The organism is Streptomyces sp. AM8-1-1, assembly GCF_032229325.1.
Lineage (GTDB): Bacteria > Actinomycetota > Actinomycetes > Streptomycetales > Streptomycetaceae > Streptomyces > Streptomyces achmelvichensis.
The window spans coordinates 2,339,647-2,396,836 of the sequence record NZ_CP135086.1 but is presented as its reverse complement, the minus strand read 5'-3'; the positions used below and the strand labels follow the sequence as shown (position 1 = coordinate 2,396,836).

Annotated in this window: 51 protein-coding genes and 1 pseudogene; 42 read left to right on the top strand and 10 right to left on the bottom strand. The window is 70.9% G+C overall.

Annotated features, from left to right (window positions below):
• The first annotated feature begins 34 nt into the window (after positions 1–34).
• The 3 genes from RPQ07_RS10690 (at position 35) to RPQ07_RS10680 (ending at position 3,013) form a co-directional block, all read left to right on the top strand.
• Positions 35–787: a lysophospholipid acyltransferase family protein gene (locus tag RPQ07_RS10690; protein ID WP_313943875.1), complete on the top strand. Its 753-nt coding sequence runs from the start codon at positions 35–37 to the stop codon at positions 785–787.
• Positions 784–1,794 carry an NAD(P)H-dependent glycerol-3-phosphate dehydrogenase gene (locus RPQ07_RS10685; RefSeq protein ID WP_313943874.1) on the top strand — a complete coding sequence of 337 codons (1,011 nt, stop codon included), beginning with the start codon at positions 784–786 and terminating at the stop codon, positions 1,792–1,794. The genes RPQ07_RS10690 and RPQ07_RS10685 overlap by 4 nt, the downstream gene beginning before the upstream one ends.
• A 61-nt stretch (positions 1,795–1,855) precedes the next feature.
• Entirely contained in the window at positions 1,856–3,013 is a 1,158-nt protein-coding gene (locus RPQ07_RS10680) for a D-alanine--D-alanine ligase family protein (protein ID WP_313943873.1), read from the top strand.
• 26 nt (positions 3,014–3,039) lie between these two features.
• Here the strand turns inward: RPQ07_RS10680 and RPQ07_RS10675 are convergent, their stop codons facing one another.
• Positions 3,040–3,519, bottom strand: coding sequence for a DUF3515 domain-containing protein (locus RPQ07_RS10675; protein ID WP_313943872.1), 480 nt, complete (start codon positions 3,517–3,519; stop codon positions 3,040–3,042).
• 20 nt (positions 3,520–3,539) lie between these two features.
• Positions 3,540–3,773, bottom strand: a complete 234-nt coding sequence (locus RPQ07_RS10670; RefSeq protein WP_029384521.1) for an Lrp/AsnC family transcriptional regulator — start codon at positions 3,771–3,773, stop codon at positions 3,540–3,542.
• A 254-nt stretch (positions 3,774–4,027) separates the two neighbouring features.
• Between RPQ07_RS10670 and RPQ07_RS10665 the strand changes: the two genes are divergently transcribed.
• A complete protein-coding gene (locus RPQ07_RS10665; RefSeq protein WP_313943871.1) occupies positions 4,028–4,990 on the top strand; it encodes a thiamine-phosphate kinase in 963 nt (320 codons plus the stop codon).
• Entirely contained in the window at positions 4,987–5,772 is a 786-nt protein-coding gene (gene thiD, locus RPQ07_RS10660; RefSeq protein WP_313943870.1) for a bifunctional hydroxymethylpyrimidine kinase/phosphomethylpyrimidine kinase, read from the top strand. The genes RPQ07_RS10665 and thiD overlap by 4 nt, the downstream gene beginning before the upstream one ends.
• Before the next feature lie 187 nt (positions 5,773–5,959).
• Here the strand turns inward: thiD and rpmB are convergent, their stop codons facing one another.
• Entirely contained in the window at positions 5,960–6,145 is a 186-nt protein-coding gene (gene rpmB, locus RPQ07_RS10655; RefSeq protein WP_003957616.1) for a 50S ribosomal protein L28, read from the bottom strand.
• A gap of 237 nt (positions 6,146–6,382) precedes the next feature.
• Between rpmB and RPQ07_RS10650 the strand changes: the two genes are divergently transcribed.
• Complete coding sequence (locus RPQ07_RS10650) at positions 6,383–7,981, top strand: DAK2 domain-containing protein (protein WP_313943869.1); 1,599 nt, start codon at positions 6,383–6,385, stop codon at positions 7,979–7,981.
• Positions 7,982–8,378: 397 nt separating this feature from the next.
• Here the strand turns inward: RPQ07_RS10650 and RPQ07_RS10645 are convergent, their stop codons facing one another.
• Together RPQ07_RS10645 and RPQ07_RS10640 are read right to left on the bottom strand one after the other, a co-directional pair.
• Complete coding sequence (locus RPQ07_RS10645; protein ID WP_313943868.1) at positions 8,379–11,288, bottom strand: tetratricopeptide repeat protein; 2,910 nt, start codon at positions 11,286–11,288, stop codon at positions 8,379–8,381.
• Positions 11,285–13,117, bottom strand: a complete 1,833-nt coding sequence (locus RPQ07_RS10640) for an HSP90 family protein (protein ID WP_313943867.1) — start codon at positions 13,115–13,117, stop codon at positions 11,285–11,287. Before RPQ07_RS10640 ends, RPQ07_RS10645 begins: the two co-directional genes overlap by 4 nt.
• A 181-nt stretch (positions 13,118–13,298) precedes the next feature.
• Between RPQ07_RS10640 and recG the strand changes: the two genes are divergently transcribed.
• From recG to mutM, 8 genes are all read left to right on the top strand, one after another.
• Positions 13,299–15,491: an ATP-dependent DNA helicase RecG gene (recG, locus tag RPQ07_RS10635; RefSeq protein WP_313943866.1), complete on the top strand. Its 2,193-nt coding sequence runs from the start codon at positions 13,299–13,301 to the stop codon at positions 15,489–15,491.
• A gap of 72 nt (positions 15,492–15,563) precedes the next feature.
• Positions 15,564–16,148 carry a 16S rRNA (guanine(966)-N(2))-methyltransferase RsmD gene (rsmD, locus tag RPQ07_RS10630; RefSeq protein ID WP_313943865.1) on the top strand — a complete coding sequence of 195 codons (585 nt, stop codon included), beginning with the start codon at positions 15,564–15,566 and terminating at the stop codon, positions 16,146–16,148.
• A gap of 26 nt (positions 16,149–16,174) precedes the next feature.
• A complete protein-coding gene (coaD, locus tag RPQ07_RS10625) occupies positions 16,175–16,654 on the top strand; it encodes a pantetheine-phosphate adenylyltransferase (protein ID WP_313948853.1) in 480 nt (159 codons plus the stop codon).
• 95 nt (positions 16,655–16,749) lie between these two features.
• Complete coding sequence (locus tag RPQ07_RS10620) at positions 16,750–17,826, top strand: cell division initiation protein (RefSeq protein ID WP_313943864.1); 1,077 nt, start codon at positions 16,750–16,752, stop codon at positions 17,824–17,826.
• 190 nt (positions 17,827–18,016) lie between these two features.
• A complete protein-coding gene (locus RPQ07_RS10615) occupies positions 18,017–18,631 on the top strand; it encodes a DUF177 domain-containing protein (RefSeq protein WP_313943863.1) in 615 nt (204 codons plus the stop codon).
• A 2-nt stretch (positions 18,632–18,633) separates the two neighbouring features.
• The gene (gene rpmF, locus RPQ07_RS10610) at positions 18,634–18,807 is read left to right on the top strand and encodes a 50S ribosomal protein L32 (protein ID WP_026165248.1); all 174 of its coding nucleotides are present in this window, start codon (positions 18,634–18,636) and stop codon (positions 18,805–18,807) included.
• A gap of 19 nt (positions 18,808–18,826) precedes the next feature.
• Positions 18,827–19,759, top strand: coding sequence for a ribonuclease III (rnc, locus tag RPQ07_RS10605; protein WP_313943862.1), 933 nt, complete (start codon positions 18,827–18,829; stop codon positions 19,757–19,759).
• A 171-nt stretch (positions 19,760–19,930) separates the two neighbouring features.
• A complete protein-coding gene (gene mutM / locus RPQ07_RS10600; protein WP_313943861.1) occupies positions 19,931–20,812 on the top strand; it encodes a bifunctional DNA-formamidopyrimidine glycosylase/DNA-(apurinic or apyrimidinic site) lyase in 882 nt (293 codons plus the stop codon).
• A 26-nt stretch (positions 20,813–20,838) separates the two neighbouring features.
• On the opposite strand, the gene RPQ07_RS10595 is transcribed toward mutM, so the two are convergent.
• Positions 20,839–21,753, bottom strand: coding sequence for a CAP domain-containing protein (locus tag RPQ07_RS10595; RefSeq protein WP_413777830.1), 915 nt, complete (start codon positions 21,751–21,753; stop codon positions 20,839–20,841).
• A gap of 139 nt (positions 21,754–21,892) precedes the next feature.
• On the opposite strand from RPQ07_RS10595, the gene RPQ07_RS10590 reads away from it, so the two are divergent.
• From RPQ07_RS10590 to RPQ07_RS10575, 4 genes are all read left to right on the top strand, one after another.
• Entirely contained in the window at positions 21,893–22,174 is a 282-nt protein-coding gene (locus tag RPQ07_RS10590; RefSeq protein ID WP_313943859.1) for an acylphosphatase, read from the top strand.
• A gap of 387 nt (positions 22,175–22,561) precedes the next feature.
• Positions 22,562–22,780, top strand: coding sequence for a hypothetical protein (locus RPQ07_RS10585; protein WP_313943858.1), 219 nt, complete (start codon positions 22,562–22,564; stop codon positions 22,778–22,780).
• Positions 22,781–23,035: 255 nt separating this feature from the next.
• Positions 23,036–26,587: a chromosome segregation protein SMC gene (smc, locus tag RPQ07_RS10580; protein WP_313943857.1), complete on the top strand. Its 3,552-nt coding sequence runs from the start codon at positions 23,036–23,038 to the stop codon at positions 26,585–26,587.
• Positions 26,588–26,784: 197 nt separating this feature from the next.
• On the top strand, positions 26,785–28,203 hold the full coding sequence (locus tag RPQ07_RS10575; RefSeq protein ID WP_313943856.1) for a sugar porter family MFS transporter: 1,419 nt from the start codon (positions 26,785–26,787) through the stop codon (positions 28,201–28,203).
• A 77-nt stretch (positions 28,204–28,280) separates the two neighbouring features.
• Here the strand turns inward: RPQ07_RS10575 and RPQ07_RS10570 are convergent, their stop codons facing one another.
• Positions 28,281–29,255: an LLM class flavin-dependent oxidoreductase gene (locus tag RPQ07_RS10570; RefSeq protein ID WP_313943855.1), complete on the bottom strand. Its 975-nt coding sequence runs from the start codon at positions 29,253–29,255 to the stop codon at positions 28,281–28,283.
• 133 nt (positions 29,256–29,388) lie between these two features.
• Positions 29,389–30,852 carry a cytosine permease gene (locus tag RPQ07_RS10565; RefSeq protein ID WP_313943854.1) on the bottom strand — a complete coding sequence of 488 codons (1,464 nt, stop codon included), beginning with the start codon at positions 30,850–30,852 and terminating at the stop codon, positions 29,389–29,391.
• 174 nt (positions 30,853–31,026) lie between these two features.
• Here RPQ07_RS10565 and ftsY point away from each other — a divergent pair, with 174 nt between their 5' ends.
• Positions 31,027–32,250 carry a signal recognition particle-docking protein FtsY gene (ftsY, locus tag RPQ07_RS10560; RefSeq protein WP_313943853.1) on the top strand — a complete coding sequence of 408 codons (1,224 nt, stop codon included), beginning with the start codon at positions 31,027–31,029 and terminating at the stop codon, positions 32,248–32,250.
• 124 nt (positions 32,251–32,374) lie between these two features.
• Here the strand turns inward: ftsY and RPQ07_RS10555 are convergent, their stop codons facing one another.
• Positions 32,375–33,028: a bifunctional DNA primase/polymerase gene (locus tag RPQ07_RS10555; RefSeq protein ID WP_313943852.1), complete on the bottom strand. Its 654-nt coding sequence runs from the start codon at positions 33,026–33,028 to the stop codon at positions 32,375–32,377.
• A gap of 427 nt (positions 33,029–33,455) precedes the next feature.
• On the opposite strand from RPQ07_RS10555, the gene RPQ07_RS10550 reads away from it, so the two are divergent.
• From RPQ07_RS10550 to ffh, 5 genes are all read left to right on the top strand, one after another.
• Positions 33,456–34,928 carry a hypothetical protein gene (locus RPQ07_RS10550; RefSeq protein WP_313943851.1) on the top strand — a complete coding sequence of 491 codons (1,473 nt, stop codon included), beginning with the start codon at positions 33,456–33,458 and terminating at the stop codon, positions 34,926–34,928.
• A gap of 339 nt (positions 34,929–35,267) precedes the next feature.
• Entirely contained in the window at positions 35,268–36,623 is a 1,356-nt protein-coding gene (locus RPQ07_RS10545; RefSeq protein ID WP_313943850.1) for an ammonium transporter, read from the top strand.
• Positions 36,620–36,958, top strand: a complete 339-nt coding sequence (locus tag RPQ07_RS10540; protein ID WP_313943849.1) for a P-II family nitrogen regulator — start codon at positions 36,620–36,622, stop codon at positions 36,956–36,958. The genes RPQ07_RS10545 and RPQ07_RS10540 overlap by 4 nt, the downstream gene beginning before the upstream one ends.
• 19 nt (positions 36,959–36,977) lie before the next feature.
• Positions 36,978–39,446, top strand: coding sequence for a [protein-PII] uridylyltransferase (locus tag RPQ07_RS10535; protein ID WP_313943848.1), 2,469 nt, complete (start codon positions 36,978–36,980; stop codon positions 39,444–39,446).
• Positions 39,447–39,550: 104 nt separating this feature from the next.
• A complete protein-coding gene (gene ffh, locus RPQ07_RS10530; protein ID WP_313943847.1) occupies positions 39,551–41,101 on the top strand; it encodes a signal recognition particle protein in 1,551 nt (516 codons plus the stop codon).
• A 154-nt stretch (positions 41,102–41,255) separates the two neighbouring features.
• On the opposite strand, the gene RPQ07_RS10525 is transcribed toward ffh, so the two are convergent.
• Entirely contained in the window at positions 41,256–42,098 is an 843-nt protein-coding gene (locus RPQ07_RS10525) for a methyltransferase domain-containing protein (protein ID WP_313943846.1), read from the bottom strand.
• A gap of 218 nt (positions 42,099–42,316) precedes the next feature.
• On the opposite strand from RPQ07_RS10525, the gene proS reads away from it, so the two are divergent.
• The 18 genes and pseudogenes from proS to RPQ07_RS10435 all read left to right on the top strand — a co-directional run bounded on the left by proS (position 42,317) and on the right by RPQ07_RS10435 (position 56,923).
• On the top strand, positions 42,317–43,729 hold the full coding sequence (gene proS, locus RPQ07_RS10520; RefSeq protein ID WP_313943845.1) for a proline--tRNA ligase: 1,413 nt from the start codon (positions 42,317–42,319) through the stop codon (positions 43,727–43,729).
• 240 nt (positions 43,730–43,969) lie between these two features.
• Positions 43,970–44,563: a hypothetical protein gene (locus RPQ07_RS10515; RefSeq protein ID WP_313943844.1), complete on the top strand. Its 594-nt coding sequence runs from the start codon at positions 43,970–43,972 to the stop codon at positions 44,561–44,563.
• 206 nt (positions 44,564–44,769) lie between these two features.
• Positions 44,770–45,216: a 30S ribosomal protein S16 gene (gene rpsP, locus RPQ07_RS10510; protein WP_313943843.1), complete on the top strand. Its 447-nt coding sequence runs from the start codon at positions 44,770–44,772 to the stop codon at positions 45,214–45,216.
• A gap of 2 nt (positions 45,217–45,218) precedes the next feature.
• Positions 45,219–45,458, top strand: coding sequence for an RNA-binding protein (locus tag RPQ07_RS10505; RefSeq protein ID WP_313943842.1), 240 nt, complete (start codon positions 45,219–45,221; stop codon positions 45,456–45,458).
• 88 nt (positions 45,459–45,546) lie between these two features.
• Positions 45,547–46,116, top strand: coding sequence for a ribosome maturation factor RimM (gene rimM / locus RPQ07_RS10500; protein ID WP_313943841.1), 570 nt, complete (start codon positions 45,547–45,549; stop codon positions 46,114–46,116).
• Complete coding sequence (trmD, locus tag RPQ07_RS10495; protein WP_313943840.1) at positions 46,116–46,937, top strand: tRNA (guanosine(37)-N1)-methyltransferase TrmD; 822 nt, start codon at positions 46,116–46,118, stop codon at positions 46,935–46,937. Before rimM ends, trmD begins: the two co-directional genes overlap by 1 nt.
• A gap of 131 nt (positions 46,938–47,068) precedes the next feature.
• Positions 47,069–47,419 (top strand): 50S ribosomal protein L19, encoded by a 351-nt coding sequence (rplS, locus tag RPQ07_RS10490; RefSeq protein WP_313943839.1) that lies wholly within the window; start codon positions 47,069–47,071, stop codon positions 47,417–47,419.
• Between the two features lie 71 nt (positions 47,420–47,490).
• The gene (lepB, locus tag RPQ07_RS10485; RefSeq protein WP_313943837.1) at positions 47,491–48,270 is read left to right on the top strand and encodes a signal peptidase I; all 780 of its coding nucleotides are present in this window, start codon (positions 47,491–47,493) and stop codon (positions 48,268–48,270) included.
• Positions 48,263–49,337 (top strand): annotated as a pseudogene (lepB, locus tag RPQ07_RS10480) (signal peptidase I); the annotation flags it as partial. The gene lepB (RPQ07_RS10485) and the pseudogene lepB (RPQ07_RS10480), both read left to right, overlap by 8 nt.
• Entirely contained in the window at positions 49,243–50,175 is a 933-nt protein-coding gene (gene lepB, locus RPQ07_RS10475; RefSeq protein ID WP_313948852.1) for a signal peptidase I, read from the top strand. The pseudogene lepB (RPQ07_RS10480) and the gene lepB (RPQ07_RS10475), both read left to right, overlap by 95 nt.
• A 73-nt stretch (positions 50,176–50,248) precedes the next feature.
• Positions 50,249–51,010 (top strand): signal peptidase I, encoded by a 762-nt coding sequence (gene lepB, locus RPQ07_RS10470; protein WP_313943836.1) that lies wholly within the window; start codon positions 50,249–50,251, stop codon positions 51,008–51,010.
• 100 nt (positions 51,011–51,110) lie between these two features.
• Positions 51,111–51,608, top strand: a complete 498-nt coding sequence (locus tag RPQ07_RS10465) for an NUDIX hydrolase (protein WP_313948851.1) — start codon at positions 51,111–51,113, stop codon at positions 51,606–51,608.
• 54 nt (positions 51,609–51,662) lie between these two features.
• Entirely contained in the window at positions 51,663–51,971 is a 309-nt protein-coding gene (locus tag RPQ07_RS10460) for a DUF2469 domain-containing protein (RefSeq protein ID WP_003993268.1), read from the top strand.
• Positions 51,972–52,055: 84 nt separating this feature from the next.
• Positions 52,056–52,418 (top strand): YraN family protein, encoded by a 363-nt coding sequence (locus RPQ07_RS10455; protein ID WP_313943835.1) that lies wholly within the window; start codon positions 52,056–52,058, stop codon positions 52,416–52,418.
• Complete coding sequence (locus RPQ07_RS10450) at positions 52,418–54,034, top strand: YifB family Mg chelatase-like AAA ATPase (RefSeq protein ID WP_313943834.1); 1,617 nt, start codon at positions 52,418–52,420, stop codon at positions 54,032–54,034. Before RPQ07_RS10455 ends, RPQ07_RS10450 begins: the two co-directional genes overlap by 1 nt.
• Positions 54,034–55,209 (top strand): DNA-processing protein DprA, encoded by a 1,176-nt coding sequence (gene dprA, locus RPQ07_RS10445; RefSeq protein WP_313943833.1) that lies wholly within the window; start codon positions 54,034–54,036, stop codon positions 55,207–55,209. Before RPQ07_RS10450 ends, dprA begins: the two co-directional genes overlap by 1 nt.
• A gap of 249 nt (positions 55,210–55,458) precedes the next feature.
• The gene (gene whiG / locus RPQ07_RS10440) at positions 55,459–56,295 is read left to right on the top strand and encodes an RNA polymerase sigma factor WhiG (RefSeq protein ID WP_313943832.1); all 837 of its coding nucleotides are present in this window, start codon (positions 55,459–55,461) and stop codon (positions 56,293–56,295) included.
• Positions 56,296–56,365: 70 nt separating this feature from the next.
• Positions 56,366–56,923 carry a TetR/AcrR family transcriptional regulator gene (locus RPQ07_RS10435; RefSeq protein ID WP_313948850.1) on the top strand — a complete coding sequence of 186 codons (558 nt, stop codon included), beginning with the start codon at positions 56,366–56,368 and terminating at the stop codon, positions 56,921–56,923.
• Positions 56,924–57,190: the final 267 nt, after the last annotated feature.

The window sequence follows — 57,190 nt, the reverse complement described above, 5'->3', positions numbered from 1 at the left end:
GGGCAGTGGCCCGGCAGTAGAGGAAGGTGCTCGCGTGTCCCGCCGTAGAATCGGCTTCTGGTACCGCCTGGCGGCGGTCATCGCTAAACCGCCGCTGTTGGTTCTGTTCAAGCGGGACTGGCAGGGAATGGAACACATTCCGGCCGCGGGCGGATTCATCACCGCTGTGAATCACAACTCGTATCTGGACATGTTTTCCTATGGCCACTTCCAGTACAACAGCGGACGTGTGCCACGATTCCTCGCCAAGGCGGCGCTCTTCAAGGCGCCGGGCGTGGGGATCCTCCTGAAGGGCACCGGCCAGATTCCCGTCTACCGCGAGTCCTCCAACGCCTTCGGTGCCTTCCGGGCCGCCGTCGAGGCCGTCGAGGCCGGTGAATGCGTCGCCTTCTACCCGGAGGGCACTCTCACCCGGGACCCCGGGCAGTGGCCGATGACCGCGAAGACCGGAGTGGCGCGGGCGGCCATGATGACGCACGCACCCGTCATCCCGGTCGCCCAGTGGGGCGCCAACTTGGCGATGCCGCCGTACGCCAAGGAGAACAGGCTCCGCCTGTTCCCGCGCAAGACGCTGCAGGTGAAGGCCGGTCCGCCGGTCGACCTCGACCGGTTCTACCACCAGGAGCCGACGCCCGAGGTACTGAAGGAGGCGACCGAGGTCATCATGGCCGCGATCACCGAACTGCTGGAGGAACTGCGCGGCGAGCAGGCCCCCCGCAACCCGTTCGATCTGCGCGAGATGCGCGCGGAGCAGCGCCGCAAGGCCGCCGAGGAGGGCACCAAGTGACACACCCCGCCAAGGCGGCCGTCTTCGGAACGGGCTCGTGGGGCACGGCCTTCGGCATGGTGCTCGCGGACGCGGGCTGCGATGTGACCCTCTGGGGCCGCCGCGCCGAGCTCGTCGACGCCGTCAACACCACCCGGACCAACCCCGACTATCTGCCGGGCATCGAACTTCCCCCGACGCTGCGGGCCACCACCGACCCCGCCGAGGCACTGCACGGCGCGGACTTCACCGTGCTCGCCGTTCCGTCCCAGACCCTGCGGGACAACCTGGCGGCGTGGGTGCCGAAGCTGCCGTCGGACACCGTGCTCGTCTCCCTGATGAAGGGCATCGAACTCGGCAGCGCCAAGCGGATGAGCGAGGTCATCGAGGAGGTCGCGGGGGTTCCCTCCGACCGCGTGGCCGTGATCACCGGGCCCAACCTCGCCAAGGAGATCGCCCAGCGCCGGCCCGCCGCGGCCGTCGTCGCCTGCCGGGACGAAGCCGTCGCCCAGCGCCTCCAGGCCGCCGCCCACACCCCGTACTTCCGCCCGTACACCAACACCGACGTCGTCGGCTGCGAGCTCGGCGGCGCCGTCAAGAACGTCATCGGCCTCGCAGTCGGCATCGCGGACGGTATGGGACTCGGCGACAACGCCAAGGGCTCCCTCATCACCCGCGGCCTCGCCGAGACCACCCGCCTCGGCCTCGCCATGGGCGCGGACGCGCTCACCTTCTCCGGCCTCGCCGGGCTCGGCGACCTGGTGGCCACCTGCTCCTCGCCGCTCTCGCGCAACCACACCTTCGGCACCAACCTCGGCAAGGGCATGACGCTTCAGGAGACCATCGCGGTCACCCGGCAGACCGCCGAGGGCGTCAAGTCCTGTGAGTCGGTGCTGGATCTGGCCCGCAGGCACGGCGTCGACATGCCGATCACCGAGACCGTCGTCGGCATCGTCCACGAGGGCAAGCCGCCGGTGGTGGCCCTCAAGGAGCTGATGTCGCGCAGCGCGAAGCCCGAGCGCCACTGACCCGGCACGCGCTGTGCCTGCACTCCACTGCGCCGGGTGCGCACGGTAGTCTCAACGCGATATGAGCACCGAGAACCTCCCCCAGAGCGCGGAGCAGCCGCTCCGCAAGCCGCGTGTGGCTGTCGTCTTCGGCGGCCGCAGCTCCGAACACGGGATCTCCGTGGTCACCGCCGGAGCCGTGCTGAGGTCCATCGACCGGACGAAGTACGACGTACTGCCCATCGGCATCACCGCGGACGGCCGGTGGGCGCTCACCGCCGACGAGCCCGACCGCATGGCGATCACCGATCGCCGGACGCCGAGCGTGGAGCAGCTGGCCGAGTCGACCGAGGGCGGCGTCGTGCTCTCCGTCGACCCGGCGAACCGCGAGGTCGTGTACAGCGAACCCGGCGCCGTGCCCAAGGCACTCGGCGAGGTCGACGTCGTCTTCCCGATGCTGCACGGCCCCTACGGTGAGGACGGCACCCTCCAGGGACTGCTCGAACTCGCCGGTGTCCCCTACGTCGGCGCCGGTGTCCTCGCCTCCGCGGTGGGCCAGGACAAGGAGTACATGAAGCGGGTCTTCGTCTCCTTCGGACTGCCCGTCGGTCCGTACGAGGTGATCCGCCCCCGCGAGTGGAAGCTCGACCCCGCCGCGGCCCGCAAGAAGATCATCGACTTCGCCGGTGAGCACGGCTGGCCGCTGTTCATCAAGCCCGCGCGCGCCGGTTCGTCGATCGGCATCACCAAGGTCGACGGCCTCGAGGGCCTCGACGAGGCGATCGCCGAGGCGCAGCGTCACGACCCGAAGATCCTGGTGGAGGCGCTGCTGCGCGGCCGCGAGATCGAGTGCGGCGTGCTGGAGTTCCCCGACGGTCCGCGGGCCAGCGCTCCGGCCGAGATCCCCCCGGTCAGCAGCCACGACTTCTACGACTTCGAGGCCAAGTACATCGACTCGGCGTCCGGGATCGTGCCCGCCCCGCTCACCGACGAGCAGACCGCGGACGTGCGCCGGCTCGCCGTCGAGGCCTTCGACGCCGCGTCCTGCGAGGGCCTGGTGCGCGCGGACTTCTTCCTCACCGAGGACGGCGAGTTCGTCATCAACGAGATCAACACGATGCCCGGCTTCACGCCGATCTCCATGTACCCGCGGATGTGGCAGGAGAGCGGGGTCAGCTACCCCGAGCTCATCGACCTGCTGATCCAGGCGGCACTGCGCCGGTCCACCGGACTGCGCTAGGGAAACGCTTCCCCCGGTGGTGATCGCTAGGGGACTTCGAGTGTGGCCGGCACCGTCTTCCTGACGGCGCCGGCCAGCTCGGCGAGCGGGGTGACGTCGTGCGCGTACCGCTCGTCCATCGTGACCTCCACGTAGGTCTTGCGGTACGTGGTGGTGAACCGCGGACCGTCGGCCCGCTGCTCCAGGAGCCAGTTGACCCCGTTCGCGTCGACGGCCTGCGACTGGGCGTCGCTCATCTTCTCCGGCCGGGGGACACCGCAGCGCAGTACGATCGCGGCGTCGCCCCAGCCGGCGGTCAGTTCGGAGTCCGGCTCGGTGCCGGTACGGCGCTGCCCGGCGACAGTCTTCGGCAGTTCCTTGTGCAGCGCACCGCACAGGGCCGCTTCCTCGGGCGGGGGGCTGGGAACCGCTACCGGCGCCGTCGCGTCCGTGGTGGAGCACCCCGCGGCGGCGAGGAACGCCGCCGCGGCGGCGAACAGACGGAAGGACCGGTGGGCAGACGTCACCGGCCAAGCGTAGACGGGGGCTACAGGTGCACGACCGGGCAGGTCAGGGTTCGGGTGATGCCGTCCACTTGCTGGACCTTGGCGACCACCATGCGACCGAGATCGTCGACCGTGTCGGCCTGCGCACGCACGATCACGTCATAGGGCCCTGTGACGTCCTCGGCCTGAATCACTCCGGGAATCTTCCCGATGGTCTCGGCGACGGTCGACGCCTTGCCCACCTCGGTCTGAATGAGGATGTACGCCTGTACCACGGAACCTCCAGAACGGCCCGGGGATCGTTTCCCCTACCTTCGGTGGGGAGATGCCGGGGGAGAGAAGGGACGCCACGGTATCGCGTCGTGATGGGGCGCGGGGAGACCCGCGCGCCGGGTGGCACCCGCAGCGTGGCGCAGGAAAAGCAGAAGTTGACGTATCTCTTGACGGTACCCACCGCCAAGACCGCTCGCGACCGCAAGGAAGCGGCTCTGCCGGACGTTCCGGCAGCACGACGGAGAGGTGAGACTCGGTGAAGGGCACTGTGGGCGAGTTGGGGGAGTTCGGGCTCATCAGAGAGCTCACATCCCGGCTCACCTCCACCCCAGCGGTCCGCATCGGACCGGGAGACGACGCGGCGGTCGTGGCCGCGCCCGACCGCCGTGTCGTGGCGAGCACGGACATCCTGCTGGAGGGGCGGCACTTCCGCCGTGACTGGTCGACGGCGTACGACGTGGGCCGCAAGGCCGCCGCACAGAATCTGGCCGACATCGCGGCCATGGGTGCGGTCCCCACCGCGCTGCTGCTCGGCCTCGTCGTCCCCGCCGAACTCCCCGTCACCTGGGCCACCGAGCTGATGGACGGCATCCGCGACGAGTGCCAGGTCGCGGGAGCCTCGGTCGTCGGCGGCGATGTCGTCCGCGGAGATGTGATCACCCTCGCCATCACGGCACTCGGCGATCTGCGCAACCACGAGCCGGTGACGCGGGGCGGCGCCCGGCCCGGCGATGTCGTCGCCTACACCGGCTGGTTGGGCTGGTCGGCCGCCGGGCACGCGGTCCTCTCGCGCGGGTTCCGCTCCCCGCGCGCCTTCGTCGAGGCGCACCGGCGCCCCGAGCCGCCGTACCACGCGGGTCCCGCCGCGGCCGGTCTCGGCGCCACCGCCATGTGCGACGTCAGCGACGGCCTCGTCGCCGACCTCGGGCACATCGCGGAGGCCAGCAAGGTCCGGATCGACCTGCGTTCGGGCTCGATCGACATCCCGAGCCAGATGAACGACATCGGCCAGGCCGTCGGCGTCGATCCGTTGCAGTGGGTGCTCACCGGCGGCGAGGACCACGCCATCGTCGCGACCTTCCCGTCCGACGTGAAGCTGCCCGCCCGCTGGAAGGTGATCGGCGAGGTGCTCAACCCGTCGGCGCTGCCCCAGGTGACCGTGGACGGTCTGCCCTGGCACAGCAAGAGCGGCTGGGACCACTTCGGGGAGGACTCGTGACGCCGGTGCGCGTCCTGACCGTCGCCGGCTCCGACTCGGGCGGCGGCGCGGGGATCCAGGCCGATCTGAAGACCATGATGGCGCTCGGCACCCACGGCATGAGCGTGATCACCGCGGTCACCGCGCAGAACTCGCTGGGTGTGCAGGGCGCGTGGGAGCTCCCCGTCGAGGCGATACGCGCCCAGTTCCGCAGCGTCGTCGACGACATCGGCGTCCAGGCCGTGAAGACCGGCATGCTGGCGTCCGCGCCGCTGGTGGAGACCGTGGCCGAACTGCTGGCCGGCACCGACGCGCCCGTCGTCGTCGACCCGGTGGGGGTCTCCAAGCACGGGGACTCCCTGCTCGCGGCCTCCGCGCTGGACTCGGTCCGCACCAAGCTGCTGCCGGTCGCGACCGTGGCCACGCCGAATCTGGACGAGGTGACCCAGCTCACGGGCCTGGAGGTGACGGACGAGGCCGGGATGCGCCGGGCCGCGGACGCCGTTCTCCGCTTCGGCCCGCGCTGGGCGCTGATCAAGGGCGGGCATCTTTCCGGCGACGCCGTGGACCTGCTGACGGACGGGACCGAGGAGCACTGGCTGCGCGCGCCCCGGCTCGACAACCGGCACACGCACGGGACGGGCTGCACGCTCGCCTCCGCCGTCGCCGCGGGGCTGGCGAAGGGGCTCACCGTCCCGGAGGCGGCAGTGGCCGCGAAGGAGTACGTCACGGGCGCGATCGCGGCGGGGTTCGCCCTGGGCGGCGGAATCGGCCCGGTGGATCACGCCTGGCGTCAGCGGTAGCGGGGCGGCCGTACGTACTACGGCACGGCCGTAGTACGTACACGGCCGTGCACGCTCCCTCGGCCGCAGCGGGGCGGCACGGTCGGGCGCGATGACAGCACGACGGCACGGCAAAAAGCCGGTCCACATGATGTGGACCGGCTTTTCAAGGCAACCGCAGGGGCTGCGCTACGACGAAACGTCGCGGTTAGCGCGAGACCTTGCCGGCCTTGATGCACGAGGTGCAGACGTTGAGCCGCTTCGGCGTCCGACCGACCACGGCACGCACACGCTGGATGTTCGGGTTCCAGCGACGAGACGTACGGCGGTGCGAGTGCGAAATGTTGTTGCCGAAGCCCGGCCCCTTGCCGCAGACGTCGCAGTTGGCAGCCACGGGTCACTCCAAAGACTTCAGATGCACTTACAGTGAATTCCGGCGGCCGGAAATCAGTGATCTGATTCGGTGGCTTTGCCGGGGGAATGGCCCGACTTTCATCGGGCAACCGGAGCAGCATACAACGACTGCGTCCGAGATACGAAACTACCACGGTTCGCCCCGCCCCCTCCCCGGCCCCCGCTCCCACCGGGGTCTACTCTGCGGTGCAACCCGCCGCTCAAGGAGGATCACCAGGTGCCGCAGACCCTCGACGCCGCCTCGGTACGCATCTGGTGCTCACGGGCGCTGGAGGCACTGGGCCGGGAGCGCGAGGAGATCGACGCGATCAACGTCTACCCGGTCGCGGACGGGGACACCGGCACCAATCTCTATCTGACCCTCGAATCGGCGGCCCAGGCGGTCGAGGCCGTCTTCGCCGCGCACGAGACGGGGTCCTCGGCCCCCGCGGCGGACGACGCGGTCCGTTCCATGGCGCACGGAGCGCTCATCGGGGCCCGCGGGAACTCCGGCACCATCCTGGCGCAGCTGCTGCGGGGCATGGCGGAGCGGCTCTGCGACGGGGACCACCTGGCAGGTGCTCTGCGAAGGGCTTCCGCGCTCGCCCGTGAGGCCGTCGCGCACCCCGTCGAAGGAACGATCCTGAGCGTGGCCGCCGCGGCCGCGGAAGCCGCGGAGAGCGCCCCCGACGATGCCGCGCGAGCGGCCTACGAGGGGGCACGGGCCGCGCTGGACGCGACGCCCGGACAACTCGACGTGCTCAGCCGCGCGGGAGTCGTCGACGCGGGCGGGCGAGGGCTTCTCGCGGTGCTGGGCGCGCTGGTCGAGGCGGTGTCGGGCGAGGCCCCGGTGCCCCCGCCGCTGGCGCACGTACGGCCGGGTCCCGAAGGCCTCGGGGGCCCGGCGCAGCCCTGCGCCGACGACGGCGGGCCCGCGTTCGAGGTGATCTACCTGCTGGAGGCGGAGGACGAGGCCGTGGCGCGGCTGCGGACCCGGCTGGACTCCCTCGGCGATTCCCTGGTCGTCGTCGGCGGCGACGGGCTGTGGAACGTCCACGTCCATGTCGACGACGCGGGCGCCGCCGTGGAGGCCGGTGTCGAGGCGGGGCGTCCGTACCGGATCCGCATCACGCACTTCGACCTGGCCGCGGCCCCCGTACGGGAGCAGGTGCAGCGGGCGGTGGTCGTGGTCGTCTCCGGCGAGGGTCTCGCCGGTCTGTGCGCCGAGGCGGGCGCGACGACGGTGCTCGCACGTCCGGGGGAGCCGCCCGTCAGCGGCGAACTCGTCGACGCCATCCGTCGCGCGCACGCCCGCGAGGTCGTCCTCATGCCGAACTCCGCCGACCTGCGGCACACGGCGGCCGCCGCGGCCGAACAGGCCAGGACGGAGGGCGTCCGCGTCGCTCTCGTCCCCACGCGCGCGGCCGTGCAGGGCATCGCCGCACTGGCGGTGCACGAGCCGGACCGGCGCTTCGACGAGGACGTGGTCGCGATGACGGCGGCCGCCGGGGCGACGCGCTACGCCGAAGTCACGGTGGCGGAGCGGCAGTCGTGGACGACGGCCGGCGTGTGCCAGGAGGGCGATGTGCTCGGTCTGATCGACGGAGACGTCGCGGTGATCGGCACGGACCTCATGACGACGGCGACGACCGTGCTGGACCGGATGCTGGCGGCCGGCGGCGAACTGGTGACGCTGGTGCTGGGGGAGGGCGTCGCCGACGGCGACGAGGTGGCCGCGAAGCTGGAACGTCACGTCAGGGACACGCACTTGGCCGTGGACACCGTGCTCTACCGCGGCGGGCGCGGCTCGACACCGCTGCTGATCGGCGTGGAGTAGGGGGAGCGGGTGGCCGGGACCGGGGCCGGAGTGACTCCCAGGCCCCGGGGTGCGGCCGGGGCGCCGTGAGGCCGGCTTCAGGTTCCCGAGGCCGGGCCGGTGCCAGGCCCGGTTTCAGGCTCCCGAGCCCGGGCCTGGCGCTGGCACGGTTCGCCGAACGCCCCCGAGGGCGAGCGGGAGGCGGTACGCCTGCACGAGCGGGTGGCCGAGGCCTGCGGGCTGCCCGTGCTCGGCTGCCTCCTCCACGGCGAGGCCGGGGGCTACCCCTATCCGCCGTCCCTGATCCGCCGGGTGCGAGGCCCGGCCTCAGGTTCCGAGGCCCGGGCCGCCGTGAGGCCCGGCTTCAGGTTCCCGAGGCCCGGGCCCCCGGCTCACTCCCGGCCGCGGGGCGCCCCGCTCACCCCCTGCCCACGTACTCCAGCAGCGACCGCGCATCCGCGCCCACACCCTCGGCGTCGTGCCGTGCCAGCACTCCCCGGGCCCGGGCCTCCGCCGCGTCGGCCGCGCCCAGGTCCGCCTCCAGCCAGCCCGCCAGGAGTTCCGACCTGGCCCGCTGCTCGGCGTACTGCTCGCCCGCCGCCGTGAACGCGGCGATCGCCTTCTCCGCGGACGCCACCGCCTCCGTGTACGCGGCCCGTGCCGAGCCGTCGGTGTCGTCCTCGCCCGGTCCGCCCTCGACGGCGGACGCGATCAGCTCCGCGGTCTGCCGATGGGTGTCGGCCAGTTCGGCGCGGAGCCCGTCGCGTGCCTCCCGGTCGTCGGCACCCTCCAGGGCTGCCTCACACGCCTGCGCCGCCGATGTCATCAGCTCGCGTGCCACCGCCGGGCCGGCCTGGCCCTCACGGACGGCGATCCAGGCCCGCACCCGTAGCGTCCGCACATACGCGTGGACGTCGCCCAGCTCCCGCCACAGCTCTCCGGCACGCTGATAGGCGAGCTCCGCCTCGGAGTTGAGGTCGGCCCGGTACAGCGCCTGGCCGGCCAGGTTCGCGAGCATCGCGTGGTCGCGCTGCTCAGGCCACCCGCGCGCGATGTCCGCCGCCCTGAGCCAGTGCTCGGCGGCCGACCGCGGCTCGTTCAGCGCCGCCAGACAGTCGCCCAGCCACCACAGCGTCTGCACGATCATGCCGTCGCCGTGATCGTCGGCGGTCAGGTCCGGCAGCACGGCCTCCAGCACCGCGGCGCTCTCGTCGACGCGGCCCAGCTGGAGCAGGAAGCCGCCGAGCCGGTGCCGCGCGTACGCGCCGTTGCCCTTGCTCTCGCCCGCCTCGTCCGCCCAGTGCGCCGCCTCCAACGCGTGCTCGGCGGCCTCGGCGAGCTTGTCGTTGTCCGCCAGCGACTCCACGAGCTGGAGGTGCAGCCGGCACAGCCCGCCCGCTTCGGCATAGGCGCGTGCGTGCTCCAGGGCCGCGCGGGAGGCGCGCTCGGCCGTCTCCGGGTCGCCGAGATGCCGGCTCACCCCGGCGAGCTGGGTCTCGGCCTCGACCGCGTACCAGGGGCGTTCCGCGGCGATGTACGCCTCGGCTGCCCGGGCGTACAGCCGGGCGGCCTCCTGCGCGTCACCCCCGAAGGCCATGATGTTGCCGAGGTAGCCGAGCGCCTCGCCGACCGTGGTGCCGACGCCCGCGTCGTCCCGGTGCGGCTCGGCGAAGGCCAGCAGCTCCCGTACGGACTCCTCCAGCGCACCGACCGCGGCCGCCGTGTCATCGGACAGGTGGATCCGGTCGTTGAGGATGCGGCAACGGCACAGCAGCACCCGGCTCACCTGGTGGGCGCTCGCGCTGCCTTCCGCATGGAGGCCGAGCATCCGGGCGCGGAGCCCGGCCAGTTCGGCCAGCGCCTCGTCGAAGCGCTCGTCGGAGTGCTCGTCCTGGCAGAGCGCGTAGGCGGCCCTCGCCCGTGCGGCCACCGCCCGGCCGAGGTCACCCGCGCTCTCGTAGTGGTCCGCGGCGGCGCGGAAGTGCGCGGCGCTCTCGGCGGGCGGCACCGTGCGGTCCAGGCCCCGGTGCTCCTCCAGCTCGGCACGGTCGCGCGCGCCGAGCTCGGCACCCTCGTGCCCGGCCGCGGCGGCGACGGCCGCCCAGGCCTCCAGCGAGTCGGGGCGCTGCGCCTCCGAGAGGCTGCGCGCCTCGGCCAGCAGCGAGTCGAGGGATGCCGCGGGCGCGGGGACCGGGGCCGGGCGCGGCACCGGGACGGGCCGGGAGGGGCGCAGCCCCAGCGGCAGCCGTTCCAGCAGCGGTTCCTGGTCCATCCGTTCCCGGATCGTGCGGCTCACCTCAAAGCTGCCGTTGCGCTCGTCGAACCGCGCCGCGAGAGCGAGGGCCTCCTTGCGGGCGTGCACGGCCAGTTCGCGCGCCGTCCAGTCGCGGCCGCCCGGTCCGGCGAGACTCTGCTCCCCGTGGCCGAGGGCGGTGAGCCGGTCGGTGAGCAGCGCCGTCACCGCGAGGTAGCCCATCAGGCTGCTCGGCTCCCCGGAGTCGGTGAAGTACGCCGGACGCTCGGCGAGGATCTCCAGACCGCGTGCCTCGTTGCCGGTCAGCGCCAGGAACTCGACGTGCTGGGCGACGGCGCTGCGCATGCTCTCCATCGAGCGCACCATCCGGTGGCCCCGCAGATGGTGTGCGCGGGCCTGGTCCGGCCGCCCGAGACGGAGCAGGGGCAGCAGCGAGGACGAGAGCACGGCGTGCGGCTCGTGCGCACAGCTGAACTCGCCCTCGTACACCGGCCGCCAGGTCTCCAGCGCCTCCGCGTCGTCGCCGCGGTGCGCCAGGTACGAGCCCTGGGCGCGCAACTCGCAGGCCCGGCAGTCGCTCTTGTTGTCGCGGTCCGCCGCCTGCCAGGCCGCGTACGCGCGCTCCGCGCGCTCCGTGTCGCCCACATGGCGTGCGATCCGCAGCTCGCCCTGGCGCACGGCACGCTCGGAGTGCCCGGCGACCCGGTAGCGGTGCTCCATCTCGCCCTGCCACTTCTCGATGGAGGCGAGCGGGATGTGGGGCTGGTCGATCATGCCGCTGGAGACCCACTTGAACATCCAGAACAGACTGTGCGTCTGCTGTCCGTCGAAGTCCCCGGGCCGTTCGTCCCACATGCGCAGCAGCCGCGAGAAGGGGACGAACATCTTGTCCGCCTCGGAGCTGTAGTTGTAGACCTGCATCAGATGGTTGAGGCCGTCGATCAGCAGCTCGGTGTCGCCCGACTGCTCGATGCCGGCGAATATCCGCTCCGCGCGGGCGTTGCGCGCCGGGCCCTCCGGCTCCTCGTAGTTGTCGGCCAGGGCCTGCCGCAGGGATGTGACGTCGGTACTCATCGGCCGTTCTCCTGGTCGTGGGTGGCCCATTCGAGCAGGCCGACGAACGCGCGGTTGAGCAGCGCGGAGTCGGCCGGGCGCAGCGGCCGCTGCGCCATCAGCAGGGCCTGCCCGTACAGGGCCTCCGTCGCGGTCCCGGCGAGTTCCCTGTCGTCGAGCGAACTGATCCTGCGGATCAGGGGGTTGAGGTGGTTCAGCACCAGCCGGGCCCGCGGCGCGCTGCCGCGCAGCGACCCGAGGATGCCGGCCCACAGATCGTCCGCCTGCTCCTCCGCCTCGGCGCGCGAGCGCTCATGACGGGCCGCACGGTCGTCCAGATGCAGTGCGGGCACGGTCAGCGGATGGAAGGCGCGCAGCGCCACGTCGCAGCCCAGCGGATCGAGCTTGGCGCGGGCCGCCGCGAGGAAGCCCGCCAGCGCGAGTTCGGCGTCCGGGTCCACGGTGTCGAGATGCGCGGTGACGGTGTCGGCGTCCAGTTCGGCGACGACGGTTCGGGGCCGTACCGACGGGAGCTTCTCGACCAGTTCGGTGTCGTACGTGTAGCCGCCGTTGACGACACCGATGCCCTGCGCGGACGCGATCGGTGCGACCTGGCGGTACTCCTCCACGGTGCGCGTGAAGTGCACCACCGGATGCCGGCGGGCGAACTCCTCCAGCGAGAGCGAGCCGTCGGTCGTCTCGAACGGCAGCCACGGCAGCATCGTGCGCAGCATCTCTCCGTCGTGCCTGGCCAGCGACTTCACACCCAGGTGGTGGACGGACAGGAACTGCGCCAGCCGGTCGGGATCACCGGCCGCCAGAGCGGTGAGCCACTCCCTGATCCGGGCGCCGAGCGCCTCCCGCACGGCCGCCAGCGTCTCGTCGGCGTACAGCGACTCGCGGGAGGCGGTGGGCCGCAGCGAGTCGGTGTCGATCACACAGCGTACGAAGAAGGCCCAGTCCGGGAGGAGTTCGTCGGCCCGGTCGGTGAGCAGCATGCCCTTCAGATGCACCCGGTGGCCGGAACGCTGGGCGGGGCTGACGGCCTGGGGCAGGACGTACGCGACCCCGCGGACCCCGGCGAGCGGGACGTTCAGGTCGAGCGAGTCGAGCGGGGTGAAGCCGAACAGCTCGTGGCAGTGGCGCGCCAGGGCCACCCGGCGCGCCGCCGGGCCCGGGTGGGCGCGGTCCCAGGGCGAGGGCAGATCGGTGACCGCGGTGTCCCCGACCCGTACGTCGTAGGGCAGCAGCGAGCCGAAGTCCCGGGCGAGCGCGAGCACCCGCTCCTCGGTCAGCCAGTCGCCGCTGCCCGGGCGGGCGGTCAGGTGCACGGTCGTGCCCGGCTCGGGACGCGCGCTGTCCGGCAGCGTACGCACGGTGTACGAACCGTCGTCACGGGCCGACCACTCCACGGGCGGCGCGTCCGGCGTCCGCGCCGAACGGCTGACCACGCGGATCTCGGCCGCCACGACGAAGCAGGCGAGCAGCCCGATGCCGAACTGGCCGAGGAAGTCGGCGCGCGCCGAGGCGATGCCGTCGGCACCGGCACGCTTGGAGCTGCGCCCGATCGTGGCGAGCAGGCTGTGCACATCGCTCTCGGTCAGACCGATGCCGGAGTCCTCGACGCGCAGCCGCCCGCCCTCGGCGAAGAGGCGTACCCGCGCGGGCGCGTCCGGTTCCTCGGCCCGCCGGGCCGTGATCGCGTCCACGGCGTTCTGCAGCAGTTCGCGCAGATACACCTTGGGGCTCGAATAGAGGTGATGGGAGAGAAGATCCACCAGGCCGCGCAGATCCACCTGGAAGGTGTGCGGGGTGGTCTCGGACGTGGGTCGCGTGGTCTCAGAAGTCATCGTCGCTGCGCCGGTGGGGGGACGAGCGGCGGCGCGGGTCGGGCGATCCCGTCGAAGGTGATCGCGGCGTGGGCAGGCAGCGGGGAAGGCGGGGGAGACCGCGCCATCCTAGGGTCCACGGCACCGGTGTGACCAGCGGTTATCCACAGCTGCACGACGTCTGTCGGTGCCGTGGTGTGCAATGGATCGCGTGTCCGCGCTCGACGAACCCCTGAAGAAGACGCTCGGAGCCGCCACCGCGAAGGTGATGGCCGAGCAGCTCGACCTGCACACCACCGGCGATCTGCTGCACCACTACCCCCGGCGTTATGAGGAGCGCGGCCAGCTCACCCGGCTCGCCGAGCTGCCGCTGGACGAGGACGTCACCGTGGTCGCGCAGGTCGCCGACTCCCGGGTGCACACCTTCAACGCCGGCCGCGGCAAGCGGCTGGAGATCACCATCACGGACGGCAGTGGCCGGCTCCAGCTGGTCTTCTTCGGCCGGGGTGTGCACAAACCGCACCAGGAACTGCTGCCCGGCAGCCGGGCGATGTTCGCCGGCAAGGTCTCCGTCTTCAACCGCAAGCTCCAGCTGGCCCACCCGACGTACGCCAAACTCGCCGCCGACAGCGGGGACGACTCCGCCGATGTCGAGTCCTGGGCGGGCGCGCTCATCCCCATCTACCCGGCCTGCAAGGGGCTGGAGTCGTGGAAGATCGCCAAGGCGGTCGACGCCGTGCTGCCGAGCGCCACGGAGGCGGTCGATCCACTGCCGCCCGCGCTGCGGGAGGGACGCGGCTTCGTCCCGCTGCCCGAGGCGCTGCTGAAGGTCCACCGGCCGCACACCAAGGCCGACATCGAGGACGCCCGGCAGCGGCTGAAGTGGGACGAGGCGTTCGTGCTCCAGGTGGCGCTGGCCAGGCGCCGCTTCGCGGAGACCCAACTGCCCGCCGTGGCCCGCCGGCCCGTCCCGGGCGGGCTGCTCGACGCCTTCGACGCCAAGCTGCCCTTCACCCTCACCGACGGGCAGATCAAGGTCACCGAGGAGATCTTCGGCGACCTGGCCACCGAGCACCCGATGCACCGGCTGCTCCAGGGCGAGGTCGGCTCCGGCAAGACCATGGTCGCCCTGCGCGCCATGCTCACCGTGGTGGACACCGGCGGTCAGGCGGCGATGCTCGCGCCCACCGAGGTCCTCGCCCAGCAGCACCACCGCTCCGTCGTCGAGATGATGGGCGAGCTCGCCGAGGGCGGCATGCTCGGGAGCGCGGAGAAGGCCACCAAGGTCGTGCTGCTGACCGGTTCGATGGGCGCCGCCGCCCGCCGGCAGGCGCTGCTCGACCTGGTGACCGGTGAGGCCGGCATCGTCATCGGCACCCATGCACTCATCGAGGACAAGGTGCAGTTCCACGATCTCGGACTCGTCGTGGTCGACGAGCAGCACCGCTTCGGTGTGGAGCAGCGCGACGCCCTGCGCTCCAAGGGGAAGCAGCCGCCGCATCTGCTGGTGATGACCGCGACCCCGATCCCGCGGACGGTCGCCATGACGGTCTTCGGTGACCTGGAGACCTCCGTACTGGACCAGTTGCCCGCCGGCCGCTCACCCATCGCCACCCATGTCGTCCCGGCCCAGGACAAGCCGCACTTCCTGGCACGCGCCTGGGAGCGCGTCCGCGAAGAGGTCGGCAAGGGCCACCAGGCGTATGTGGTGTGCCCCCGCATCGGCGACGGCGAGGACGAGAAGACGAAGAAGAAGTCCGCCGAGGACGAGGCGGAGAAGAGGCCGCCGCTCGCCGTCCTGGAGATCGCCGAGGAGCTCTCCCGCGGAGCCCTCGACGGGCTGCGCGTCGAGGTCCTGCACGGCCGGATGGCGCCCGACGACAAGGACGACGTCATGCGCCGCTTCGCCGCGGGAGAGGTGGACGTCCTGGTCGCCACCACCGTGATCGAGGTCGGGGTCAACGTCCCGAACGCCACCGCCATGGTGATCATGGACGCGGACCGGTTCGGTGTCTCGCAGCTGCACCAGCTCCGCGGCCGGGTGGGCCGTGGCTCCGCCCCCGGACTGTGCCTGTTGGTCACCGAGATGCCCGAGGCGACCCCGGCCAGGGCCCGGCTCGGCGCGGTCGCCGCCACCCTCGACGGCTTCGAGCTCTCCCGTATCGACCTCGAACAGCGCCGCGAGGGCGATGTCCTCGGTCAGGCCCAGTCGGGTGTGCGCTCCTCGCTGCGGATGCTCACCGTCATCGACGACGAGGAGGTCATCGCCGCCGCCCGCGAGGAGGCCGTCACGGTCGTCCGCGAGGACCCGGAGCTGGAGCGGCTCCCCGAGCTGCGCACGGCCCTGGACGCCCTGCTGGACAAGGAGCGCGAGCGGTATCTCGACAAGGGCTGAGACACTGGTCCGTGAGGATGTTGGCCAGGCCGGCCGGCACGAGCTCCCGGCCGCTTGCGAGTGAGGACTGAGATGACCCGCGTGATCGCCGGTACGGCCGGCGGACGCCGCCTGGCCGTCCCGCCCGGCACCGGCACCCGCCCCACGTCCGACCGCGCTCGCGAGGGCCTCTTCTCCAGCTGGGAATCGCTCCTCGGCACGCTGGCCGGACTGCGGGTCGCCGATCTGTACGCGGGCTCCGGCGCCGTCGGCCTGGAGGCGCTCTCCCGCGGTGCGTCCCACGCGCTGCTCGTCGAGGCGGACGCCCGCGCCGCCCGCATCGTCCGGGACAACGTCCGCACGCTCGGACTGCCGGGTGCCGAGGTCCGTACCGGCAAAGCGGAACAGATCGTGACGGGTCCGGCGCCGGGCGACCCCTACGACGTGGTCTTCCTCGACCCGCCGTACGCCGTCACCGACGATGATCTTCGCGAGATCCTGCTCACACTCCGCTCTGAGGGCTGGCTCGCGGACGATGCCGTCGTCACCGTGGAGCGCAGCACCAGAGGCGGTGAATTCGTCTGGCCGCAGGGCTTCGAACCGGTGCGGGCCCGTCGCTACGGCGAGGGAACGCTTTGGTACGGTCGCGCCGCCTCTACGTGCGAAGACGCACCATGACCGGACCGGAGAGCGAGGGACTTCAGTTGCGCCGAGCAGTCTGTCCGGGGTCGTTCGACCCCATCACCAACGGACACCTCGACATCATCGCCCGCGCCTCCAAGCTGTACGACGTCGTACATGTCGCGGTGATGATCAATCAGTCCAAGCAGGGACTGTTCACCGTGGACGAGCGGATCGAGCTGATCCGCGACGTCACCAGCGACTACGGCAACGTCGAGGTGGAGTCCCACCACGGCCTGCTCGTCGACTTCTGCAAGCAGCGGGACATCCCGGCCATCGTGAAGGGCCTGCGGGCGGTCAGCGACTTCGACTACGAGCTGCAGATGGCCCAGATGAACAACGGCCTCTCCGGCGTCGAGACGCTCTTCGTCCCGACCAACCCCACCTACAGCTTCCTCTCCTCCAGCCTCGTCAAGGAGGTCGCCGCGTGGGGCGGTGACGTCTCCCACCTGCTGCCTCCCGTCGTGCACGAGGCACTCACCCGGCGGCTCGCCGAGAAGTGACGTACTGACAGCTCGTCACCCGGTGTCCGGCGGGCGGTCGGGGGCCGTACAGTCGTCCCGTCCGTCTCATATCAGGCAGAGAGTGGCGAGTCACGGTGGACGTGCAGAAGAAGCTCGACGAGATCGTCGAGGCGGTGGGCTCAGCCCGGTCCATGCCCATGTCGGCCTCCTGCGTGGTCAACCGCGCCGAGCTGCTCGCCATGCTCGAAGAGGTCCGTGAGGCCCTGCCCGGCTCGCTCGCGCAGGCCCAGGAGCTGATCGGCGGCCGTGAGCAGCTGGTCGCCCAGGCCCGCCAGGAGGCGGAGCGGATCATCGAGAGCGCCCACGCGGAACGCGGCTCGCTGATCTCGGACACCCATGTCGCCCGCCAGTCCCAGGACGAGGCGGACCGCATCCTCTCCGAGGCCCGCCGGGAGGCCGAGGAGATCCGTGCGGAGGCCGACGACTACGTCGACTCCAAGCTCGCGAACTTCGAGGTCGTCCTCACCAAGACCATCGGCTCGGTGGACCGCGGGCGCGAGAAGCTGCTCGGCCGCGGGCCCGGCCTGGACGCGCAGGGGTACGCCGACGAGGACGCCCCCGAGTACAGCTCGGACCCGCAGACCCTGATCGGCCGCGCCGACGAGTACGTGGACGCCAAGCTCGGCGCCTTCGAGGCGGTCCTGTCCAAGACCCTGGAGGCCGTCGGCCGCGGCCGGCTGAAGCTCCACGGCCGCACCACCAGCGACGCGCTCGGCGAGCACATGGCCGCCCAGGACGCCGCGGGCGCCCAGACCCGCTCCAGCGACGCCGACTATCTGGCCGGACTGGCCGAGATCCCGGAGCCCCAGCAGCCCCCGGTGCCGCAGCAGGCCCCTGTGCCCCAGCAGCCGCAGTACCAGCCGGTGGCCGAGGCCCAGCCCGCGATCCCGGCCCAGCAGGACCCCTACGCCGCCACGGGCTACGGCGACCAGCACCAGCACCAGCAGTACGCGGCGTACCAGCAGGACCCCTACGCCGGATATCAGCAGCAGGGCTACGACCAGCAGTACGGGCAGCAGGACCCGTACGCGTACCAGCAGCCGGTCCAGCACCAGCCACAGCAGCAGGCCGCGGCCCTCGACGAGACCAGCCTCTTCGACACCAGCATGATCGACCTCGAACAGCTGCGCCGGTACGAGCAGGGGCGCTGACCCGGGCGGAGCGGCTGCCGACGGGGACCGGATTGGGTCTACGGCGGCCCGTCCGGTAACCTGGTTCTTCGGTCGCGCGTAGATCCGCGATCCAGGCTGCCCGCTCCCTCGGAGCACGGGCCGGCCCACTCCCCACGATTCGAAAGCAGGAAGACCCCTGAACGCCCGCCTCGACCACCGCAACCCCCTCGTGTTCGACACGCACGAGCTGGGCCGGCGTCCCGGCGCGCTCCAGCGGCTCTCCCGCTCGGTGGAGGCGCCCGGTTCACCGGCGACCTTCGGTATCGAAGGAGTCATCGGCGTACCGGAAGACGCGCCGGTGAAGCTCGACCTCCGTCTCGAGTCGGTCATGGAAGGTGTGCTTGTCACCGGCACCGCCCGTGCGACCGCCGAGGGGGAGTGCGTAAGGTGTCTGGAGCCGCTGCACCAAGAGGTCGCGGCGGACTTCCAGGAGATGTTCTCGTACCCGGACGCCGATGACCGGAGCCGCACTCGCACTGCGGAACCGGTCGACGACGCCGAGGACGAGGACACGCTCTTTCTCGAGGACGGCCTGTTCGACCTCGAGCCCGTGCTGCGTGATGCGGTGGTGCTCGCACTGCCGATGCAGCCGGTGTGCCGGGAGACCTGTGCCGGCCTGTGTTCCGAATGCGGAATCAGGCTGGACGAGAACCCCGGTCACCACCATGACGCCGCCGACATCCGGTGGGCGGCACTGCAGGGACTCGCCGAAACCATCAAGGACGGCGAGAAGGACAACATGGGCGGCGCCGAAGCGGGCGTCGACGAGAAGCAGGAGAAGTAGCCGTGGCTGTTCCGAAGCGGAAGATGTCGCGCAGCAACACGCGCCACCGCCGGTCGCAGTGGAAGGCTGCGGTCCCCACCCTGGTTTCGTGTGAGCGTTGCCAGGAGCCGAAGCAGCAGCACATCGCGTGCCCGAGCTGCGGCACCTACAACAAGCGCCAGGTCCTCGAGGTCTGAGCGGCTGGTGAGAGGCCCGATGTCTGAACTGTCCCATGCCAAGAAGCAGGCAGACGCAGTAAACACAGCCAACGCAGCCTCGTCCCACACGCTTCTGGAAGGGCGGCTCGGGTATCACCTCGAGTCCGCCCTTCTGGTGCGAGCACTGACCCACCGGTCGTACGCGTACGAGAACGGCGGCCTGCCCACCAACGAACGGCTCGAGTTCCTCGGGGACTCGGTGCTCGGTCTGGTGGTCACCGACACGCTGTACCGCACCCACCCCGACCTGCCGGAAGGCCAACTGGCCAAACTGCGGGCCGCGGTGGTCAATTCGCGTGCGCTGGCGGAAGTCGGTCGCGGTCTGGAACTGGGTCTCTTCATCCGGCTCGGCCGGGGTGAAGAAGGCACGGGCGGACGGGACAAGGCATCCATCCTCGCCGACACCCTTGAAGCGGTGATCGGCGCCGTCTATCTCGATCAGGGTCTCGAAGCGGCGTCCGAGCTGGTGCACCGGCTCTTCGACCCGCTGATCGAAAAATCCTCGAACCTCGGTGCGGGCCTGGACTGGAAGACCAGTCTCCAGGAGCTCACCGCGGCCGAGGGACTCGGCGTTCCGGAATATCTCGTCACGGAGACGGGCCCGGACCACGAGAAGACCTTCACTGCTGCCGCCCGCGTCGGTGGTGTCTCGTACGGCACCGGCACCGGCCGCAGCAAGAAGGAAGCGGAGCAGCAGGCGGCGGAGTCCGCATGGCGGGAGATCCGTGCCGCCGCGGACGACCGAATCGCCGCCGCCAAGGCCGAGAAGGCCGAGGCGGAGAAGGCCGAGGCCGACAAGCTCGCTGCCGCGGCAGCGAGCTCGGAGGAGACGGTGGCCACCACTGCCGACGCCTCCGGCGAAGAGGCCTCCGACGAAGAGGACGCCGACACCTCTTCGTCCTCGGAACCGGCGGACCGGGCCACGGCCTAGTCCTTCGAACCGGTGGTCCGGGCCCCGGCCCGGACCATGGCGCTGCATTCCTTCCGACCACGTCGGGGCCCCTCGTTCCCTCCCCGGGAACGCAGGGGCCTCCGCGTTTTTCCGCAGGTGACGGAGAGGTACGCTGCGGGCGTCACTCCGAGCCTCCCCGGAAGGAGCCCCGTGCCCGAGCTGCCCGAGGTCGAGGTCGTGCGTCGCGGACTGCAGCGCTGGGTCAGCGGACGGACGATCGCCGAGGTGCAGGTCCTGCACCCGCGCGCGGTGCGCCGCCATCTCGCCGGCGCCGGGGACTTCGCGGCCAGGCTCAAGGGGCACAGCGTCGGGATAGCGCGCAGGCGGGGAAAGTACCTGTGGCTGCCGCTGGCGGACACCGACAGTTCCGTCCTCGGACACCTCGGCATGAGCGGACAGCTCCTGGTGCAGCCGGAGGACGCCGCCGACGAGAAGCATCTGCGGATCCGGATCCGCTTCGACGACTCCCTGGGCACCGAGCTCCGGTTCGTCGACCAGCGCACCTTCGGCGGGCTCTCGCTCCACGACAACACCCCGGACGGGCTGCCCGACGTCATCGCGCACATCGCCCGCGATCCGCTGGACCCGGCCTTCGACGACGGTGGCTTCCACACCGCGCTACGGCTGCGGCGTACCACCGTGAAAAGAGCACTGCTGGACCAGTCGCTGATCAGCGGGGTCGGCAACATCTACGCCGACGAGGCCCTGTGGCGGGCGAAGCTCCACTACGAGCGCCCCACGACCGGCCTGCCCCGTGCCCGCTCGGCCGAGCTGCTGGGTCATGTGCGGGACGTGATGAACGCGGCCCTGGCCGTCGGAGGCACCAGCTTCGACAGCCTGTATGTGAACGTGAACGGCGAATCAGGCTATTTCGACCGCTCGTTGGACGCCTACGGCCGCGAGGGCGAGCCCTGCCGGCGCTGCGGCACGCTGATGCGGCGACGCCCCTGGATGAACCGTTCCAGCTACTTCTGCCCGCGCTGCCAGCGCCCGCCGCGCATCGTGCGCACATCGCTGCCCGGGAAGCTCTAGCCCCCGGGCAGCTCCCGGCGCGACTGCTAGAAACCGAAGTCCTGCGTCCACCACGGGCCGCCGTCGGCCATGTGGACACCGACGCCGAGCGTCTTGTAATCGCAGTTGAGAATGTTTGCCCGGTGGCCTTCGCTGTTCATCCACGAATTCATGACCGCGGAGGCGTCGGCCTGGCCGCGGGCGATGTTCTCGGCACCGAGGTTGTTCACGCCGGCCTGCGCGGCGCGGTCCCAGGGGGAGTCGCCCTCGGGGTCGGTGTGGCCGAAGAAGCCGCGGTTGGCCATGTCCTTGCTGAAGGTGCCGGCGAGCTTGGCGAGCGGGGCGTCGGTCCGGACCGGGCTGCAGCCCACCTTGGACCGCTCCTCGTTCACCAGGTTGAGCACCTCGCCCTCGGCCGCTGCCTCGGAGGAGGACGAGACGGGCTTCTGCCGGTCGGGAGCGCGATCGGGAGCGCGGTCGGGGGAGCGTGACTCCGTACGGGTCGGGGCGCTCTCCTTCTTCTCCTTCTCGCTCTTCTCGGGAGCGGGCTTCGCCGGCTTCGGGGCCGGAGCCTTCGTCGACGGCTTGGCCGTCGGCTTCGCGGGCTTGGTGGGCTCCGCGGGCTTCACGGGCTTCACGGGCTTCTGAGCAGGGCTTTTCGCCGGTGCCTTCGGACGCGGGGGCGTCGTGGCGGGCGCGGTCGGTGCAGACGGCGCGGACGGCGCGGATGCCTCGGGCGTCGGCTCGGCGCTCGCGTCGCCCTGGGTCTGGAGCCGGGCGGATCCCTCGCTGCGCACCTGCTTGGCGGGCGAGCTCTCGCCGCCCACGACGGAGGTGTCGTCACCCGGCAGCAGGCCGGACGCAACGATCACGGCGCCCACCGCCACGGCAGCGGAGACGCCGAGCAGCCCAGTGCGTACGGGCCTGCCCGCACGTTTGGCGGAGCGTCGATGACGTCCCATCTGCTGGCCTTCCTTGTGCTCGACGGCTGTACAAAAAAGAGGCTCACCCGAATGGGTGAGTTTCATTTCGACCGGACTGTACGGCATAACACCGAATAGGGATGTGATGCAGCACTGATCCATTCGCTACCTTGCAGCCATGAATGATGTTGCACGTCTGACGGCGTGGGTACGCGGCCGAGTACAGGGAGTGGGCTTCCGCTGGTTCACCAGGGCAAACGCTTTGGAGATCGGCGGCCTCACCGGCTTCGCCCTCAATCTGGACGACGGCAGAGTGCAGGTCGTGGCCGAGGGTCCACGTGAGAATTGCCACCGTCTGCTGGACTGGCTGCGGTCCGACGACACACCCGGTCGAGTCGACGGCGTCACTGAGATCTGGGACACGCCCCGCGGAGGGTACGAGGGCTTCGCGATCCGCTGAGGGTCCGCCGCCGGCCCGCCCCGCCAGTCGCGGAACGCATCCCTCCGGCACCTGTCCGTGGCAGAAACAGCCTGGTGGTTGCCAAGAAGGGCTTGTCATGCCAGGCTGCGGCCGTAAGGATGATCTCCACGCCCCCAGGCCCCGGAGAAGAGGCTCCACCGCGCGTTCCGCGGCAGTGAGCACCCGGGTTCGCCCTTGATACGGGGTGTGATCGTGTTGACCGTCAAACTTTTTGGTGAGACTCTGGAAGCCCCGCGCACCTTAGCTGTTTGGCAGTACGAACCGCAGCGACATGAGCACCAATAGCACTGTCGAGCACCGCGGGTGCGATTCCCTCACGACCCACACCGCTTCCGGTCGGTCACTCAGTGTGGAGGACCATCCATCATGGCAAAGGCGCTTCTCGGTTACGTCGGCGGCTCCGACCCGCGACTCCTCGCCGAGATGCGACGGCTTCAGCAGCGCGTCCAGGACCTCGAATCCGAGCTTGTACGGATCCAGTCCGAGAACGACGCGCTCAACGCTGCCGTCGCCAAGCACCCTGGAGAGTCGCTGCTTGACGGCATCGACATCGACGTACCCCAGGCGGAGCCCGCGCTCACCTGACAGAGCTCGGTCACGCCTGTAGATCAACCGCACAAGATATGCAAGGGACGCTTCGGCGTCCCTTCTTTCTTTCCCCCCGGCGCTTTACAGTCCTTCTTCTACCGCGTGATCTGCCCTGCGCCCTCATGGGTGAAACCGTGAGCCGCCCGCCGTCCCGGATGGCGAGACCGAGCGCTCCGGCGAACTGCCCCTAAGGCAGGCCGGGACGGGCCGGGTCCGGCGGTCCGAGCGAGGCGAAAGGTAGAGTCCGGCTGCGTGCACCTCAAGGCCATGACCCTGCGCGGGTTCAAATCCTTCGCCTCCGCCACGACACTGCGGTTCGAGCCGGGCATCACCTGTGTCGTCGGCCCCAACGGCTCGGGCAAGTCCAACGTCGTGGACGCACTGTCCTGGGTGATGGGCGAGCAGGGGGCCAAGTCGCTGCGCGGCGGCAAGATGGAGGACGTCATCTTCGCCGGGACGACCGGGCGCCCGCCGCTCGGCCGCGCCGAGGTCTCCCTCACGATCGACAACTCCGACGGCGCTCTGCCGATCGAGTACGCCGAGGTCACCATCACGCGGATCATGTTCCGCAACGGCGGCAGCGAGTACCAGATCAACGGCGACACCTGCCGGCTGCTCGACATCCAGGAGCTGCTCTCCGACTCCGGCATCGGCCGCGAGATGCACGTCATCGTCGGCCAGGGCCAGCTCGACTCCGTCCTGCACGCCGACCCCATGGGGCGGCGGGCGTTCATCGAGGAGGCCGCCGGCGTCCTCAAGCACCGCAAGCGCAAGGAGAAGGCGCTGCGGAAGCTGGACGCGATGCAGGCCAATCTCGCCCGGGTCCAGGACCTGACCGACGAACTGCGGCGGCAGCTCAAGCCCCTCGGACGGCAGGCCGCGGTCGCGCGCCGCGCCGCCGTCATCCAGGCGGACCTGCGCGACGCCCGGCTGCGGCTGCTCGCCGACGATCTCGTACAGCTCAGGCAGGCACTGAGCACCGAGGTCGCCGACGAGGCCGCGCTGAAGGAACGCAAGGAGGCGGCCGAGGCCGAACTCAAGGCCGCGCTCGGGCGGGAGGCCGATCTCGAGGACGAGGTACGGCGGCTCGCGCCGCGGCTCCAGCAGGCCCAGCAGAGCTGGTACGAACTCTCCCAGCTCGCCGAGCGGGTCCGCGGCACCGTCTCGCTGGCCGACGCCCGGGTCAAGAGCGCGACCGCGCAGCCCGCGGAGGACCGGCGGGGCCGCGATCCCGAGGACATGGAGCGCGAGGCCGCCCGGATCCGTGAGCAGGAGGCCGAGCTGGAGGCCGCGCTGGAGGCGGCGGAGCGCGCCCTGGAGGACACCGTCACGCACCGCGCCGACCTGGAACGGGAACTCGCGGTCGAGGAACGCCGGCTCAAGGACGTGGCCCGTGCCATCGCCGACCGCCGCGAAGGCCTCGCCCGGCTGGGCGGCCAGGTGAACGCCGCCCGCAGCAGGGCCGCTTCGGCGCAGGCCGAGATCGACCGGCTGGCCGCCGCCCGGGACGAGGCGCAGGAGCGGGCGGTCACCGCCCAGGAGGAGTACGAGCAGCTCCAGGCCGAGGTCGACAGCCTCGACGCCGACGACACGGAGCTGGGTGAGCGGCACGATGCGGCCAAGCGGGAACTGGGCGAGGCCGAAGCGGCCCTGAGCTCGGCCCGCGAGGAACTCACCGCGGCCGAACGCAAGCGCGCCGCCGTCGCCGCCCGGCGCGAGGCGCTCGCGCTGGGCCTGCGGCGCAAGGACGGCACCGGTGCCCTGCTGGCGGCGAAGGACCGGCTCGGCGGACTGCTCGGACCGGCGTCGGAGCTGCTCACGGTCGCACCCGGCCATGAGGTACCGGTGGCGGCGGCCCTCGGCGCGGCCGCCGACGCCGTCGCCGTCTCCACCACGGCGACGGCCGCCGATGCACTGCGGCTGCTGCGCAAGAACGATGCCGGTCGCGCCGCCATACTGCTGGCCGGCGGCCCCGAGACCGCCGAACAACGGCACCCGGACGGTCCTGTGTACGCCGCCGATCTGGTGCGCGGTCCCGAGGAACTGATGCCGGCCGTGCGCTCGCTGCTGCGGGGCATCGTCGTCGTCGGCACGCTGGAGGACGCCGAGGACCTGGTCCACGCCCGGCCCGGACTCACCGCCGTGACGGCCGAAGGCGATGTTCTCGGCGCGCACTTCGCGCAGGGCGGCTCGGCCGGTGCGCCGAGTCTGCTGGAGGTGCAGGCCTCCGTCGACGAGGCCGCCGCCGAGCTGGAGGAGCTCGCCGTGCGGTGCGAGGAAGCGGCGGCCGCCCAGCAGCAGGCGGCCGGACGGCGCACCGCATGTGCCGGGCTCGTCGAGGAGTTGGGGGAGCGCCGCAGGGCGGCCGACCGGGAGAAGTCGGCCGTCTCCGGCCGGCTGGGCCGGCTCGCGGGGCAGGCCCGCGGCGCCGCGGGCGAGGCCGAGCGGACGACCGCGGCCGTCGCCCGGGCGCAGGAGGCGCTGGAGCGGGCCCGCGGGGAGGCCGAGGAACTGGCCGAACGGCTGCTGGTGGCCGAGGAGGCGCCCGCCGAGGAGGAGCCCGACACGCACGTACGGGACCGGCTCGCCGCGGACGGCGCCAACGCGCGGCAGACCGAGATGGAGGCCCGGCTCCAGGTCCGTACGCACGAGGAGCGGGTCAAGGGGCTCTCCGGGCGGGCCGACGCCCTCGACCGCGGAGCGCGCGCCGAACGTGAGGCGCGGGCACGGGCCGAACAGCGCCGCGCACGGCTGCGGCACGAGGCGGAGGTCGCCTCCGCGGTGGCGAGCGGTGCCCGCCAGCTGCTGGCCCATGTCGAGGTCTCGCTGGTGCGCGCCGAGGCCGAACGGGTCGCTGCCGAGGCGGCGAAGGCCGAGCGGGAGAGGGAGCTGACGGCCGCCCGCAACGAGGGCCGCGACCTCAAGAGCGAGCTCGACAAGCTCACCGACTCGGTCCACCGGGGCGAGGTGCTCGGCGCCGAGAAGCGGATGCGGATCGAGCAGCTGGAGACGAAGGCGCTCGAAGAGCTCGGTGTGGAGCCCGCCGGGCTGGTCTCGGACTACGGGCCGGACCAGCTCGTGCCGCCGTCGCTGCCGGCCGAGGGCGAGGAGCTGCCGGAGGACCCGGAGCACCCGCGCAACCAGCCGCGACGTTTCGTCCGCGCCGAACAGGAAAAACGCTTGAAGTCGGCCGAACGGGCGTATCAGCAGCTCGGAAAGGTGAATCCGCTGGCCCTTGAGGAGTTCGCGGCGCTGGAGGAGCGCCACAAGTTCCTCTCGGAGCAGCTCGAAGACCTGAAGAAGACACGGGCCGACCTGCTTCAGGTGGTGAAGGAGGTGGACGAGCGTGTCGAGCAGGTCTTCACCGAGGCCTACCGCGACACTGCCCGGGAGTTCGAGGGCGTCTTCTCCCGCCTCTTCCCCGGGGGCGAGGGACGGCTGATCCTGACCGACCCCGACAACATGCTCACCACGGGTGTGGATGTGGAGGCCAGGCCGCCGGGCAAGAAGGTCAAGCGGCTCTCCCTGCTGTCGGGAGGCGAACGTTCGCTGACCGCGGTGGCGATGCTGGTGTCGATCTTCAAGGCGCGGCCGAGCCCGTTCTACGTGATGGACGAGGTCGAGGCGGCGCTCGACGACACCAACCTCCAGCGTCTGATCCGCATCATGCAGGAGCTCCAGGAGTCGTCCCAGCTGATCGTGATCACGCACCAGAAGCGGACGATGGAGGTCGCGGACGCGCTGTACGGCGTGTCCATGCAGGGCGACGGAGTCTCCAAGGTCATCAGTCAGCGCCTCCGCTGACAACTCTTCAACTCTTGAACTGAAGTCCACACGCCGGTGTCCCAAATCCGTTGGCGGTGAGGTCTTGACTTCGAAACTTGAACGAATAGTCTCTGCAACGTTGCTTTTACCTTCAAGTGGTGGGCCGCATGAAGTTGTGCGCCACTTGAAGGGCTCGCCCCCCACGCCCGGCGCTGCCGGAGGCCCCAGGAGTACACGTGACCAGCACTGAGCCACCACCGGCATCGGGCGCCCGAGAGGCCCACCCCGACCACCTCGGGCATGTCATCTTCATCACGGCCTCGGCCGCGATGGGCGGATTCCTCTTCGGCTACGACAGTTCGGTCATCAACGGAGCCGTCGAAGCCATCCGCGACCGCTACGACATCGGGTCCGGAACACTCGCCCAGGTCATCGCCATCGCCCTGATCGGCTGTGCCATCGGCGCCGCCACGGCCGGCCGTATCGCCGACCGCATCGGCCGTATCCGCTGTATGCAGATCGCCGCCGTGCTCTTCACGATCAGCGCGGTCGGCTCGGCCCTGCCGTTCGCCCTCTACGACCTCGCCTTCTGGCGCATCGTCGGCGGTTTCGCCATCGGTATGGCCTCGGTCATCGGCCCCGCCTACATCGCCGAGGTCTCCCCGCCCGCCTACCGAGGCCGGCTCGCCTCCTTCCAGCAGGCCGCGATCGTCATCGGTATCGCCATCTCCCAGCTGGTGAACTACGGCATCCTCCAGATCGCCGACGGCGACCAGCGCGGCGAGATCGCCGGCATCGAGGCCTGGCAGTGGATGCTCGGCGTCATGGTCGTCCCGGCCGTGCTCTACGGACTGCTCTCCTTCGCGATTCCCGAGTCGCCCCGGTTCCTCATCTCCGTCGGCAAGGTCGCCAAGGCGAAGGAGGTCCTCGCCGAGGTGGAGGGCACGAAGATCGACCTGGACGCCCGGGTCGCCGAGATCGACCGGGCGATGCGCCGGGAGCACAAGTCGACGTTCAAGGACCTGCTGGGCGGGCGCTTCGCCTTCCTGCCCATCGTGTGGGTCGGTATCGGCCTCTCGGTCTTCCAGCAGCTCGTCGGCATCAACGTCGCGTTCTACTACTCCTCGACGCTCTGGCAGTCCGTGGGCATCGACCCGACCGACTCGTTCTTCTACTCGTTCACCACGTCGATCGTGAACATCATCGGCACCGTGATCGCGATGGTCCTGGTCGACCGGGTCGGCCGCAAGCCGCTCGCCCTGATCGGCTCCGCCGGTATGGCCATCGCCCTCGCCGTCGAGGCATGGGCCTTCTCCGCCGACCTCGTCGACGGCAAACTGCCCGACACCCAGGGCCTCGTCGCCCTGATCGCGGCCCATGTGTTCGTGCTCTTCTTCGCCCTCTCGTGGGGTGTCGTCGTGTGGGTCTTCCTCGGCGAGATGTTCCCGAACCGGATCCGCGCCGCCGCTCTCGGCGTCGCCGCCTCCGCGCAGTGGATCGCCAACTGGGCCATCACCGCGAGCTTCCCGAGCCTGTCGGACTGGAACCTCTCGGCCACCTACATCATCTACACATTCTTCGCCGTGCTCTCCATCCCCTTCGTGCTGCTGTTCGTGAAGGAGACCAAGGGCAAGGCGTTGGAGGAGATGGGCTAATCCCCGCTGCCCCTCTTCTCTTCACGGAACTGCCCCGGCTCGCCGATCGAGCCGGGGCAGTCCGCCGTCAACGGGCCCTACGCGGCGGTCAGCCGGGGAATCACCTGCTCGGCGAAGAGCTGGAGCGAACGCCATCCCTCGTCCAGCGGCATCCCGCCGCACAGTGGATGCAGGACCAGACTGTCGGCCCCGAGGCCCACGCACTCCTCGGGCGTGACGATCCGGTACACCCCTTCGGCGCGCAGTTCCTCCACCGTCGTCGCCTTCGACCGCACCGCCGATCGGATGTCCGCGGACTGCCAGGAGGCGTACGTGCGCGCCTCGTGCAGGAAGTGCTCGCCGAACTCCGCCCAGGTGCGGTCGGGGTCCTCGGACAGATGCAGCAGGGGTGTCTTCTCCGCGGGCATCATGCAGAAGCCGTCCGTGCCGTACTGCGCGCGCAGTTCCTGGTAGTACGCCTCCAGTTCGGGCAGATGCGCACTCGGGAAGAACGGCAGCCCGAGACGGGCCGCCCGCCGCGCGGCCGCCTTGGAGGAGCCGCCGACCAGCAGCAGGGGATGCGGCTGGGTGTACGGACGCGGGGTGACCTGGACCGTACGGCCGCGGTAGCTGAACGGCTCGCCCTTCCAGGCCGTCAGCAGCGTCTCCAGCAGCTCGTCCTGAAGCGCGCCGCGCCGGCTCCAGTCGGCTCCCAGCTGCTCGTACTCCTCCGGCCGGTAGCCGATGCCCGCGACGGTGACGAGCCGGCCGCGCCCGATCAGATCGAGCACGGCGATGTCCTCGGCCAGCCGGAGCGGATCGTAGAGCGGGCCGATGATCGCGGAGACGGTGACCGCGATGCGGCTCGTGCCGCCGAGCACGGCTCCGGCGAACACGAAGGGGGAGGGCAGCCAGTTGTTGACCGCGCCGTGGTGCTCCTCGGTCTGGATGGTGTCGATACCGCGGTCGTCGGCGTACGCGGCCATCTCCAGCGCCGCGCGGTAACGGGCCGCGAGCGTCTCGGGTGTCGCGCCGGGATCGACGAGATTGAAGCGGGCCACTGTGAAGGCCATGGGGACGTCCCCCTCCACCGGTTGTGAACCTGGCGAGGGAGGACGTTAGCTGACGTGCTGTCAGATTCCCAGGGTCCGGACCGGCCGGGCTTCCGGTGGCGGGGAGGAGCGGGGCTCGCAGGCCCCGCCGGGGTCAGAGCGACAGGCGTACGGGTTCGGCCTGTGCCGCTTCCGCGCTCGTCGCCGCCGCCGGGGTCCCGGTCCGGGGCAGCACGGCGTAGAGCGCCGCTGCCACCACGATCGTCACTCCCCAGCCGAGACCGTTCTCGCCGAGCCACGACGTGGCGAGCGGCCCCGAGAACCAGTCGGTCCTGGTGAACAGCAGACCCACCAACAGCGCGGCGGCCCAGGACGCCGTCGCCTGCCAGGCGAAACCGCCGCGGTACCAGTAGGCGCTGGTGCGCGTGGTGTCCATCAGGGCCGCGCCGTCGTAGTCCTTCCGGCGCAGCATGTCCACGCCGAAGACACCGATCCACGCGGAGAACGCCACCGCCAGCAGCGTCAGGAACGAGATGAACGAGCCGGTGAAGCTGGTCGCCACCACCATCAGCAGGAAGCCGAGGACCAGGCTGATGACCGCGTTCACACTGACGGCCCAGGCGCGCGGGACCCGGATGCCCAGGGTCTGCGCGGTGAAGCCCGCCGAGTACATGGACATGGAGTTGATCAGCAGCATGCCGACCAGGGCGATCAGCAGATAGGGCACGGCGAGCCACAGCGGCAGGATCTCGCCGATGAACGCCACCGGGTCGGTGGCACTCGCCAGGTCCGGAGTCGAGACCGCCATCACCGCGCCCATCAGCACCATCGGCAGGACGACGATCCCGGCGCCGCCGATCGTCGAGCCGACCACCGCCCGGCTGGACGCGGTCCGCGGCAGATAGCGGGTGAAGTCCGGGCCCGAGGGGACCCAGCTGATCCCGCCCGCCGCGATCGTGCCGATGCCGGCGACCATCATCGCCGTCGACCCGGCCGGCTTGTCGAAGACCGCCGACCAGTCCGTGCCCGCGACCAGATGGACCAGGACGAGCACGCTGAAGGCGCCGAAGAGATAGGTCGACCAGGTACTGCACCGCCGCAGGGCGTTGATGCCCAGTCCCGACACGAGGAAGGTGCAAGCGACGAAGAGCAGCAGCGTCACGATGATCAGCGCGGTGTTGCTGCGTACGCCGAAGAGCAGATCCAGCACGGTCAGCACGGCATAGGCGCCGGTGACCGCGTTGATCGTCTCCCAGCCCCAGCGCGCGATCCAGATCAGCGAGCCCGGCAGCAGATTGCCGCGCTGCCCGAAGACCGCGCGGGACAGGGCCATGCCGGGGGAGCCGCCCCGCTTGCCCGCCACGGATATCAGGCCGACGATGCCGTATGAGACGACGGGGGCCGTGATCGCGACGACCAGGACCTGCCAGAAGTTCAGACCGTTGAACACCACCAGCCCCGCGCCCATCGTGAGCAACAGCACACTGATGTTGGCGGCGACCCAGGTGGGGAACAGTTCGCGGACGTGGCCTGTGCGCTCCCCGTCGGGGACGGGTTCGAGACCGCGCGTCTCGACCGCGCTCTCTGTCGCGCCTTCGGCATCGGAGGCGTGGGGCATGGGGGAGCTCCGTGAAGGGGGTGGGGGGACTCCGGGACAGTGCCGGTGCCGGTGGAAAACCGGAGGCACCAGCATCGTCTGTACCCCCCAAAAGGTCCAAATACAGTCCGAGGTCCCTGAAGGACCGTCCGACGCCGCCGCGGCCGGAGAGTCGTGGCCGATACTGGGTGGGTTATGGAAATCGTCATCCTTGCCGTAGTCATCGCCCTGGTCGCTCTCGGCGCGATCAGCGGTCTCGTGGTCAGCAGCCGCAAGAAGAAGCAGCTGCCGCCCTCGGCGCCGTCGAGCACGCCGACCATCACCGCTCCGCCCGCCGAGCCGCATGTCGGCGACGAGGCGGAGACACCGCGGGACGAGCCACGCCGGACCATCGAGGAGGTCGACCTCCCGTCGGCCGAGGAGGCCGCCGACACGCCGGTCGCCGTCGAGGACCCGGTCGTCGCCGAGCCGCCCGCCCCCGCGATCGAGATCCCGGAGCCCACCGCCGGCCGGCTCGTCCGGCTGCGTGCCCGCCTCGCCCGCTCGCAGAACTCGCTCGGCAAGGGGCTGCTCACGCTCCTGTCCCGCGAGCACCTCGACGAGGAGACATGGGAGGAGATCGAGGACACGCTGCTCACCGCCGACGTCGGCGTGGCGCCGACCCAGGAGCTCGTCGAGCGGCTGCGCGAGCGGGTCAGGGTGCTCGGCACCCGTACGCCGGACGATCTGCGCAACCTGCTCCGCGAGGAGCTGCTGGCGCTCATCGGCACCGACGTCGACCGCGCGGTCAAGACCGAGAGCGGCCTGGACACCCCGGGCGTCGTCATGGTCGTCGGTGTCAACGGCACCGGTAAGACCACCACGACCGGCAAGCTCGCCCGGGTGCTCGTCGCCGACGGCCGCTCGGTCGTCCTCGGCGCCGCGGACACCTTCCGTGCGGCGGCGGCCGATCAGCTCCAGACGTGGGGCGAGCGCGTCGGCGCCCGCACCGTGCGCGGACCCGAGGGCGGCGACCCGGCCTCGATCGCGTTCGACGCCGTGAAGGAAGGCATCGCCGAGGGCGCCGACGTGGTGCTCATCGACACGGCGGGCCGGCTGCACACCAAGACCGGCCTGATGGACGAGCTCGGCAAGGTCAAGCGCGTCGTCGAGAAGCACGGCCCGCTGGACGAGATCCTGCTGGTCCTCGACGCCACGACCGGTCAGAACGGTCTGGTGCAGGCGCGGGTGTTCGCGGAGGTCGTGGACATCACCGGCATCGTGCTGACCAAGCTCGACGGCACCGCCAAGGGCGGCATCGTCATCGCGGTCCAGCGTGAGCTGGGCGTGCCGGTCAAGCTGGTGGGTCTGGGCGAGGGCGCCGACGACCTGGCGCCCTTTGAGCCGGAGGCGTTCGTCGACGCGCTCATCGGGGAGTGAGGAAGCGCCGGGGCGAGCCCCGGACAGTGGACGCACGAGGGCGGGGCCGGAGTGTCCGGCCCCGCCCTCGTGCGTCCCCGGCGGACCTCAGGCCGCCGAGCGTGTGTCCGTTGCCCGGTGGACCTCAGGCCGCCGAGCGGTGGCAGATGTACGCCAGCGTGCCCAGCAGCAGCCGCGCCTGCGGCGGCGCCACGGCGGTGTCCAGCGAGGGCGCCCGCAGCCAGCTGACCGGTCCGAGGCCCGCGTGGTCGGAGGGCGGCGCGGTGATGTGGCTGCCCGGCCCCAGGCAGTGCAGATCGAGCCCGGCGTCGTCCCAGCCCATCCGGTAGAGCAGGTGCGGAAGTTCGGCGGCGGCGCCCGGCGCTACGAAGAACTGGCAGCGCCCGTCCGGAGTCGCCGAGACCGGTCCCAGCGGCAGTCCCATCCGCTCCAGACGCACCAGCGCGCGCCGGCCGGCCGGTGCGGCGACGTCGAGGATGTCGAAGGTGCGGCCGACGGGCAGAAGCACGGCCGCGCCCGGTACCTCGGCCCATGCCTTGGTGACATCGTCCAGCGTCGCGCCGGCCGGGATCTCGGGTGCGTAGCCCAGGGGATGAGCCCCGGGGGACGTGCAGTCCGGGACGCCGCACGAGCAGTCGCCGGACGCCGCCCGCGCCCCTGGCACGACGGCCCAGCCCCACAGGCCGGTGTACTCCGCCACCACGGTGCACTCAGTGGTGCGGCCGCGGCGTCGTGACCCGGACCGGATGTCCCGCATGCCGCCGATAGTGAAGCCCATGCCCCCTCCAACGGGTTGCGCTCGCCGGTGGTTACGACCTGAAGTCTCCTCGTTACACAGCGTCGCAAACGGTGAAGCTCCGGCGGCGCACTGTGGTGCGAGGAGTGGTGCGGACCGGGCCGCGCGCCCCTGCGCGCATCGCTCCGCTCCCTCTCGATCGTCCCGTGTCAAGTGAATCGCGCCTGACCGCAAGGGAGTTCATTCGAAGGGGTGGCGAATGGTGGCGTTTCTGCAATCCCACTCGCTGAGCGGGTGATCGTAGGATTACGTTCAGTGCACGAACCCTGGAGGTGTGTGCACTCACGGGTATGCCGGGGGCAACTCGGTATCCCGTTCGAAGGAGTGCATCCACCGTACGGAGAGCTGCAACTCGCGGCATTCTGGTAGGGGTTCGCGCGACAGGGCATCAGTGGATGGGGGCGTTCCAGTGGACGGCAGCGGCGCCGGTACGAATACCGGCAAGCGCCCGAACGAGCAGCTCAGTTCGTGGTTCGTGCGCAGCGGTTGGTCCAAGGGCGAGCTGGCGCGCCAAGTCAACCGCCGGGCGCGGCAGATGGGCGCCCACCACATCAGCACCGACACCTCGCGGGTGCGGCGCTGGCTCGACGGCGAGCAGCCGCGCGAGCCGATTCCGCGGATCCTGTCGGAACTGTTCTCGGAGCGCTTCGGCAGCGTCGTCGCGATCGAGGACCTCGGTCTCCGCTCCGCGCACCAGTCACCCTCGGTGTCCGGCGTGGACCTTCCCTGGGCGGGCCCGCAGACCGTCGCCCTGCTCAGCGAGTTCTCGCGCAGCGACCTCATGCTGGCGCGGCGCGGCTTCCTCGGGACATCGCTGGCACTGGCTGCGGGACCCGCCCTCGTCGAACCCATGCAGCGCTGGCTGGTGCCCTCGCCCGCCTCCGAGCAGGCCGGATCCGAGCCCACCGCCGGCGGGCGCAAGGGCTCCCGGCTCTCCGGTCCCGAGCTGGATCTGCTCGAATCCACCACCGCCATGTTCCGCCAGTGGGACGCCCAGTGCGGCGGCGGACTGCGCCGCAAGGCGGTCGTCGGCCAGCTGCACGAGGTCACCGACCTGCTCCAGGAACCGCAGCCGCAGGCCACCTCCCGGCGACTGTTCGTCTGCGCGGCGGAACTCGCCGAGCTCGCCGGCTGGATGAGCTACGACGTGGGCCTCCAGCCCACCGCGCAGAAGTACTTCGTACTGGCGCTGCACGCCGCCAAGGAGGCGGGCGACAAGCCGCTCGGCTCGTACATCCTGTCGTCGATGAGCCGCCAGATGATCCACCTGGGGCGGCCCGACGACGCGCTGGAACTCGTCCACCTCGCCCAGTACGGCAGTCGCGACTGTGCCACCCCGCGCACCCAGGCCATGCTGTATGCGATGGAGGCCCGCGCGTACGCCAACATGGGTCAGCCCAGCAAGTGCAAGCGGGCGGTCCGGATGGCCGAGGACACCTTCTCCGACGCCGGCATCGACGGCGAGCCCGAGCCCGACTGGATCCGGTTCTTCTCCGAGGCCGAGCTCAACGGCGAGAACGCCCATTCCTACCGCGACCTGGCCTATGTGGCCGGCCGCAGCCCCACCTACGCCTCCCTCGCCGAGCCGGTCATGGAGCGCGCCGTCGACCTCTTCGCCAAGGACGACGAGCACCAGCGGTCGTACGCACTGAATCTGGTCGGCATGGCGACGGTCCATCTGCTCAAGAGGGAGCCCGAGCAGTCGACGGCCCTCGCGTCCCAGGCCCTCGCCGTCGCCAGGCGGGTCCGTTCCGAGCGGGTCAACACCCGGCTCCGCAAGACCGTGGACACCGCCGCCCGTGACTTCGGCGACGTGCCCGAGGTCGCCCACCTCACCGACCTGCTGACCTCGCAGCTGCCCGAGACCGCGGAGGCCGTCTGAGGGCCGCGTCCCCCGACACCCGGCTCCCGCGTCCCCCTGTACTCCGGCCGCGGCGATCACCCCGACAGCCCGACTCGGCTCCCCCGTGCCAGGTCAATCGGGTGACCGCCGCGGCCGGTCCGTGATGTGCGCAGAGGATACGCCCGGGCCGTATCTGTGAGCCGTCAGTTCATGGCTGCGTAACACGCCGGACCTCTTCGTCACTGCGGCGAAACATCGTGCGGCATCGTCGGAAACCGCGCTGCGCCAACCTCATGGCGCATAACCGGCTCGCCCGCACCGCTCAGGCTCCGGAAGTTTCCCGGCACCCGCCGCCGCACCGACGACGAGGAGACGCCGATGCCTCCAGGCATCTCGACGCTTGCCGCAGACGCACCCACGCTGTCTGCCGCCAACACCGGCTTCATGCTCATCTGCTCCGCCCTCGTGATGCTGATGACGCCGGCCCTGGCCTTCTTCTACGGAGGCATGGTCCGCGTCAAGTCCACACTGAACATGCTCATGATGAGCTTCATCAGCCTGGGCATCGTGACCATCCTCTGGGTCCTGTACGGATTCAGCCTCGCCTTCGGCACCGACCACGGCTCCCTCATCGGCTGGTCGTCCGACTACGTGGGCCTGAGCGGCCTCGGCCTCACGGAGCTGTGGGACGGCTACACCATCCCGGTGTACGTCTTCGCCGTGTTCCAGCTGATGTTCGCCATCATCACCCCCGCGCTGATCAGCGGTGCGCTCGCGGACCGGGTGAAGTTCACCGCCTGGGCGCTGTTCATCACCCTGTGGGTCACCGTGGTCTACTTCCCGGTCGCCCACTGGGTCTGGGGCGCGGGCGGCTGGCTCTTCGAGATGGGTGTCATCGACTTCGCCGGCGGTACCGCCGTCCACATCAACGCGGGTGCCGCGGCCCTCGGCGTGATCCTCGTCATCGGCAAGCGGGTCGGCTTCAAGAAGGACCCGATGCGGCCGCACAGCCTCCCGCTGGTGATGCTGGGTGCCGGCCTCCTGTGGTTCGGCTGGTTCGGCTTCAACGCCGGCTCGTGGCTCGGCAACGACGACGGCGTGGGCGCCGTGATGTTCGTCAACACCCAGGTCGCCACCGCCGCCGCCATGCTCGCCTGGCTGGCGTACGAGAAGATCCGCCACGGCGCGTTCACCACCCTCGGTGCCGCCTCCGGTGCGGTCGCCGGTCTCGTCGCCATCACGCCGTCCGGCGGTGCCGTGAGCCCGCTCGGGGCCATCGCCGTGGGCGCCATCGCCGGTGTGCTGTGCGCCATGGCCGTGGGCCTGAAGTTCCGGTTCGGCTACGACGACTCCCTCGACGTCGTCGGCGTCCACCTCGTCGGCGGTGTCGTCGGATCCCTGCTGGTCGGCTTCTTCGCCACCGGAGGTGTGCAGTCGGACGCGAAGGGCCTGTTCTACGGCGGCGGACTCGACCAGCTCGGCAAGCAGGCCACCGGCGTCTTCGCCGTCCTGGCCTACTCTCTGGTGGCCTCGGCACTCCTCGCCTTCGTCATCGACAAGACGATGGGCATGCGGGTCGACGAGGACGTCGAGGTCTCCGGCATCGACCAGGACGAGCACGCGGAGACCGCCTACGACTTCAGCGGAGCGGGCGGCGGTGCCGGGTCCCGCAAGGCAGCCCCCGCGCCGAGTGACGCCGTTCCCGCAGCGCCGAACAAGAAGGTGGACGCATGAAGCTCATCACCGCAGTCGTGAAGCCACACCGGCTGGACGAGATCAAGGAGGCCCTCCAGGCCTTCGGCGTCCAGGGGCTCACGGTCACCGAGGCCAGCGGATACGGCCGCCAGCGCGGCCACACCGAGGTCTACCGGGGTGCGGAGTACACGGTCGACCTCGTACCGAAGATCCGCATCGAGGTGCTGGTCGAGGACGAGGAGGCCGAACAGCTCATCGATGTGGTGGTCAAGGCCGCCCGTACGGGCAAGATCGGTGACGGCAAGGTGTGGAGCGTTCCCGTCGAGACGGCGGTACGGGTGCGCACGGGCGAACGCGGCCCGGACGCGCTGTAGGACGAAAGGGAGCTGCCGGGTGACGAGCCTCGAAGTGACGACCGACGCGGAAGACTCGGGACCCAGCGGCTACGCGGCGGCCCGGCTGCACCTTCTCACCGAGAAGGAGCGGTCCGGGCCGCCGCGCCGTGCGGCCCTCGCCGGCCTCACGGACCGGTGGCTGGCCGCGCTGTTCGGCACCGCCTGCCAGGAGGCCGGGGTGCGCGGCGCGGCGCTCGTGGCCGTCGGCGGTTACGGGCGGGGTGAGCTCTCCCCGCGCAGCGACCTCGACCTGCTGCTGCTCCACGACGGCTCCGCGGGCTCCGGCGCGATCGCCACGCTCGCGGACCGTATCTGGTACCCGGTGTGGGACCTCGGGCTCGCACTCGACCACTCCGTACGCACCCCGGGCGAGGCCCGCAAGACGGCGGGCGAGGACCTGAAGGTCCAGCTCGGGCTGCTGGACGCCCGCCCGGTCGCCGGTGATCTGGGGCTGGTCTCCGCGCTGCGCACCACCGTGCTCGCCGACTGGCGCAATCAAGCCACCAAGCGGCTGCCCGAGCTGGACGAGCTGTGCCGGGAACGGGCAGAGCGCCAGGGCGAGCTGCAGTTCCTGCTGGAGCCCGACCTCAAGGAGGCACGCGGCGGGCTGCGGGACGCCACCGCACTGCGGGCCGTCGCCGCTTCCTGGCTCGCCGACGCGCCGCGCGAGGGCCTCGCCGAGGCGCGCCGGACCCTGCTCGACGCCCGGGACGCCCTGCACCTGGTCACCGGACGGGCCACCGACCGCCTCGCCCTCCAGGAGCAGGACCAGGTCGCCGCGGAGCTCGGCCTGCTGGACGCCGACACGCTGCTGCGCCAGGTGTACGAGGCGGCCCGGACCGTCTCGTACGCCACCGATGTCACCTGGCGCGAGGTGAACCGCGTCCTCAAGGCGCGGTCCGTACGTCCGCGGCTGAGGGCCATGCTCGGCGCGGGCCGCCGGCCGGAGCCCGAGCGCACCCCGCTGGCCGAAGGCGTCGTCGAGTTCGACGGCGAGGTGGTGCTCGCCCGCACCGTGAAGCCCGAACGCGATCCCGTGCTGCCGTTGCGGGCCGCCGCGGCCGCCGCCCAGAACGGGCTGCCGCTCTCCCTGCACGCCGTCCGGCGGCTCGCGGCCGCCACCCGCCCGCTGCCCGTGCCGTGGCCCGCCGAGGCCCGCGAGGAGCTCGTCACCCTGCTCGGCGCCGGTGAGTCCACCGTCGCCGTCTGGGAGGCGCTGGAGGCCGAAGGACTGATCACCCGGCTGCTGCCCGACTGGGAGCGGGTGCGCTGCCGGCCGCAGCGCAACGCCGTGCACACCTGGACCGTCGACCGGCACCTCGTCGAGGCGGCCGTCAAGGCCTCCGCGCTGACCCGCCGTGTCCACCGCCCCGACCTGCTGCTGGTCGCGGCCCTGCTGCACGACATCGGCAAGGGCTGGCCCGGCGACCACTCCGTGGCGGGCGAGACCATCGCCAAGGACGTCGCCACCCGCATCGGCTTCGACCGCGCCGACGTCGCCGTCATCGCCACACTCGTCCGTCACCATCTGCTGCTCATCGAGACCGCCACCCGGCGCGATCTGGACGACCCGGCGACCGTGGCCTCCGTCGCGGCCGTCGTGAAGTCCCCGGGCACCCTCGAGCTGCTGCACGCCCTGACCGAGGCGGACGCGCTGGCCACCGGGCCGGCCGCCTGGTCGACCTGGCGCGGCTCGCTCGTGACCGACCTGGTCAAGCGGGTCGCCGGCGTCCTCGCGGGGGAGGCCCCCGAGGAGCCGGAGCCCACGGCACCCAGCGCGGAGCAGGAGCGGCTCGCCGTCGAGGCGCTGCGCACCGGCGGCCCGGTGCTCTCGCTGCACGCACAGGCGGACCAGCCCCAGGGGGAGCGGGAGGAGGACGGTGAGGATGAGCCCGAGCCGGTCGGTGTGGAGCTGCTGATCGCCCTGCCGGACCAGCCGCGTGTGCTGCCCGCCGCGGCCGGAGTCCTCGCGCTGCACCGGCTCACGGTCCGTGCCGCCGATCTCAGCGCCGTCGAGCTGCCGGGCGAGATGGGGCCGGGGTCCGTCCTCGTCCTGAACTGGCGGGTCGCCGCCGCCTTCGGTTCGCTGCCGCAGGCCGCCCGGCTGCGGGCCGACCTCGTCCGGGCCCTGGACGGCTCGCTGGACATCGCGTCCCGGCTCGCCGAACGCGAGGCCGCCTATCCGCGCCGCCGCGGGGTCCAGGCCCCGCCGCCCCGGGTCACCGTCGCCTCCGCGGCCTCCCGGCACGCCACCGTGATCGAGGTCCGCGCCCAGGACGCCCCCGGGCTGCTGCACCGCATCGGTCACGCCCTGGAAACGGCCGGCGTGCGGGTGCGCAGCGCCCATGTCTCGACTCTCGGCGCCAACGCGGTCGACACGGTCTACGTCACGGCCGCGGACGGGTCGATGCTCTCCGACACCCGCGCGGCCGACGTGGCACGAGAGGTGGAGCAGGCGCTGCGCTGACCGGTGTCCGGAAAGCTCCTGACGGGCCTGGTAACGCAATTTGTGCGGCCGGATACCCTGGGGGGCGACTGACTCAGCCCCCGACCCGAGGATCTGCGACCACCGTGTTCGATACCCTTTCCGATCGTCTCAGTGCGACGTTCAAGACACTCCGCGGTCGGGGCCGCCTGTCCGAGGCGGACATCGACTCCGCAGCACGCGAGATCCGTATCGCGCTGCTCGAAGCGGACGTCGCCCTTCCCGTGGTCCGTGCGTTCATCGCGAACGTCAAGCAGCGGGCCATGGGCGCCGAGGTCTCGAAGGCGCTGAACCCCAGTCAGCAGGTCATCAAGATCGTCAACGAGGAGCTCATCGGCATCCTCGGCGGCGAGACCCGCCGGCTCCGCTTCGCCAAGCAGCCCCCGACCGTGATCATGCTCGCGGGCCTCCAGGGTGCCGGTAAGACCACCCTCGCCGGAAAGCTCGGCCTCTGGCTCAAGGGGCAGGGCCACTCCCCGCTGCTCGTCGCCTGTGACCTCCAGCGGCCCAACGCCGTGAACCAGCTCGCCGTGGTCGCCGAGCGCGCGGGCGTCGCGGTCTACGCGCCGGAGCCCGGCAACGGCGTCGGTGACCCGGTCAAGGTCGCCAAGGACTCCATCGAGCACGCCAAGGCCAAGCAGTACGACGTGGTCGTCGTCGACACCGCCGGCCGTCTGGGCATCGACCAGGAGCTGATGCAGCAGGCCGCGGACATCCGCGACGCCGTCAGCCCCGACGAGGTCCTCTTCGTCGTCGACGCCATGATCGGTCAGGACGCGGTCAACACCGCCGAGGCCTTCCGTGACGGCGTCGGCTTCGACGGCGTGGTGCTCTCCAAGCTCGACGGTGACGCCCGCGGTGGTGCGGCGCTCTCCATCGCGCACGTCACCGGCCGCCAGATCATGTTCGCCTCCAACGGCGAGAAGCTGGACGAGTTCGACGCGTTCCACCCGGACCGCATGGCGTCCCGCATCCTCGGCATGGGCGATGTGCTCAGCCTGATCGAGAAGGCCGAGCAGACCTTCAGCCAGGAAGAGGCCGCCAAAATGGCCTCCAAGCTGGCGAGCAGCAAGGGCAAGGACTTCACGCTCGACGACTTCCTGGCCCAGATGGAGCAGGTCCGCAAGATGGGCTCCATCTCCAAGCTGCTCGGGATGCTGCCCGGCATGGGGCAGATGAAGGACCAGATCAACAACATCGACGAGCGCGAGGTGGACCGCACCGCCGCGATCATCAAGTCGATGACCCCGGCCGAGCGCCAGGACCCGACGATCATCAACGGCTCGCGCCGTGCCCGTGTCGCCAAGGGCTCCGGTGTCGAGGTCAGTGCCGTGAAGAACCTGGTGGAGCGGTTCTTCGAGGCCCGCAAGATGATGTCGCGCATGGCCCAGGGCGGCGGGATGCCGGGCATGCCCGGGATGCCGGGCACCGGTGGTGGCCCCGGCCGTCAGAAGAAGCAGATCAAGCAGGCCAAGGGCAAGCGCAAGAGCGGCAACCCGATGAAGCGCAAGGCCGAGGAGGAGGCCGCCGCCGCCCGCCGCGAGCAGGCCGCCGCGCAGGGCGGTGCCTTCGGTCTCCCGGGCGGCCAGGACCAGGACTTCGAACTGCCGGACGAGTTCAAGAAGTTCATGGGCTGACGGCTCACACACACGACGCGAGGGGCCCACGGCCGGCAGGCCGTGGGCCCCTCGCGTGCTTCTCGCGCCGTACCCGCGTGAGGCCGTACCGCGTGGGCCCGCTCACGACCCTCGCGGGCGCGAACGACCGTCCCTCCCGTCGGAAGGGAAGCCCTCAGGGGGTCCGGGTTATCAGGTAGCGGAAGACATTCGGCATCCACACCGTCCCGTCACCGCGGACGTACGGATGCAGCGCCTCCGCCATCTCCTTGCGGACCTGCGCCAGGTCGGTGGCGCGCACCGCCGCCGAGTAGAGCCCGGTCGACAGCAGTCCCCGCACCGCACTGTCCAGGTCCGCGTACCCGAAGGGGCACGCCACCCGGCCCGAGCCGTCCGGTTTCAGTCCCGCCTTCGAGGCCACGTCCTCCAGGTCGTCCCGCCGCGCCGGCCGCCAGCCGCTGCCGCGCATCCGCTCGGCCACCCGCAGCACGCCCGCCGTGGCGCAGCGCTCCGGCGGTCCCCAGCCGGTGAGCACCACCGCGCTGCCGCGCTCGCCGAGCTCCACGGCTTCCTCCAGCGCCGGTCCGAGCCCTTCGGTGTCACCGGCGGCACAGCCGATCGGCTGGAACGCCGTGATCATGTTGTACGGGGACCCGGCCGCGCCGGCCGCGTCCCGCACCTCGCCGTCCACCAGGCCGACGTCCGGCGCGCCCGCGCGCGGCGTCGAGGCGTCGGACGGTGTCATCCGTTCCTTCGCCAGAGCGAGCCGCTCCCGGTCCGTGTCGACGCCCGTCACGCTCGCTCCGCGCGAGGCGGCGATCAGCAGGGCGAGACCGGAGCCGCAGCCGAGGCCGAGCAGCCGGGTCCGTGAACCGACCTCCAGTCGTGAGTACACCGCTTCGTACAGCGGCACCAGCATCCGTTCCTGGATTTCGGCCCAGTCCCGGGCCCGTGCGCACGCCTCGGCGGGCGTCGGTGACGCCGTACGGGGTCGGTGTCGGACGAGCGTTGGTGTCATGGAAAGCGCCCCAATCCGCCGTGTGTGGCCGAGTACTGGACTGCCCCCGTGTTTCCGTGCGCCGTGCGTTCCCCCGTATGCCAGAGAACTCCCCATGCGTCCCCGCGTCCAGGGGGCGTGGGGGGAATGCTTGGGGTTCCCGGAGCTTCCCGTACGCATGTGCGCCCCGGCTCCGGTCGATTCACGGGTCGGCCCCGTGTCGCCGTACGATGCGCGCCATGGCAAAGGCACCCGTTCTCACGCCCCAGGCTGAAGACTTCCCTCGCTGGTACCAGGACCTGATCAACAAGGCCGAGTTGGCGGACAACGGCCCGGTGCGCGGCACCATGGTCATCCGGCCGTACGGCTACGGCCTGTGGGAGCGGATGCAGCAGGAGATGGATGCCCGCATCAAGGACGCGGGTGCCCAGAACGCCTACTTCCCGCTCTTCATCCCCCAGTCTTACCTGACTCGCGAGGCTGAGCACGTCGAGGGCTTCGCGCCCGAGCTCGCCGTGGTCACGCACGGTGGCGGCAAGGAGCTCGAGGAGCCCGTCGTCGTCCGCCCCACCTCCGAGACGATCATCAACGACTACTTCTCGAAGTGGGTGCAGAGCTACCGGGACCTGCCCCTGCTGATCAACCAGTGGGCGAACGTGGTCCGTTGGGAGATGCGCCCGCGCGTCTTCCTGCGGACGACGGAATTCCTCTGGCAGGAGGGCCACACGGCCCATGCCACCTACGAGGAGGCCCGGGACTACGCCGCGCACATCCACCGGAACGTGTACGCGGCATTCATGGTCGACGTCCTCGGTATCGACGTCGTCCTCGGCCGCAAGACCGCGCGCGAGCGCTTCGCCGGAGCCGTCAACACCCTGACGCTGGAAGGGATGATGGGCGACGGCAAGGCGCTTCAGATGGGTACGAGCCACGAGCTCGGCACCAACTTCGCCAAGGCCTTCAACACCCAGTACCTGTCCAAGGACGGCAAGCAGGAGCTCGTCTGGCAGACCTCCTGGGGCAGCTCCACCCGGATGGTCGGCGGACTGATCATGTCCCACGGTGACGACAACGGACTGCGCGTCCCGCCGCGCCTCGCGGCCGTCCAGGTCGTCGTCATGGCCATCAAGGGCGACGAGGCCGTCGCCAAGGTGCGCGAGATCGGCGACCGGCTGAAGGCCGCCGGTCTGCGCGTCCACGTCGACGACCGTACGGACACGCCGTTCGGCCGCCGAGCGGTCGACTGGGAGCTCAAGGGCGTCCCGGTACGCGTCGAGATCGGCCCGCGGGACCTGGAGGCCGGCACCGCGATGCTCGCCCGCCGGATTCCGGGAGGCAAGGAGCCGGTGCGCATCGACGACCTCGCCGGACTGCTGCCCGCGCTGCTGGAGGAGGACCAGGCCCAGCTGCTGCGCGAATCCCGCGAACGGCGCGAGTCCCGTACCGCCGATGTGACCGGGATCGCCGAGGCCGCCGAGGCCGCCACCGCCGGCGGCTGGGCCAGGATCCCCTGGGCGGCGCTGGGCCAGGAGGGTGAGGCGAAGCTCGCCGAGCAGTCGGTGTCGGTGCGCTGTCTGGTCGCCGAGGACGGGTCGGTGCCCGACGCCGACGACGCGCCGGGTAATGTCGCGATCGTCGCGCGGGCCTACTGAGGCAGCGCGGCCCGCGCCACGCGGCCCGGCTCCGGGCCGCCGCCCCCGGCGCGCAGCGCTCGTCCACGCGCTGGGGCGTACGAGCCGCTACGTACCACCTTGTTGCGAGCTGCGAGGCTTCTCCGCAGATCAGCGCACCCGCCCTCGTCAGGACGCATCAATGGCAACTGACTGGTACGTGCAAATTATTTGGGATGCCCCGTAATGGAACCCGCGAGACGTTCGGCTCGTTATCACGACGTGAGCACGACACCACCTGTTCTCGCCGCAGAGCTGGCACAGGCGTGGGCCGACATTCAGCGGCACCACCCCGAACTGCCGGATCTTGCCGCGCCCGAGTCCCTGATCGGAGAGTCCTCGTCCGCCTGCGGCGCCGAGCTCTCCTTCGAGCGACTGCTTCACGAAGCAGTCCACGGCATCGCCGCCGCACGAGGTGTCCGCGACACCTCACGCGCCGGCCGCTACCACAACCGTCGATTCCTGGCGATCGCCGAGGAGATGGGTCTCGACCATGTGGAGGAGCCGCACCCCAGCAGCGGATTCTCCCTGGTTGCGCTCAGCCCCGAGGCGAAGCGCCGCTACCGTCCCACGATGGAGAGACTGCAGCGCGCCCTCAAGGCGCACACGGTCGCCACAGCCTCCGACACCAAGCGCTCCTTCCGCGGACCTGCCGCCCGGCACGGATCCTCGGGCGGCGGTGTGCGGGTGAAGGCCGTCTGCGACTGCGGTCGCAACGTCCGGGTGGTGCCGTCCGTCCTGGCCCAGGCCCCGATCGTCTGCGGTGGCTGCGGCAAGCCCTTCCGTATCCCCGAAGTGGTCGCCGCGGCGAGCTGACCCCCGGCACCGGCCGCCGACGGGGGCGGTGCAGGTCCGGGGGGAAGAGCGCCGTCGGCGTGTGGCACAATGGCTAGCTGTACTCGACAGTCGCACAGGACCCCTCTCTCCTCCGGCTGACGCGTCCATCGGGCACCCCGAGTACCGCAACCCCACGTGGCATCCCGTTGTGCCCAACCACGTCAAGACCAGGAGACACCACTTCCGTGGCAGTCAAGATCAAGCTGAAGCGTCTGGGCAAGATCCGTTCGCCTCACTACCGCATTGTCGTCGCCGACTCCCGTACCCGCCGTGACGGCCGGGCCATCGAGGAGATCGGTCTGTACCACCCGGTGCAGAACCCCTCGCGTATCGAGGTCGACTCCGAGCGCGCGCAGTACTGGCTGTCCGTCGGCGCCCAGCCGACCGAGCCGGTCATGGCGATCCTGAAGCTCACCGGCGACTGGCAGAAGCACAAGGGCCTGCCGGCCCCGGCGCCGCTGAAGGTCGCTGAGCCGAAGGCCGACAAGCGCGCCGCGTTCGACGAGTTCGCCAAGAGCATCGAGGGCGGCGAGTCCAAGGGTGAGGCCATCACCCCGAAGGCGAAGAAGTCCGACAAGAAGGCGGACGAGGCGGCTGAGGCTGCCGAGGCCGCCGAGTCGACCGAGGCCTGAGCATGCTCGAGGAGGCTCTCGAGCACCTCGTGAAGGGCATCGTCGACAACCCGGACGATGTGCAGGTCGCCTCGCGCGACCTGCGCCGTGGACGTGTGCTCGAGGTCCGGGTCCATCCCGACGACCTCGGTAAGGTGATCGGCCGCAACGGCCGCACCGCGCGCGCTCTGCGTACCGTCGTGGGCGCAATCGGCGGCCGTGGTATCCGCGTCGACCTCGTCGACGTGGACCAGGTCAGCTGACCAGAGGAACACCGGCACGGGCCGGGGAGGGCTTTCGAGCCGTCCCCGGCCCGTCGTCGTACGGGTCGTACGAAAGAGAGAGTGCAACGTGCAGTTGGTAGTCGCCCGGATCGGCCGTGCCCACGGCATCAAGGGCGAGGTCACCGTCGAGGTGCGCACCGACGAGCCGGAGCTGCGGCTCGGGCCCGGCGCCGTCCTCGCCACCGAGCCCGCCACGGTCGGGCCGCTGACGATCGAGACCGGCCGGGTGCACAGCGGCCGGCTGCTGCTGCGCTTCGAGGGCGTACGCGACCGCACCGCCGCCGAGGCCCTGCGCAACACGCTGCTGATCGCCGACGTGGACCCGGAGCAGATGCCCGAGGAGCCCGACGAGTACTACGACCACCAGCTGATGGACCTCGACGTCGTCCTCGCCGACGGCACCGAGATCGGCCGGATCACCGAGATCAGCCATCTGCCCTCGCAGGACCTGTTCATCGTGGAGAGGCCGGACGGCAGCGAGGTGATGATCCCGTTCGTCGAGGAGATCGTCACCGGCATCGACCTGGAGGAGCAGCGGGCCGTCATCGACCCGCCGCCCGGCCTCATCGACGACAGCGAGGCCGAGATCGCGTCGTCGCGCGATGCCGGGACGCGTGCTGCCGAGGACGAGAACTGATGCGGCTCGACGTCGTCACGATCTTTCCCGAGTACCTGGAACCGCTGAACGTCTCGCTCGTCGGCAAGGCACGCGCCCGCGGACGGCTCGACGTCCAGGTGCACGATCTGCGGGAATGGACGTACGACCGGCACAACACGGTCGACGACACCCCCTACGGCGGCGGCCCCGGCATGGTCATGAAGACCGAGCCGTGGGGCGACGCCCTGGACGAGGTGCTGGCGAGCGGCTACGAGGCGGGCGCCCACAGCCCCGCGCTCGTCGTGCCCACCCCCAGCGGCCGGCCCTTCACCCAGGAACTCGCCGTGGAGCTGTCCGGGAACCCCTGGCTGATCTTCACGCCCGCCCGCTACGAGGGCATCGACCGCCGGGTGGTCGACGAGTACGCGACCCGGATGCCGGTCCACGAGGTCTCCATCGGCGACTACGTCCTGGCCGGCGGCGAGGCTGCCGTCCTGGTGATCACCGAGGCGGTGGCGAGGCTGCTGCCCGGCGTCCTCGGTAACGCGGAGTCGCACCGCGACGACTCGTTCGCACCCGGCGCGATGGCGAACCTCCTCGAAGGGCCCGTCTACACCAAGCCGCCCGAGTGGCGTGGCCGCGCCATTCCGGATGTGCTGGTCAGCGGGCACCACGGGAAGATCGCGCGCTGGCGCAGGGACGAGGCGTTCCGGCGTACGGCACTCAACAGGCCGGACCTGATCGAGCGTTGCGACCCGGCCGGCTTCGACAAGAAGGACCGGGAGACGCTGTCCATCCTGGGCTGGGCCCCGGAGCCCGGCGGCCGATTTTGGCGCAGGCCCCCGGCCGTGGAACAATAGGCCGCTGCTGTGCGTCCGGCCGGCGCCCCTGCCACAGGGGGACCGACGCCCGCTCGACGAGGACAGCGACCTCATCTCATTCTCGACCGTTCCGTCGATGACCTGTGGCATCGGCGAGGAAGCAGATCACCATGGCCCACCTGCTCGACAACGTCAACGCGGCTTCCCTGCGCAGCGACCTTCCCGCCTTCCGTCCCGGTGACACCGTCAACGTCCACGTGCGCGTCATCGAGGGCAACCGCTCGCGTATCCAGCAGTTCAAGGGCGTTGTCATCCGCCGCCAGGGTTCGGGCGTCAGCGAGACCTTCACGGTCCGCAAGGTCTCCTTCTCCGTCGGCGTCGAGCGCACCTTCCCGGTGCACAGCCCGATCTTCGAGAAGATCGAGCTCGTCACCCGCGGTGACGTGCGTCGCGCGAAGCTGTACTACCTCCGTGAGCTGCGCGGCAAGGCCGCGAAGATCAAGGAGAAGCGCGACAACTGAGCGTCGTGGGACTGAGCTTCGGCTCACACGACGCCCGTGTCCACAGAAGGGCCGGATAGGCTTCGCCCTCGATGGACACCGAAGCGAAGAACACAGAGCGCGACCGCTCTTCCACCCCCGAAGCCGGGGTAGAGGGAGAGGGGTCGCGCTCCGTGCGTTCCTCCGGGCTCTCCGGGATGTCGTGGAGGAGAGCCGCGCTGCTGGGCGTGGCCTGCACGTTCGTGGTCCTGATGTTCAGCCGTTTCGTGGTGCAGCCCTTCCAGATCCCCAGCAGTTCCATGGAGCCGGCCCTCCAGGCCGGGGACCGGGTGCTGGTGAACAAGCTGGCGTACCGTTTCGACTCGGAGCCGCAGCGCGGGGACATGGTCGTCTTCGACGGCACGGGCTCCTTCGTCCGGGAAGGCCTGGCGGAGAATCCGGTCAGCGCCGCGGCACGGGGTGCGCTCGCGGCACTGGGTCTCGCCGAGCCGGCCGAGACCGACTTCGTGAAGCGCGTGGTGGGTGTGGGCGGCGACCGTGTGGTCTGTTGCGACAAGGGGGGCAGGGTCGAGGTGAACGGCGTACCGCTGGACGAGAGATATCTCCATCCCGACGACGTTCCGTCCGAGGTGCCCTTCGACATCGTCGTTCCCGACGGCACTCTGTGGGTCATGGGGGACCACCGGAGCAATTCGCGCGACTCCCGCGATCATCTCGGTGAGCCGGGCGGCGGCATGGTGCCCGTCGACCAGGTCATCGGGCGCGCGGACTGGATCGGCTGGCCGCTGGGCCGCTGGACCTCCCTGGAGCGCCCGGACACGTTCTCGCGCGTACCGGAAGCGGGACGAATGCCGGGCGGCGCCCATGGGTAACCGTGGGCGTCGCGCCAGCCACCGATCCGACACCCGGCTGCCGACCGGGACCCGGCCGACCAACGGCTCCCGGTCCCTGCCGGGCCGGGCCGAGCGGCGCCGGCTCGCGCAGAAGGTGAAACGCAAGCGCCGTCGTTCCGCCGTCAAGGAGATACCCCTCCTCATCACCGTGGCGCTGATGATCGCGCTGGTGCTGAAGACGTTCCTGGTGCAGGCGTTCGTGATCCCGTCGGGCTCGATGGAGCAGACGATCCGCATCCAGGACCGTGTGCTGGTGGACAAGCTCACGCCGTGGTTCGGCTCCAAGCCCGAACGTGGTGACGTCGTCGTCTTCAAGGACCCCGGCGGCTGGCTCCAGGACGAGCAGAACCCGTCGACGACCGAGGATCCGATCGTCGTCAAGCAGGTCAAACAGGGTCTGACCTTCATCGGGCTGCTGCCGTCGGACGACGAGCAGGACCTGATCAAGCGAGTGGTCGCGGTCGGCGGGGACACTGTCAAGTGCTGCGACAAGGACGGTCGCGTCACGGTCAACGGGACCCCGCTCATCGAGCCCTATCTGAACCCCGGAAACGTTCCTTCGACGCTGAAGTTCGAGGTCGCCGTACCCAAGGGCCGGATCTTCGTGATGGGTGACCATCGCGCCAACTCGGCCGACTCGCGCTTCCACCTCGACGAGAAGGACCGGGGCACGGTCTCCGAGGACGAGGTCGTCGGGCGCGCGGTCGTGATCGCCTGGCCCATCGGTCACTGGCGCAAACTGGAAGAGCCGGAGACATACGCATCGGTCCCGAACGCGCGTGCCGGAGCGACCGGGGCGCTCGGAGCTTCGAATAGTGTGTCCCCTCAGGATCGGAACGGATTGATCCTGCTCCCGAGCCCTGCGGAACTCCCGCTCGTTATGGGAGTGGTGGGCCTGCTTCTCCTTCGGGGCAGGCGGTACGCACGGAGACAGGAGTGGATGTGGGGGATGTGGCGGTCGGCGCACGATCCGGACACGGACAGCCGGAGGACAGGCCGGGCGGGCACGCCGAGCCACCCGCGGAAATGACGGGCGGGAGGGCGGGCGATCCGCCGCGCGGCGACGACCACGGCGCGGACGGCGGATCGGCGGACGGCAGTGGTACGGGACAGAAGAAGCAGCGATCCTTCTGGAAGGAACTGCCGCTCCTGATCGGTATCGCGCTGCTTCTCGCGCTGCTCATCAAGACGTTCCTCGTACAGGCCTTCTCGATCCCGTCGGACTCGATGCAGGACACCCTGCAGCGCGGCGACCGGGTGCTCGTGGACAAGCTCACGCCGTGGTTCGGCTCGGAACCGGAGCGCGGTGAGGTCGTGGTCTTCCACGACCCGGGCGGCTGGCTCGACGGCGAGCCCACCCCGGCCCCGAACGTTGCGCAGAAGTTCCTCAGCTTCATCGGTCTGATGCCCTCGTCCGAGGAGAAGGACCTGATCAAGCGGACGATCGCGGTCGCGGGCGACACGGTGGAGTGCAAGAAGGGCGGCCCGGTCAAGGTCAACGGGAAGGCGCTCGACGAGCCGTACATCTTCCCCGGGGACACCCCCTGCGACGACCAGCCGTTCGGGCCGTTCAAGGTGCCGAAGGACCGGATCTGGGTGATGGGCGACCACCGCCAGAACTCCCGGGACTCCCGGTACCACATGGAGGACGTGAACGGCGGGTTCGTGCCGGTCGACAAGGTCGTCGGACGCGCTGTCGTGGTCGCGTGGCCGCTCAACCGCTGGGCGACGCTGCCGGTACCGTCCACCTTCGACCAGCCCGGCATCAACACCGCCGCGGCGGCCGTCTCGTCGAGCGCGCCGCTGGCGATGGGCGCGGTGGGCGCCCTGCCGATCGTGCTCTGGCGCCGGCGGAGGCTGACCGGAGGGCGTACCGCCGGGTAGGGTGCCGTCCCAGATCGCACGAACCCCGGGCAGCGCATCCCGGGGGCGAGTCTCCGAGGTGGGGAGCGCTGGGATGGGAACAGGACGTACGGATGACGGCCGCGGTCGGCTCGGCAGTGCTCTGTCGGGCGTGGCCGTGGCCGTCGGCTGTGTGCTCTTCCTCGGAGGGTTCATCTGGGGTGCCGTGGTCTATCAGCCGTACACCGTGCCCACCGACTCCATGACGCCGACCGTGCGGGTCGGGGAGCGGGTGCTGGCGGAGCGGATAGACGGCGACGAGGTGCGCCGCGGGGACATCGTCGTGTTCCGCGACTCCCAGTGGGGAGACATGCCGATGGTCAAGCGGGTCGTCGGCATCGGCGGGGACAAGGTCGCGTGCTGTGGTGACGGCGGAAAGCTGACCGTCAACGGCACGGCGATTGACGAACCGTATCTGCAGAAGAAGGGCCCGGCCTCGGGGAAGACCTTCAGTGCGACGGTCCCGCAGGGCCAGCTGTTCCTGCTCGGGGACGAGCGCATGGGGTCGCTGGACTCCCGTGTGCACCTCGAGGACCCCGGGCAGGGGTCGGTGCCCCGTTCGGCGGTGGAGGCCCGGCTGGACGCCGTGGCCTGGCCCTTGGACGGCGGGCTGCTGGAGCGGCCAGAGGGGTTCGAGGCACTGCCGGGAGGGATCTCCCGGATCGGGCCGGTGCAACTGATCGTCGGTGTGATCGTGACCGGCGCGCTGCTGATCTTCGGCGGGGCGGCGTACGGGCCGCTGGCCAAGCGGCTGTCCGGCAGGAAGCGCGGCGCGTCCGGGGGCGGGGGCAGGAAGGCGACGGCCGGTGTCGGGTGACGATCTCGGACGGGTTCCCGGACCGGTCTCGGAGGGTTCCGGGGGCGGCGGGGATCTTGGGAGCGGCGAGACTTTCTCGGGTGCCGCCGGTGGCGAGGGTCTGCCGGGCTCCGGGGGCGAGCTGCGGAGGGTCGCACGGGTCGTCCTGCTGGACCCCGAGGACCGGATTCTGCTGATGCACGGCTTCGAGCCCGACGATCCGGCCCACACCTGGTGGTTCACACCCGGGGGCGGGCTGGAGGGCGACGAGACCCGTGAGGAGGCGGCCCGGCGGGAGCTGGTGGAGGAGACCGGGATCACGGAGGTGGAACTGGGGCCCGTTCTGTGGCGCCGGACCTGCTCGTTCCCCTTCGCCGGACGCCGCTGGGACCAGGACGAGTGGTACTTCCTCGCGCGTACGGAGCAGACGGCGACCGATACGCGCGGTCTCACGGAGCTGGAGCGACGCAGTGTCACGGGTCTGAGGTGGTGGACCTCCGCCGAACTGTCGGCGGCGCGTGAGACGGTGTATCCGACCAGGCTCGCCGAGCTGCTGCGCACGCTGCTCGACGAGGGTCCTCCGAGTACACCGGTGGTCCTGGCCCCAGAAGTGGTCTAGGGGTCCCAGGGCTGTCGCACAATAGGGGGACGCACGGCTGAAGGGGAACATGCCATGAGCGCCGAGGACCTCGAGAAGTACGAGACCGAGATGGAGCTGAAGCTCTACCGGGAGTACCGAGACGTCGTCGGGCTGTTCAAGTACGTGATCGAGACCGAGCGTCGTTTCTACCTCACCAACGACTACGAAATGCAGGTCCACTCGGTGCAGGGCGAGGTCTTCTTCGAGGTCTCGATGGCCGACGCCTGGGTCTGGGACATGTACCGACCGGCCAGATTCGTCAAGCAGGTACGGGTACTCACGTTCAAGGACGTGAATATCGAGGAGCTCAACAAGAGCGATCTCGAACTTCCGAGTGGCTGAGTTTTCCACAAGGGGCGAGTTGTCCACCAAGATCCACACGTGAGGATCTGAAGCGTCACAGTCGGTGCCGGAGGTGGTGCCGAGATGAACGCTACGGGGGCACTGGGACGGTACGGCGAGGAGTTGGCGGCGCGGCTGCTGACCGAGGCCGGCATGACGCTTCTCGCGAGGAACTGGCGCTGCGGGCGGACGGGCGAGATCGACATCGTCGCCAGGGACGGCGACCTGCTGGTCGTCTGTGAGGTCAAGACCCGCCGAGCGGGTCCCTTCGAGCATCCGATGGCAGCGGTCACGCCCACGAAGGCGGACCGCCTCAGACGGCTGGCCGAATGCTGGCTGGAGCGGCACGGCGGCCCGCCGCCGGGCGGGGTGCGCATCGACCTGGTGGGCGTGACGCTGCCCCGCCGCGGTGCGCCCGTCGTGGAGCATGCGCGGGGGGTGGCCTGATGGGGTTCGCGCGAGCGTGTTCGGTGGCGCTGGTCGGCGTCGAAGGCGTGGTGGTGGAGGTCCAGGCGGACCTGGAGCCGGGCGTCGCCGCGTTCACCCTGGTCGGACTGCCGGACAAGAGCCTGGTGGAGAGCCGCGACCGGGTCAGGGCCGCGGTGGTGAACTCGGGCGGCGAGTGGCCGCAGAAGAAGCTCACGGTGGGTCTCAGCCCGGCATCCGTGCCCAAGGGCGGCAGCGGTTTCGACCTCGCCGTGGCGATGGCCGTCCTCGGCGCGTCGGAGCGGGTCGACCCGAAGGCCATCGCCGATCTGGTGCTGATCGGGGAGCTGGGGCTGGACGGCCGGGTGCGGCCCGTGCGAGGCGTGCTCCCCGCCGTCCTCGCCGCCGCCGAAGCGGGATACCGGCAGGTGGTCGTACCGGAGCAGACCGCGGGGGAGGCCCGGCTGGTCCCCGGAGTCTCGGTTCTCGGGGTCAGAAGTCTGCGGCAGCTGATCGCGGTGCTGAGCGACGAGCCGGTCCCGGAGGAGGAACCGGTGCCCGAGGGCAGTCCGGATCCGATACTGGCCGGGCTGATGGTGCCCGGGGCCGGCGTCGGCACGGGTCTCGCGCCGGAGGCCGTGGACGGGCCCGACCTCGCCGATGTCGCGGGCCAGTGGGCGGCGCGGACGGCGCTGGAGGTCGCGGCGGCGGGCGGCCACCATCTGATGCTGTACGGCCCGCCCGGTGCGGGGAAGACGATGCTGGCGGAGCGGCTTCCCGGCGTACTGCCGCCGCTGACGCGACAGGAGTCCCTCGAAGTCACGGCGGTGCACTCGGTGGCCGGCATCCTGCCGCCCGGCGAACCGCTGGTGCGCAGAGCGCCCTACTGCGCACCCCACCACTCGGCGACCATGCAGTCGCTCGTCGGCGGCGGGAACGGGCTGCCGAGGCCGGGGGCCGTGTCGCTGGCACACCGGGGCGTGCTGTTCCTGGACGAGACGCCCGAGTTCTCCGGCAAGGCACTGGACGCCCTGCGTCAGCCGCTCGAGTCGGGCCATGTCGTGGTGGCGCGCGCCGCGGGCGTGGTCCGGCTGCCGGCGCGCTTTCTGATGGTCCTCGCGGCCAATCCGTGCCCCTGCGGGCGGCACACCTTGCAGGGCATTGGCTGCGAGTGCCCGCCGTCGGCGGTCCGCCGCTATCAGGCACGTCTGTCCGGACCTCTGCTCGACCGCGTGGATCTGCGGGTCGAGGTGGAACCGGTCAACCGCAGCGACCTGCTCGGTCCGGGCGGACGGGGCGAGCCGACAGCGGTGGTCGCGGAGCGGGTGCTCGCGGCGAGACAGCGTGCCGCAGCCCGGCTGCGGGACACCCCCTGGAACGTCAACAGTGAGGTGCCGGGGCACGAACTGCGGACCCGCTGGGTCGTCGCCCCCGGCGCCCTGCACGCCGCCGAGCGCGACATGGAGCGCGGACTGCTCACAGCGCGTGGGCTGGACCGGGTTCTGCGGGTGGCCTGGACGATCGCGGACCTCGCAGGGCACGACAGGCCACAGCCCCAGGACGTCGATCTGGCCCTGGAGCTGCGCACCGGAGTCTCACGCGGTGCGCCGATGCCGACCGGTGGAGGAGGGCTGTGATGCGGGACGGCGGCTCGTCGGTGGGGGACGACGAGCGCATCGCACGGGCCGCCCTCACCCGGGTGATCGAGCCGGGGGACGAACGCGGTGGACGGTGGCTGGCCGAGATGGGCCCCCTCGAACTCATGGCCCGTCTCACCGCACCCGGGCCCGACGATGTACCGCTGCCGGGCGCGTCACCGCGCCGGGTAGCGAGCTACCGCATACGGGCGGCGGCGGTCGATCCGCTGCGCGATCTGGAGGCCGTGGCCTCGTTCGGCGGCCGGTTCATCTGTCCGGGGGAGGGGGAGTGGCCGACCCAGCTGGACGACCTCGGCGATGCCAGACCCGTGGGGCTGTGGGTCCGTGGGCGCCCTGACCTGCGGAAATGGGCTCTGCGGTCGGTCGCGGTGGTCGGCGCTCGGGCCTGCACGCCGTACGGGGCGCACATGGCCGCCGGCCTCGCCTCGGGGCTGGCCGAGCGGGGCTGGGTCGTGGTGTCGGGCGCTGCCTTCGGGGTCGACGGCTCGGCTCATCGCGGCGCACTGGCGGCAGGCGGTGCCACGGTTGCCGTGCTGGCCTGCGGCGTGAACGTCGCCTACCCGCGGGGCCACACCGAGTTGCTGGGACGGATCGCCGAACAAGGTCTGGTCGTCGGGGAGTTGCCGCCGAGCGACCATCCGACGCCGAGCAGGTTCATCCTCCGGAACCGGGTGATCGCCGCCCTGACCCGGGGCACGGTCGTGGTCGAGGCCGAGTACCGCAGCGGATCGCTGGCCACGGCCCGCAGCGCCCAGAGACTGGGCCGCCACACCATGGGGGTGCCCGGACCGGCGACCAGCGGCCTCTCGGGCGGTGTGCACGAACTGCTGCGTGGCGAGGCAGTGCTGGTCACCGACGCCGACGAAGTGGCCGAGCTGGTCGGAGAGATCGGAGAGCTGGCGCCCGAGCGGCGCGGCCCGGTGCTGCCGCGCGATGCGCTGGATCCCCTCAGCGCACGGGTCCTTGACGTTCTGCCGGCGAGTGGCGCGGTCGACGGCGGGCGGATCGCCCACGACGCCGGAGTCACCCCGGACGAGGCGCTCGGCAGGCTGTACGAACTGCAGGCCCTGGGGTTTGTCGAACGGCACGGAGAGGGATGGCAGTTGACGCACACCGCCGGCCGGCGGTCGAACGCGCGGCGAGGCGGTCCTTGACCTGGAGCATTCGGGTGAAATGGTGTGAGCGATGACCTCCGCAGGCCTGTTGTTGACACCGGAAGGACCGGCGCGTGCCGTGCTCGCGCCGGTTCGAAGGTGTGGCCGATGGCTGATACCTCGCACAGGTTCCATCCCCCTGCCTTCGCCCACCGCGACCGCGCAGTCACGCTACGCTCACCATTTCCGCCCCGACGCTCGTCCCCCTTCACTCCCCTCCCCCCACAGCAGAACGGCTCAAGGCAACGCATGCCCCAGCACACCTCCGGGTCTGACCGCGCGGCAGTGCCCCCCGCTGCCCGTGGCACCGTGCGGCCCCCCGCTCCCTCCTCCCTCGAGGAGCTGTGGCGGTCGTACAAGGACACAGGGGACGAGCGGCTGCGGGAGCAGTTGATCCTGCACTACTCACCGCTGGTGAAGTACGTCGCGGGCCGGGTGAGCGTCGGGCTCCCGTCCAATGTCGAGCAGGCGGACTTCGTGTCCTCGGGGGTCTTCGGACTCATCGACGCCATCGAGAAGTTCGACATCGAGCGGTCCATCAAATTCGAGACGTACGCGATCACCCGCATCCGCGGCGCGATGATCGACGAGCTGCGGGCCCTGGACTGGATCCCGCGCTCGGTGCGGCAGAAGGCCCGCGCCGTGGAGCGCGCCTACGCCACGCTCGAAGCGCAGTTGAGACGTACCCCGTCCGAGGGTGAGGTCGCCTCCGAGATGGGGATCGGCGTGGACGAACTGCACGCCGTTTTCAGCCAGTTGTCGCTGGCGAACGTGGTCGCCCTGGAGGAGTTGCTGCACGCCGGGGGCGAGGGCGGCGACCGGCTCAGCCTGATGGACACCCTGGAGGACACGGCCGCGGACAACCCGGTCGCGGTGGCCGAGGACCGCGAACTGCGCCGGCTGCTCGCCCGGGCCATCAACACCCTTCCCGATCGTGAGAAGACCGTCGTCACCCTCTACTACTACGAGGGGCTGACCCTTGCCGAGATCGGCAACGTTCTCGGAGTGACCGAGAGCCGGGTCAGTCAGATCCACACGAAATCGGTCCTCCAGCTGCGGGCGAAGCTCGCCGACGTGGGACGTTGACGCCGATTCTTGCCTGCCTCCGGTGAGACATCCGTAGAGTGGGCGCGTGCCAAGGATTCGAGCGGCCTCCGTGGCCGAGCACCGGACGATGCAGCGCGACGCCCTGCTGGATGCCGCGCGTTCCCTGTTGTCCGAGGGCGGGACGGAGGCGCTGACCTTCCCCGCTCTCGCCGAGCGCACGGGCCTTGCCCGGTCCTCCGTGTACGAGTACTTCCGTTCGCGAGCGGCGGTCGTCGAGGAGCTCTGCGCGGTGGACTTCCCCGTGTGGGCGGCGGAGGTCGAGAGCGCGATGCAGCGCGCGGACTCGGCGGAGGACAAGGTCGAGGCGTATGTGCGCCGGCAGCTGGCCCTCGTGGGGGACCGGCGGCACCGGGCCGTGGTCGCGATCTCCGCGAGCGAGCTGGACGCGGGTGCGCGGGAGAAGATCCGTGCCGCGCACGGCGGCCTGATCGCGATGATCGTCGAGGCTCTCGGCGAGCTGGGTCATGAGCAGCCCCGGCTCGCGGCCATGCTCTTGCAGGGCGTGGTGGACGCGGCGGTCCGGCGGATCGAACTGGGCGCGGCGGAGGATCCTGCGTCGGTCGCGGACGCGGCGGTGTCCATGGCGCTCCGGGGTGTGCGCGGCTGAGCCCGGCTTTCTCCTGCTGCTCCTGTGGGTCCTCCTTGTCGCCACTGCTGAACATCGACCGACCTGGTCGACCGGGCCGTTCGGGTTGAGCGGGCCGTTCGGGCCGTTCGGCGCCGCCGGGCACCTGGCGCTCGCACGCCCCACTTGTTCTGAGCGCCATCGCGGTCCAGCCGCGGCCGCGCCTCCCGCGCCCCCGTGCTTCCCGCGCTGACGCGGCCCGGAGCCGTCTCCGTCGTGCCGCTGAGTGCCGCCGTATCGCCGAAGGTC

What these genes read in the sequence shown, in the direction of transcription:
- RPQ07_RS10680 (WP_313943873.1), top strand. Translation starts at nt 1,856, where the DNA reads ATGAGCACCGAGAACCTCCCCCAGAGCGCGGAGCAGCCGCTCCGCAAG.
- RPQ07_RS10645 (WP_313943868.1), bottom strand. Translation starts at nt 11,288, where the DNA reads ATGAGTACCGACGTCACATCCCTGCGGCAGGCCCTGGCCGACAACTAC.
- RPQ07_RS10640 (WP_313943867.1), bottom strand. Translation starts at nt 13,117, where the DNA reads ATGACTTCTGAGACCACGCGACCCACGTCCGAGACCACCCCGCACACC.
- recG (WP_313943866.1), top strand. Translation starts at nt 13,299, where the DNA reads ATGGATCGCGTGTCCGCGCTCGACGAACCCCTGAAGAAGACGCTCGGA.
- rsmD (WP_313943865.1), top strand. Translation starts at nt 15,564, where the DNA reads ATGACCCGCGTGATCGCCGGTACGGCCGGCGGACGCCGCCTGGCCGTC.
- rnc (WP_313943862.1), top strand. Translation starts at nt 18,827, where the DNA reads ATGTCTGAACTGTCCCATGCCAAGAAGCAGGCAGACGCAGTAAACACA.
- RPQ07_RS10595 (WP_413777830.1), bottom strand. Translation starts at nt 21,753, where the DNA reads ATGGGACGTCATCGACGCTCCGCCAAACGTGCGGGCAGGCCCGTACGC.
- RPQ07_RS10590 (WP_313943859.1), top strand. Translation starts at nt 21,893, where the DNA reads ATGAATGATGTTGCACGTCTGACGGCGTGGGTACGCGGCCGAGTACAG.
- RPQ07_RS10585 (WP_313943858.1), top strand. Translation starts at nt 22,562, where the DNA reads ATGGCAAAGGCGCTTCTCGGTTACGTCGGCGGCTCCGACCCGCGACTC.
- RPQ07_RS10570 (WP_313943855.1), bottom strand. Translation starts at nt 29,255, where the DNA reads ATGGCCTTCACAGTGGCCCGCTTCAATCTCGTCGATCCCGGCGCGACA.
- RPQ07_RS10565 (WP_313943854.1), bottom strand. Translation starts at nt 30,852, where the DNA reads ATGCCCCACGCCTCCGATGCCGAAGGCGCGACAGAGAGCGCGGTCGAG.
- ftsY (WP_313943853.1), top strand. Translation starts at nt 31,027, where the DNA reads ATGGAAATCGTCATCCTTGCCGTAGTCATCGCCCTGGTCGCTCTCGGC.
- RPQ07_RS10555 (WP_313943852.1), bottom strand. Translation starts at nt 33,028, where the DNA reads ATGGGCTTCACTATCGGCGGCATGCGGGACATCCGGTCCGGGTCACGA.
- RPQ07_RS10545 (WP_313943850.1), top strand. Translation starts at nt 35,268, where the DNA reads ATGCCTCCAGGCATCTCGACGCTTGCCGCAGACGCACCCACGCTGTCT.
- RPQ07_RS10540 (WP_313943849.1), top strand. Translation starts at nt 36,620, where the DNA reads ATGAAGCTCATCACCGCAGTCGTGAAGCCACACCGGCTGGACGAGATC.
- RPQ07_RS10525 (WP_313943846.1), bottom strand. Translation starts at nt 42,098, where the DNA reads ATGACACCAACGCTCGTCCGACACCGACCCCGTACGGCGTCACCGACG.
- proS (WP_313943845.1), top strand. Translation starts at nt 42,317, where the DNA reads ATGGCAAAGGCACCCGTTCTCACGCCCCAGGCTGAAGACTTCCCTCGC.
- RPQ07_RS10505 (WP_313943842.1), top strand. Translation starts at nt 45,219, where the DNA reads ATGCTCGAGGAGGCTCTCGAGCACCTCGTGAAGGGCATCGTCGACAAC.
- trmD (WP_313943840.1), top strand. Translation starts at nt 46,116, where the DNA reads ATGCGGCTCGACGTCGTCACGATCTTTCCCGAGTACCTGGAACCGCTG.
- rplS (WP_313943839.1), top strand. Translation starts at nt 47,069, where the DNA reads ATGGCCCACCTGCTCGACAACGTCAACGCGGCTTCCCTGCGCAGCGAC.
- lepB (WP_313943837.1), top strand. Translation starts at nt 47,491, where the DNA reads ATGGACACCGAAGCGAAGAACACAGAGCGCGACCGCTCTTCCACCCCC.
- lepB (WP_313943836.1), top strand. Translation starts at nt 50,249, where the DNA reads ATGGGAACAGGACGTACGGATGACGGCCGCGGTCGGCTCGGCAGTGCT.
- RPQ07_RS10460 (WP_003993268.1), top strand. Translation starts at nt 51,663, where the DNA reads ATGAGCGCCGAGGACCTCGAGAAGTACGAGACCGAGATGGAGCTGAAG.
- RPQ07_RS10455 (WP_313943835.1), top strand. Translation starts at nt 52,056, where the DNA reads ATGAACGCTACGGGGGCACTGGGACGGTACGGCGAGGAGTTGGCGGCG.
- RPQ07_RS10450 (WP_313943834.1), top strand. Translation starts at nt 52,418, where the DNA reads ATGGGGTTCGCGCGAGCGTGTTCGGTGGCGCTGGTCGGCGTCGAAGGC.
- dprA (WP_313943833.1), top strand. Translation starts at nt 54,034, where the DNA reads ATGCGGGACGGCGGCTCGTCGGTGGGGGACGACGAGCGCATCGCACGG.
- whiG (WP_313943832.1), top strand. Translation starts at nt 55,459, where the DNA reads ATGCCCCAGCACACCTCCGGGTCTGACCGCGCGGCAGTGCCCCCCGCT.